The 44,066-nt window shown below is 41.9% G+C and carries 49 protein-coding genes and 2 pseudogenes; 29 read left to right on the forward strand and 22 right to left on the reverse strand.

Annotated features, from left to right (window positions below; genetic code table 11):
- Positions 1-76, forward strand: a pseudogene (locus tag QL229_RS18480) (elongation factor Tu); the annotation flags it as partial.
- A 117-nt stretch (positions 77-193) separates the two neighbouring features.
- Here QL229_RS18480 and QL229_RS18485 read toward each other — a convergent pair.
- From QL229_RS18485 to QL229_RS18515, 7 genes are all read right to left on the reverse strand, one after another.
- The gene (locus QL229_RS18485; protein WP_281547294.1) at positions 194-1,102 is read right to left on the reverse strand and encodes a hypothetical protein; all 909 of its coding nucleotides are present in this window, start codon (positions 1,100-1,102) and stop codon (positions 194-196) included.
- A 121-nt stretch (positions 1,103-1,223) separates the two neighbouring features.
- On the reverse strand, positions 1,224-2,417 hold the full coding sequence (locus QL229_RS18490; protein ID WP_138558504.1) for a dipeptidase: 1,194 nt from the start codon (positions 2,415-2,417) through the stop codon (positions 1,224-1,226).
- A gap of 58 nt (positions 2,418-2,475) precedes the next feature.
- A complete protein-coding gene (locus tag QL229_RS18495) occupies positions 2,476-2,733 on the reverse strand; it encodes a YheU family protein (protein WP_135922943.1) in 258 nt (85 codons plus the stop codon).
- On the reverse strand, positions 2,730-3,710 hold the full coding sequence (locus tag QL229_RS18500; protein ID WP_281547307.1) for a hydrolase: 981 nt from the start codon (positions 3,708-3,710) through the stop codon (positions 2,730-2,732). Before QL229_RS18500 ends, QL229_RS18495 begins: the two co-directional genes overlap by 4 nt.
- Positions 3,711-3,856: 146 nt before the next feature.
- Entirely contained in the window at positions 3,857-3,997 is a 141-nt protein-coding gene (locus QL229_RS18505) for a DUF3149 domain-containing protein (protein WP_074989877.1), read from the reverse strand.
- Between the two features lie 224 nt (positions 3,998-4,221).
- Positions 4,222-4,653, reverse strand: a complete 432-nt coding sequence (locus QL229_RS18510) for a TIGR02444 family protein (RefSeq protein WP_281547295.1) — start codon at positions 4,651-4,653, stop codon at positions 4,222-4,224.
- On the reverse strand, positions 4,640-6,559 hold the full coding sequence (locus tag QL229_RS18515; protein ID WP_135922941.1) for an ATP-binding cassette domain-containing protein: 1,920 nt from the start codon (positions 6,557-6,559) through the stop codon (positions 4,640-4,642). The genes QL229_RS18510 and QL229_RS18515 overlap by 14 nt, the downstream gene beginning before the upstream one ends.
- Before the next feature lie 129 nt (positions 6,560-6,688).
- Here QL229_RS18515 and QL229_RS18520 point away from each other — a divergent pair, with 129 nt between their 5' ends.
- Positions 6,689-6,892 carry a YheV family putative zinc ribbon protein gene (locus tag QL229_RS18520; RefSeq protein WP_135922940.1) on the forward strand — a complete coding sequence of 68 codons (204 nt, stop codon included), beginning with the start codon at positions 6,689-6,691 and terminating at the stop codon, positions 6,890-6,892.
- 22 nt (positions 6,893-6,914) lie between these two features.
- Here QL229_RS18520 and QL229_RS18525 read toward each other — a convergent pair whose 3' ends face one another.
- Together QL229_RS18525 and QL229_RS18530 are read right to left on the reverse strand one after the other, a co-directional pair.
- Positions 6,915-7,127: a SlyX family protein gene (locus QL229_RS18525; RefSeq protein ID WP_135922939.1), complete on the reverse strand. Its 213-nt coding sequence runs from the start codon at positions 7,125-7,127 to the stop codon at positions 6,915-6,917.
- Positions 7,114-8,112 (reverse strand): hypothetical protein, encoded by a 999-nt coding sequence (locus QL229_RS18530; protein WP_138558507.1) that lies wholly within the window; start codon positions 8,110-8,112, stop codon positions 7,114-7,116. The genes QL229_RS18525 and QL229_RS18530 overlap by 14 nt, the downstream gene beginning before the upstream one ends.
- A 202-nt stretch (positions 8,113-8,314) precedes the next feature.
- Here QL229_RS18530 and fkpA point away from each other — a divergent pair, with 202 nt between their 5' ends.
- Positions 8,315-9,070, forward strand: coding sequence for an FKBP-type peptidyl-prolyl cis-trans isomerase (gene fkpA / locus QL229_RS18535; RefSeq protein ID WP_135922937.1), 756 nt, complete (start codon positions 8,315-8,317; stop codon positions 9,068-9,070).
- Between the two features lie 55 nt (positions 9,071-9,125).
- Here fkpA and QL229_RS18540 read toward each other — a convergent pair whose 3' ends face one another.
- Both QL229_RS18540 and rsd read right to left on the reverse strand, forming a co-directional pair.
- The gene (locus QL229_RS18540; protein ID WP_281547296.1) at positions 9,126-10,172 is read right to left on the reverse strand and encodes an LD-carboxypeptidase; all 1,047 of its coding nucleotides are present in this window, start codon (positions 10,170-10,172) and stop codon (positions 9,126-9,128) included.
- Between the two features lie 209 nt (positions 10,173-10,381).
- Positions 10,382-10,852 (reverse strand): sigma D regulator, encoded by a 471-nt coding sequence (gene rsd / locus QL229_RS18545; RefSeq protein ID WP_135922935.1) that lies wholly within the window; start codon positions 10,850-10,852, stop codon positions 10,382-10,384.
- 606 nt (positions 10,853-11,458) lie between these two features.
- Here rsd and hemE point away from each other — a divergent pair.
- A complete protein-coding gene (gene hemE, locus QL229_RS18550) occupies positions 11,459-12,523 on the forward strand; it encodes a uroporphyrinogen decarboxylase (RefSeq protein ID WP_054562901.1) in 1,065 nt (354 codons plus the stop codon).
- A 46-nt stretch (positions 12,524-12,569) separates the two neighbouring features.
- Here hemE and sthA read toward each other — a convergent pair whose 3' ends face one another.
- Positions 12,570-14,000 carry a Si-specific NAD(P)(+) transhydrogenase gene (gene sthA, locus QL229_RS18555; protein WP_281547297.1) on the reverse strand — a complete coding sequence of 477 codons (1,431 nt, stop codon included), beginning with the start codon at positions 13,998-14,000 and terminating at the stop codon, positions 12,570-12,572.
- A 13-nt stretch (positions 14,001-14,013) separates the two neighbouring features.
- Positions 14,014-15,147 carry a fatty acid desaturase gene (locus QL229_RS18560; RefSeq protein WP_135922933.1) on the reverse strand — a complete coding sequence of 378 codons (1,134 nt, stop codon included), beginning with the start codon at positions 15,145-15,147 and terminating at the stop codon, positions 14,014-14,016.
- Between the two features lie 115 nt (positions 15,148-15,262).
- On the opposite strand from QL229_RS18560, the gene fabR reads away from it, so the two are divergent.
- The 6 genes from fabR to QL229_RS18590 all read left to right on the forward strand — a co-directional run bounded on the left by fabR (position 15,263) and on the right by QL229_RS18590 (position 21,924).
- The gene (gene fabR / locus QL229_RS18565; RefSeq protein WP_135922932.1) at positions 15,263-15,880 is read left to right on the forward strand and encodes an HTH-type transcriptional repressor FabR; all 618 of its coding nucleotides are present in this window, start codon (positions 15,263-15,265) and stop codon (positions 15,878-15,880) included.
- Positions 15,881-16,251: 371 nt separating this feature from the next.
- Complete coding sequence (gene leuA, locus QL229_RS18570) at positions 16,252-17,799, forward strand: 2-isopropylmalate synthase (protein WP_063702502.1); 1,548 nt, start codon at positions 16,252-16,254, stop codon at positions 17,797-17,799.
- A complete protein-coding gene (gene leuB / locus QL229_RS18575) occupies positions 17,796-18,872 on the forward strand; it encodes a 3-isopropylmalate dehydrogenase (protein ID WP_281547298.1) in 1,077 nt (358 codons plus the stop codon). The genes leuA and leuB overlap by 4 nt, the downstream gene beginning before the upstream one ends.
- A 58-nt stretch (positions 18,873-18,930) precedes the next feature.
- Positions 18,931-20,331 (forward strand): 3-isopropylmalate dehydratase large subunit, encoded by a 1,401-nt coding sequence (gene leuC / locus QL229_RS18580; RefSeq protein ID WP_063702498.1) that lies wholly within the window; start codon positions 18,931-18,933, stop codon positions 20,329-20,331.
- Positions 20,331-20,930 carry a 3-isopropylmalate dehydratase small subunit gene (gene leuD / locus QL229_RS18585; RefSeq protein ID WP_135922929.1) on the forward strand — a complete coding sequence of 200 codons (600 nt, stop codon included), beginning with the start codon at positions 20,331-20,333 and terminating at the stop codon, positions 20,928-20,930. The genes leuC and leuD overlap by 1 nt, the downstream gene beginning before the upstream one ends.
- Before the next feature lie 400 nt (positions 20,931-21,330).
- Complete coding sequence (locus QL229_RS18590; RefSeq protein ID WP_253039432.1) at positions 21,331-21,924, forward strand: hypothetical protein; 594 nt, start codon at positions 21,331-21,333, stop codon at positions 21,922-21,924.
- Between the two features lie 2 nt (positions 21,925-21,926).
- On the opposite strand, the gene QL229_RS18595 is transcribed toward QL229_RS18590, so the two are convergent.
- Entirely contained in the window at positions 21,927-22,292 is a 366-nt protein-coding gene (locus tag QL229_RS18595) for a hypothetical protein (RefSeq protein ID WP_135922927.1), read from the reverse strand.
- A 127-nt stretch (positions 22,293-22,419) separates the two neighbouring features.
- Here QL229_RS18595 and QL229_RS18600 point away from each other — a divergent pair, with 127 nt between their 5' ends.
- On the forward strand, positions 22,420-22,866 hold the full coding sequence (locus QL229_RS18600; protein WP_135922926.1) for a TerB family tellurite resistance protein: 447 nt from the start codon (positions 22,420-22,422) through the stop codon (positions 22,864-22,866).
- 17 nt (positions 22,867-22,883) lie between these two features.
- Here QL229_RS18600 and QL229_RS18605 read toward each other — a convergent pair whose 3' ends face one another.
- Positions 22,884-23,453: an NAD(P)H-dependent oxidoreductase gene (locus tag QL229_RS18605; RefSeq protein WP_281547299.1), complete on the reverse strand. Its 570-nt coding sequence runs from the start codon at positions 23,451-23,453 to the stop codon at positions 22,884-22,886.
- 116 nt (positions 23,454-23,569) lie between these two features.
- On the opposite strand from QL229_RS18605, the gene QL229_RS18610 reads away from it, so the two are divergent.
- On the forward strand, positions 23,570-24,463 hold the full coding sequence (locus tag QL229_RS18610; RefSeq protein WP_138558513.1) for a LysR family transcriptional regulator: 894 nt from the start codon (positions 23,570-23,572) through the stop codon (positions 24,461-24,463).
- Here QL229_RS18610 and norR read toward each other — a convergent pair.
- Complete coding sequence (gene norR, locus QL229_RS18615; protein ID WP_281547300.1) at positions 24,460-26,022, reverse strand: nitric oxide reductase transcriptional regulator NorR; 1,563 nt, start codon at positions 26,020-26,022, stop codon at positions 24,460-24,462. The genes QL229_RS18610 and norR overlap by 4 nt on opposite strands.
- A gap of 156 nt (positions 26,023-26,178) precedes the next feature.
- Here norR and QL229_RS18620 point away from each other — a divergent pair, with 156 nt between their 5' ends.
- Together QL229_RS18620 and hmpA are read left to right on the forward strand one after the other, a co-directional pair.
- Positions 26,179-27,411, forward strand: coding sequence for an NnrS family protein (locus QL229_RS18620; RefSeq protein WP_281547301.1), 1,233 nt, complete (start codon positions 26,179-26,181; stop codon positions 27,409-27,411).
- Between the two features lie 20 nt (positions 27,412-27,431).
- On the forward strand, positions 27,432-28,595 hold the full coding sequence (gene hmpA, locus QL229_RS18625; RefSeq protein ID WP_281547302.1) for an NO-inducible flavohemoprotein: 1,164 nt from the start codon (positions 27,432-27,434) through the stop codon (positions 28,593-28,595).
- Between the two features lie 39 nt (positions 28,596-28,634).
- Here the strand turns inward: hmpA and QL229_RS18630 are convergent, their stop codons facing one another.
- From QL229_RS18630 to QL229_RS18640, 3 genes are all read right to left on the reverse strand, one after another.
- Entirely contained in the window at positions 28,635-29,009 is a 375-nt protein-coding gene (locus tag QL229_RS18630) for a hypothetical protein (protein ID WP_138558517.1), read from the reverse strand.
- Complete coding sequence (locus tag QL229_RS18635) at positions 28,999-30,624, reverse strand: S41 family peptidase (protein ID WP_281547303.1); 1,626 nt, start codon at positions 30,622-30,624, stop codon at positions 28,999-29,001. Before QL229_RS18635 ends, QL229_RS18630 begins: the two co-directional genes overlap by 11 nt.
- A gap of 100 nt (positions 30,625-30,724) precedes the next feature.
- Positions 30,725-31,378, reverse strand: coding sequence for an endonuclease (locus QL229_RS18640; RefSeq protein WP_281547304.1), 654 nt, complete (start codon positions 31,376-31,378; stop codon positions 30,725-30,727).
- A gap of 115 nt (positions 31,379-31,493) precedes the next feature.
- Here QL229_RS18640 and QL229_RS18645 point away from each other — a divergent pair, with 115 nt between their 5' ends.
- The gene (locus QL229_RS18645; protein ID WP_135922917.1) at positions 31,494-31,847 is read left to right on the forward strand and encodes a VOC family protein; all 354 of its coding nucleotides are present in this window, start codon (positions 31,494-31,496) and stop codon (positions 31,845-31,847) included.
- Here the strand turns inward: QL229_RS18645 and QL229_RS18650 are convergent.
- Complete coding sequence (locus QL229_RS18650; protein ID WP_281547305.1) at positions 31,822-32,547, reverse strand: hypothetical protein; 726 nt, start codon at positions 32,545-32,547, stop codon at positions 31,822-31,824. The genes QL229_RS18645 and QL229_RS18650 overlap by 26 nt on opposite strands.
- A gap of 158 nt (positions 32,548-32,705) precedes the next feature.
- Here QL229_RS18650 and QL229_RS18655 point away from each other — a divergent pair, with 158 nt between their 5' ends.
- Positions 32,706-33,086 carry a hypothetical protein gene (locus tag QL229_RS18655; protein ID WP_135922915.1) on the forward strand — a complete coding sequence of 127 codons (381 nt, stop codon included), beginning with the start codon at positions 32,706-32,708 and terminating at the stop codon, positions 33,084-33,086.
- 7 nt (positions 33,087-33,093) lie between these two features.
- Here the strand turns inward: QL229_RS18655 and QL229_RS18660 are convergent, their stop codons facing one another.
- Positions 33,094-33,531: a PaaI family thioesterase gene (locus QL229_RS18660; protein WP_135922914.1), complete on the reverse strand. Its 438-nt coding sequence runs from the start codon at positions 33,529-33,531 to the stop codon at positions 33,094-33,096.
- Between the two features lie 160 nt (positions 33,532-33,691).
- Between QL229_RS18660 and lexA the strand changes: the two genes are divergently transcribed.
- The 5 genes from lexA (at position 33,692) to QL229_RS18685 (ending at position 38,922) form a co-directional block, all read left to right on the forward strand.
- Positions 33,692-34,309 carry a transcriptional repressor LexA gene (gene lexA, locus QL229_RS18665; protein ID WP_063702469.1) on the forward strand — a complete coding sequence of 206 codons (618 nt, stop codon included), beginning with the start codon at positions 33,692-33,694 and terminating at the stop codon, positions 34,307-34,309.
- A 437-nt stretch (positions 34,310-34,746) separates the two neighbouring features.
- Entirely contained in the window at positions 34,747-35,892 is a 1,146-nt protein-coding gene (coxB, locus tag QL229_RS18670; protein ID WP_138558522.1) for a cytochrome c oxidase subunit II, read from the forward strand.
- A complete protein-coding gene (gene ctaD / locus QL229_RS18675; RefSeq protein ID WP_135922912.1) occupies positions 35,889-37,481 on the forward strand; it encodes a cytochrome c oxidase subunit I in 1,593 nt (530 codons plus the stop codon). The genes coxB and ctaD overlap by 4 nt, the downstream gene beginning before the upstream one ends.
- A complete protein-coding gene (locus QL229_RS18680; protein ID WP_235382589.1) occupies positions 37,481-38,011 on the forward strand; it encodes a cytochrome c oxidase assembly protein in 531 nt (176 codons plus the stop codon). The genes ctaD and QL229_RS18680 overlap by 1 nt, the downstream gene beginning before the upstream one ends.
- A gap of 35 nt (positions 38,012-38,046) precedes the next feature.
- Complete coding sequence (locus tag QL229_RS18685) at positions 38,047-38,922, forward strand: cytochrome c oxidase subunit 3 (protein WP_135922910.1); 876 nt, start codon at positions 38,047-38,049, stop codon at positions 38,920-38,922.
- On the opposite strand, the gene QL229_RS20520 is transcribed toward QL229_RS18685, so the two are convergent.
- Entirely contained in the window at positions 38,822-39,133 is a 312-nt protein-coding gene (locus tag QL229_RS20520) for a DUF2909 domain-containing protein (protein ID WP_135922909.1), read from the reverse strand. The two genes, QL229_RS18685 and QL229_RS20520, sit on opposite strands and share 101 nt — an antisense overlap.
- A 14-nt stretch (positions 39,134-39,147) precedes the next feature.
- Between QL229_RS20520 and QL229_RS18695 the strand changes: the two genes are divergently transcribed.
- The 8 genes and pseudogenes from QL229_RS18695 to QL229_RS18730 all read left to right on the forward strand — a co-directional run.
- The gene (locus QL229_RS18695; RefSeq protein WP_135922908.1) at positions 39,148-39,897 is read left to right on the forward strand and encodes an SURF1 family protein; all 750 of its coding nucleotides are present in this window, start codon (positions 39,148-39,150) and stop codon (positions 39,895-39,897) included.
- Positions 39,878-40,372, forward strand: a complete 495-nt coding sequence (locus QL229_RS18700; RefSeq protein ID WP_135922907.1) for a transmembrane cytochrome oxidase associated protein — start codon at positions 39,878-39,880, stop codon at positions 40,370-40,372. Before QL229_RS18695 ends, QL229_RS18700 begins: the two co-directional genes overlap by 20 nt.
- 20 nt (positions 40,373-40,392) lie before the next feature.
- On the forward strand, positions 40,393-41,382 hold the full coding sequence (locus QL229_RS18705; RefSeq protein WP_135922906.1) for a COX15/CtaA family protein: 990 nt from the start codon (positions 40,393-40,395) through the stop codon (positions 41,380-41,382).
- A gap of 9 nt (positions 41,383-41,391) precedes the next feature.
- A complete protein-coding gene (gene cyoE / locus QL229_RS18710) occupies positions 41,392-42,300 on the forward strand; it encodes a heme o synthase (protein ID WP_253039420.1) in 909 nt (302 codons plus the stop codon).
- Positions 42,297-42,914, forward strand: a complete 618-nt coding sequence (locus tag QL229_RS18715) for an SCO family protein (RefSeq protein WP_281547306.1) — start codon at positions 42,297-42,299, stop codon at positions 42,912-42,914. The genes cyoE and QL229_RS18715 overlap by 4 nt, the downstream gene beginning before the upstream one ends.
- Positions 42,915-43,082: 168 nt before the next feature.
- Positions 43,083-43,355: an STAS domain-containing protein gene (locus tag QL229_RS18720; RefSeq protein ID WP_135922903.1), complete on the forward strand. Its 273-nt coding sequence runs from the start codon at positions 43,083-43,085 to the stop codon at positions 43,353-43,355.
- A gap of 9 nt (positions 43,356-43,364) precedes the next feature.
- Positions 43,365-43,727, forward strand: coding sequence for a response regulator (locus QL229_RS18725; protein WP_135922902.1), 363 nt, complete (start codon positions 43,365-43,367; stop codon positions 43,725-43,727).
- A 15-nt stretch (positions 43,728-43,742) separates the two neighbouring features.
- Positions 43,743-43,994, forward strand: a pseudogene (locus QL229_RS18730) (Hpt domain-containing protein); the annotation flags it as partial.
- Positions 43,995-44,066 lie beyond the last annotated feature (72 nt).

The raw sequence follows: 44,066 nt of genomic DNA on the forward strand, positions 1-44,066 counted from the left end.
CGAAGGTTTACGCTTCGCTATCCGTGAAGGTGGCCGTACAGTTGGTGCTGGTGTTGTTGCATCTATCGTTGAGTAATCAACTATAGTGATGCATTAAGCATTGAGAAAAACCCGAGCTTAGTCTCGGGTTTTTTTATGGGTGAAAAAGCTGGAAGCTATAAGCTGTATAGAGCGAAAGGTTAATCTGCCGCCTTTACTCGCCTGCTGATTTCTTTAACTCATCGAGCATATTCGGATCACCAATCATTTCATCAATAATGCTTTTTACACTCTCGTTTATAGGGTGCCTATAAATAGTTAAAATTTGCTGCGCCAGTTGTTGGCTATTATCAGCTTGCTCATTTCTTGCTATGAAATATTGCGATAGTATCCCTTGTGCTGCTAAGCGGCGTATATATTCGTTGTCATCGCGTTCGAGTATTTGTGTATATTGTTGAGTTAATCTTGAGTCTAAAATAGGAGATTGTGAAACTAACTCAATCGCTTGAACGCGCAGTTTATTATCTTGGCTATTGGCCGCGATATTTAGCATGCTATTAGCAATATCGTAGTGATATTCTGGCAGCGTTTGCTTGCCAAGCATAAACATATTCATTTGTAATTGAGCCATGGCTTTGAGGCGGTCTTTGTCTGACTGGTATGGATCAATAATTTGCTCACGTAGTTGTTTGTTTAGACTGTCAGCATAATCGGGTTCCGATTTTAATCTCAATTCGTAGTCATCAGGTAGGCTATTATAAAAACCATAAATCGGGTTATTCTGCTCGGCTTTTTCAAGCGCTTGTTGCTCTTTCTCTGCGAGGATTGCGAGTACAGATTCTTTTAGATCTGGGGTGATAGTTTGGTGCGATGCGCTACCTTGCCTGAGCTCGGCAACTTGTTTTTTTAGTGAAATAATACTTTTATTCAACCTTGCTAAGGTTTGCCCATCATCATGCTCAACAGCATCAAAATCACTGCTGGCTAAGTTGTATTGTTGCTCTGAGTCGGTCGCTAACTGATTTATTTGTAGCTGCTTGGTTTGAAAAAAGGCGCCGTAGCAGGAGATTACAAGAGCTGCTCCAGCTAAGCAAAGTGATATGTTTCCTTTACTAAATAGCATAGTTAAATCCTTCCTAAAAAAGGTAATTTAACCTTTTCCAATAAAAAATACCAATAGCTATAAAGTAGAAGTTGTAGTCGCCAATAAGCACATAAAAATAAGTGCTTATTGGCGGTAAGAATTAGTGATTCGCTGCGTATTGCTCAGCTTGCTTCCAAACACGAAGCATATTGCCACTTAAAATCTTTTTAATATCTGCATCACTGTAACCGCGATCCATAAGCCCTTGTACTAGGTTCGGGTAGCTCGATACGTCTTTTAAGCCTACAGGTAATGAATCCCCTACGCCATCGTAGTCAGAACCAATACCAACATAATCAATGCCAATTAGTTCAACTACATGGTCAATGTGATCAAGTACTTGTTCTAGGCTTGCAAATGGAAATGGATTTTTTGCGCGATAAGCTGCATCAAAATCTTTGCTTAGCTTAGTGCCTTCTTTTTTCTTATCTGCTTTCGCTGCTTTGAGCTGGTTATACCAAGAGCCGGCTTGCGATGTAACAAAGCTTGAGCCAAAGTTTATTTGAATAACGCCGCCATTCTTTTTTAGGGCTAATAACATGTCGTCATTCATATTACGCTCAAAGCCCGGTGTATATTTACGCAGTGATGAGTGCGAAGCAATCACAGGTACTTTTGAGATTTCCATTACTTGATAAAACGCGTCATCAGAAATATGCGAAACGTCGACAAGCATGCCAATATTGTTCATTTCTTTAACTAGCTCTTTACCAAATGGACTAAGGCCTTTCCATTTACGGCGAAGGTCATATGAAGAGTCAGAAATATGGTTACTTTGAGAATGAGCTAGCGTGATGTAACGAATGCCACGGTCATAAAAATGCTTAAGGTTTTTAATCTCGCCTTCAATCGGTGAGCCGTTTTCCATACCCATTGCAATAGACATTTTGCCTTGCTGAAATTGTGCTTTTACATCGTCTGTTGAGTCGGCAATTGCAAACTTTTCTGGTGCACGCTGTACAACGGCTTCCATACTGTCGATTAACTGATTTGCAAGCTGGTAACTCTTACCTTTGCCTTCAAATTCAAGATTTGCAGGAATATAAATCGACATAAAAGGCGCATTTAAGCCACCTTTTACGGCTCGAGGATAATCAAAATCGCCATCGCTAGTCGCTTTAGTAACATCTGCCCATTTATCATGAATGCGGTACGGAACGTCGATATGGGTATCAATTAAAATAGTCTCTTTAGTAAGCTTGATAGCTTTTGCTGAGGCTGTTACTTCCTCGGCATGGGCTTGCCCAATTAAGGCAAGCGAAACAGCGGCAAATAAGGAGCTTAGTTTTTTCATTTTAATGGCTCTTTAAGTTAAAAAGCCATTGTGAAGGGTTGCGATAAAAGTTACAAGTTTAGTCGTTGAATGACGCTTGGTACTCGGGATCAGCTTGTAGGGCGATGAACTCTGCTTTTGAAATAATTGTCACAGACTCATGTAACTCAGAAAAGAACACCATGGCTTCTCCCGATTTTAATTGCTGCTGAACTTGGGCTACCTTACTTTCAATGCTGAACTCTTGTTCACCGTAATCAGTGCCTTCACGCAATACATAGCTTTCGATTAAATTGTAAAGGGTTTCTTTATCGAGGCGTTCGTGTGGAATGATCATAACTGCTCTTTTGTTACTAACTGTTGAAAATAGTCAGGTACAACACGCTCAAGCCAGTAAATAGGTTTAAACGGGTTATTGCCACTAATAAAACCAACATGGCCACCTTTTTCGGAGATACGCAGCGTAACATACTCGCTTACATCAGTGCTATTTGGTACAGCTTTTATTGACAGCATTGGGTCATCTTTGGCGTGTACAATAAGTGTAGGCGTTGCAATCGCTTTTAAAAACGGTTTGGCACTTGCTTGCTGATAATAATCTTCAGCATCGGCAAAGCCATGCAGAGGTGCAGTCAGCATGTTGTCGAATTGCCATAAATCATCAATTGCCATCAGCTTTTCTGGTGTTAGGCTAATTTGCTGTTCGATTTGTGGCAGCTTTCTATGCATTGATTTTTTCATACGATCGAGCAAATACTTTTGATAAATTTTACCTAAGCTTTTGCGGATCACTTGGCAAGAGGATGACAAATCAAATGGTGCTGACACAACCGCAGCGCCATTTAAATTTGATTTACTACCTTGCTCACCTAAATACTTTGCCAGTACATTACCGCCCAGTGAGAAGCCGACAGCAAATAAAGGACGCTTAGGGAATTTATTTTTCAGATAGTTGATAAAAAAGCGTAAATCTTCGGTCTCACCACTATGATAAGCGCGAGCTAAACGGTTTGCTTCGCGTGAGCAGTTTCGAAAATGCATTAACACCACAGCAAAGCCTTGCTGCTTGAGTTTTTTCATCATGCCTTTGGCATAAAAACTATTAATATTGCCCTCAAGGCCATGCAATACAATGGCTAAAGGAGCCTGTTCGTTGTGAGGCGTTGCCCATGCCAGTTCTAAAAAGTCACCATCAGGCGTGTTAATTGTTGATAAGTCGTAGCGAGTATTATGAAAAGGGCGAAAGAAGCGCGGCATTATGGTTTGTAAATGGCGATTGCGCATCCACCACGCAGGCTTAAACTCAGGTAACATAGCTAACACTTTAAAGACAATACAGGCCGCTATTGTAGCAAGTTTTTGCATTTTTAGAACACTTTAGCAGATTTTGCTTATCTGCTGAAAATAAAAAGCCCCTAAACAATAAATTGGATAGGGGCTTTGTGCGTCGTGCTTAATTCTTACTTAGGAACTTCTGCGTCGTGAACTTTTTTAATAAAGTAACCAACATAGAAAAGGCATAAAACGATAACAACTGCCAATATGCCGAATGACATAAATAAAACTGGGTCGCTAAAAAAATCTCTAAAGAATACGTTCATGGTTGTGCCTCCTAATGTCTATGGGTTAATCATAGGCTGGCTTTGCATACCCTGACATGATCCAGATCAAGCATTTTTCCTGATGTGAAATAAGGCGATTTAATAGTTGATTTGGATCAAGTTTATTAAGGTAGGTTGGTTTGAGCGCAGCGAAACCCAACATAAACAGAAGTGCCGAATTAGAACCGTCCTTACAATTAGGTATGACCTCGACTATTTAAACTTTACCCTGCTAACTCGTTACCAACATAAAGCCTTATATTTTTGGTATTTGTGTGCTGAGTGAATATCATGGTATTCGCTGTGTCTATTAGTAATTGTTGTTGTTGTTTTTCGAGTTTTAATTCTGCGCTAAGTAGCTCTTTTCGAATGGTGGGGTAGTCTGAAATTTCGGTTTGAATGGTTTTAAGATAGGCGCGTGTGGCTCGTAGGGGCTTTAAAGCCTGTTGATCAAACTCGGCAATGCACGACTCAAGTTCACTCAGTTGAGAGAGTGTTACAGCCAGCTCTAAAGAATCAAGATAATAGAGCAGCAGGCAAAGGTTAACATTTTTACCTTGCTGGTTTTGATAGCCTAATAGCTTTGCTTGCATGCCATCTTCGCTATAAAGATGGCATGCAAACTGCCAAAATTCCTCGCTATTAAGCGGTTTCATCGGCAAACGCCTGCTCTTTTTCTTCAAGCTCTTCAAGTGCCATGAGCAGCTCTTCTTCAACGTCATTAAGCTTTGGAGTTAAGCTTGCTTGCTTAGCGAGTAGCTCGGTTAGCTTGGCTTTATTCTCATCACTGTATAAGTCATTATCGGCAAGCGCGCTTTCGATTTCCCCAAGCTCTGTTGAGTACTTATCAAGTTGCTTTTCAAGCTTGTCGATTTGCTTTTTCAACGGCTGCACTGATTTTCTGAATTCGGCTTCTAAGCGTTTTTGCTCTTTGCGGTTAACGCTTGAATGGGCTTTAGGGGTATTGTCTTCGTTGCTTTTAGCTGCTTCTTTGTTGGCGTTGAGTAGCCACTGGTAATAGGCATCAAGGTCATAACCAAATTGCGTTACTTCGCCGTTATCAACGAGGTAATACTCATCAGCGGTATTTTTTAACATGTGACGGTCATGCGATACAGTAACCATTGCACCTTCAAAACCTTGTAGCGCCATCACTAGGGCATGGCGCATTTCTAAATCTAGGTGGTTAGTTGGCTCATCGAGTAACAGTAGATTTGGCTTTTGATACACTAACATGGCTAACACTAAGCGGGCCTTTTCACCGCCAGAAAACGGTGCAACTGGCTCAAGCGCTTTATCGCCAAAGAATGCAAAACCACCTAAAAAGTCGCGTAATGACTGCTCTGTTGCCTGCGGATTTAAGCGTTGTAAATGTGTTACTGCGCTAGCTTTTAGATCGAGTGACTCCAGCTGATGCTGCGCAAAGTAACCAATGTTTAAGCCCTGATGCTGAAATACTTCTCCAGCTTGTGGTTGTAATTCGCCAGCTAATAATTTGATTAATGTTGATTTACCTGCACCATTTCGGCCAAGCAGCGCAATACGGCTACCCGGAACTAGGTTTAGCTTAATGCTATGCAAAATAGTGGTATCGCCGTAGCCAGCTTTAGCTTGGTCGAGCGTCATTAATGGATTTGGCAGGGCTGTAGGCTCAGCAAACTCAAAATCAAAGGGTGAATCAGCATGGGCCGGTGCCAACTTTTCCATGCGTTCTAAGGCTTTTACTCGGCTTTGTGCCTGCTTAGCCTTACTGGCTTTTGCTTTAAAACGCGTAATAAACTTTTCTAGATGAGCAATTTGTTCTTGCTGCTTTTCGAACATGGCTTGCTGTTGTAATAAACGCTCTGCTTTTTGGCGTTCGAATTGCGAGTAATTGCCTTTATAAACATTTATTTTTTGTGCGTCTATATGCCAAATTTGGTCAACGACGGCATCTAAGAATTCGCGGTCATGAGAAATCAGTACTAGGGTGCCTGTGTAGGCACGTAAGAATCGTTCTAGCCAATAAACAGCATCGAGATCTAAGTGGTTGGTTGGCTCATCCAGCAGTAATAAATCGGCATCACGAATAAGTGCTTGTGCTAAGTTTAAACGCATACGCCAACCACCTGAAAAGGCACTCACCGGGTTGTCTATTTGCTCATTACTAAAACCTAAACCGTGTAATAGTTCACCCGCTTTTGCTTCAATGCTGTAGCCTTGAATATGTTCTAGACCAATATGTGCTTTTGCTTGCGCATCACCATCGTTATTTTGCTCGGCTTCACGGAGTGCGATTCTTAATGTGTAGTACTCAGGGTGACCTTGTAATACGTAATCTATGGCGCTTATTTCAAGGGCTGGTGTTTCTTGTTTAACAGAGGCTATTGACCAATCTTTTGGTATTTGGCATTCACCAGCATCAAGCTGTAACTCAGACTTTAATAGCGCGAACAAGGTTGATTTACCACAACCATTAGCGCCCACTAGGCCAACCTTATGTTCTGGGAATAAGGTTGCAGAGGCACCTTTTAATAAGGCGTTGCCACCTCGTAGTAGCTCGATGTCTGAAATTTGGATCATGAAAGTTTACTTGCACTGCATAGATTAAATTTTGCTTATCATAACACGGATCACATTAGGCTTCGCAATCGTATCAAACAGAGAATTATTAGGCTAAAATAGCCGCCTACATGCCACGGGAGATCATTTATGAGACAAAAGAAACGCTTTATCGCCGGTGCATCATGCCCTGAGTGTAAAGCTATGGATACTATGATGCTATACAAAGAGCACGATGTTGAAAAAGTAGAATGCGTACAGTGTGGCCATAAAATGACGCAACCAGAGAAAGCGGTGCAAGCGTCAACCCGCCAGTTTGAGCAAGTAATTGGTGTATTTAAGCCGGGCGAATAACACCCGGCTTGTAACCCTCACATTAATAGTGTGGCGGAGGCGGCTCTTGCATCTGCGACATTAATGAAGGCTGTTGTGCTTCTTTGATTTTTTCTGCCAGCAACTCAGTCTGGCGTTTCATTTTTGCCAGCTGCTGTTGGTGTGCTTTAAGCTCATCATTCAATATTTCAATTGTTTCATCTTGAAAAGCGACTTTCGCTTCAAGTTCCATTAGACGATTTTCAATTGTGTTCATTCGATTCTCTTAAATTAAAACTTTCAGCAAATCCGCTGGAGCTTTCGGTTAATAACGCTTGGCTGTTATCAGTAAACGCAACATCTAACACCACGGCCGATTTTGGGCGACTTCCTTCACGAGGAATGACCTGCCACGTTTGTAACTTCTTACCTGAGTTTAGCTGCCATAATTCGACGAGTCTATTTGGTGACCCAGTTGCAATTAAACTCCCTTCTTCATTAAAGCGAGCGGCGGTAAAAATTTTCTGACGCGCAATATACTGCAGTTTGCTAACAAGATCACCTGTAGTCAGTTGCCATACATTTGCTTGCTTCATACTGTCTGCTGTAAATGCATAACGACCTTGTGGGTCAAGGGCAACTTGCGTGACGCGAGTCGGGTGATTAAAGCGGTGAATGACTTGCCCTGTCCGGGTATCCCAAAAGTAGGCCACATAGTCATTAGAACCACTAATGGCGAAATGGCCGTTAGGGGATAAATCAACAACATTTACTTTTTCTTGGTGACCAAGGAACTCTATACGACGTCCGGTCTCTAAGTTCAGGTATACAACAACACCATCGGCGCGACCATATAAAACACTCTGGCCTTGATTACTAATTGCGATATCTCTGATTGTTGAGGCGTGTATTTTGTAATAACCTGAGTTTTCACCTGTGGCGATGTCCCATACAGCAAAGGTTGATTTTTCTGCGGTAACAGCATGGCTGTTGTCATAGGAAATTGCCACGGTATGAACAAGGCTATCTTGGTTTTGCTGTTGGAACCATTGGTATTTTAATACGTGCTGTTGATTATCCCACAGCGCGACCCCATGGTGTATTGATGAGATTAAGCTGTATTTACCATCGTGCGAAAGTGCAGAGGCAAATGCTCCTTGTGCAGCATGCTCGTAGCGTGCTGTAGATTGCTCATGTTGTTCTGAGCAAGCAACAACCAAGCCAAGGCTCAGTAGATACAAAAAAGTACGAAATATCGACATATTACGGGTATTTCCCCTTAACTCTTAGTGATTGAGAGGTTAGACTAGGTCTCATGGAAGGCCTAGGTTGTTAGTCTAATCACTAGCTTATGCATTTGCATGACGTTTAGTTATTAGACAAGCAGCCTACCACGTAGGTCGTAACTCTTTAACTAGTAATAATACAATAATTGACAACTGCAAAGTGTGTCGGAGATATAAAATGAGAAAGACGATTAAATTGTCATTGATTGCAGCGTCAGTTTTAGCGCTTACAGCTTGTAATCAGGAAGCAAAAAAAGAGCAGCAAGCTGAGGTTAAACTAGAGACTGAAGCACAACAACAAGCATACGGTATTGGTGCATCTGTTGGTAACTTCTTAAACCAAGACCTAGCAGAAAAGAAAGAATTAGGTGTTGAGCTTGATGAAGCGCTACTTAAGCGCGGTTTCGAAGACGCACTTGCAGGTAATGCTAAGCTTGATGATGAAAAAATTCGTGAAGTGTTAACTGCGCTTGATCAAAGCATTCGCACTAAACAACAAGAAAAAGCGAAAGTAGAAGCTGAAAAGAGCAAAGCTGAAGGCGAAAAATTCTTAGCTGAAAACGCGAAGAAAGAAGGCGTTACAGTAACTGAGTCTGGCCTACAGTACGAAGTGATCACACAAGGTGAAGGTGAAAAGCCAGTAGCAACTGACGTTGTTAAAGTACACTACAAAGGTACTTTACTAGACGGCACTGAGTTTGATAGCTCTTACTCACGTAATGAACCAACTACGTTCCCACTTAACCGTGTGATCCCAGGTTGGACTGAAGGTTTACAATTAATGCCAGTTGGCTCTAAGTACAAGTTCACTATTCCATCTGAACTTGCATACGGTGAGCGTGATCTTGGTAAGATCCCAGCTAACTCAACGCTTGTTTTCGAAGTAGAATTACTTGAAATCCAAAGCGATGAAAAAGCAGTACCAGCTGAGTAATATTTAACTCAATAAAAAAGGGCCGAATGGCCCTTTTTTTATGCGCGAATTGGTATTAACTAAATGCCGCTTCTGTCATTTTTAATGTGCCACCATCTGCATCAAGCTCAACCAAAGTGCCAACAGGCAAGATAAATTGGCGCTTAATATGGCCAATCATAGCCCCACGATAAGCAGGAATCCCCAGCGGTTTAATATAGTCTGCAAAAATATCATCTAGGGTTAATGAACCATAACCACGACCTGGCCTACAGTCATTACAATCGCCAAATACAAAGCCTGCAATCTTATCAAGTGCGCCCATAAGTTTTAGTGTGCTCATCATTCTGTCAATTCGATAGGGCGCTTCGTCGATATCTTCTAAAAATAAAATTGCGCCGTCAAAATCGGGTAAATAGCTTGATCCCGCAAGTGCAGTCAGTACCGTTAAATTACCTCCAATTAACTGTCCTGTAGCCTTTCCTGAAGTAATTGTTTGGGTCAGGTATTGTGTGTTAACGAGCTCATCATCGGCTTTCGGCAAATTTTGAAAATGCATTAGTTTACGCGCTTCGAACATGTCTTTAAATTGCGCTACATGAAACGGATTCCAATCACTCGATGCATTGGGACCATGAAAGCTGATCAGCCCTGCTTTAGAGAGTAATGCGTTATGCAATGCTGTAATATCCGAATAGCCCATTAGAGGTTTTGGGTTGTTACGGATCATTGCGTAGTCGAGTAAAGGTAAAATACGGGCAGCCCCTGAGCCGCCGCGTAAACACAAAATGGCATCAACCTCTTTGTCGCTGAATAAACTGTTTAAATCACCGGCTCGCATCGCATCAGTGCCTGCTAAATGCCCTCGTCTTGCCAAAATGTTTGGTGCAAGCTTAGCTTTATAACCCAGCGCCTCTATAACGCCTTGTGCTAATAAAATATCAGCGTGCGCAGCAGTGGCGGCAGAGGGGCTACATATGCCAATTGTGCCGCCTTTAGGAAGAGCTTTTGGCTTAATTAATGTTTGGGTACTGCTATTCTGAGCAGCCATTAAGGGAGCGGATGTTAGACTTGCGCCAGCGGCAAGGATTGAAAGTGACTTTAAAAATGACCGTTTGTTCATAGCGAACCTCATGTTTTTATAATATGAGTATCGCATTGAAAGAATTATTTCAAATTTTTGTTACGAAATGGAATAGTTGATTCTTTTGGAGGATGAAGCTTTACCACCAATCAAGCCGTTTTTAGACTTATATGGCGCAAGGTATTTATGGTTGGGTGCAAATCACTAGTACTTTCAGCAGAGAAATGCTTCTCTGCTGTCATCGCAAATTAGCTTGTATGATTCGAATAAAGGTTATCGATTAACTCATCTTCTAATTCAAAGCGTAACTCAAGTGCCTCACCTAATGTAGACAAGTCTTTATCAAACTCATCAAGTAAGTCATCTTTGTCAACTTCAGCATATTTATCATTAAAGTCGAGAGCGACGTCAGTTGTTTCTGAAATACGCGGGTAAAGAGCATTTGCTAGGTTTTGGCTTTCAGGGCCTTTCTCTTTGCAGGCTTTTGCGATGTCGTCATATATTTCAAAGTGACCAGCAGAAAGATAATCCATTAGAATTTGGCAAAAATTCTGAATTTGCAGTTGATCCGGTAGGGCGTGATCTTTCTTCTCGTACGGTGAAAAGCCAGCAATACGACAGAATAACACCAATAATTCTTGGCGCTCTGTTAGCCATTTGTCTATTACAGAGTGACTGCCACCCCATTTTTGTTGAGCTTTTTCCAAACGCGTCAGCATATTTCATCTCCTCGCTGAGTAGGTTTTCCTTTGTATATATAAAAAGGAAATATGACACAAAGATCAACTAAATTCTTAGTGTCTAATTGCAACAGATTGTAAAAGCCATCCTAAGCACGTAATTTTTTACAATGAAATTGCAACGCAACGACACCTGAGGCTAGCTTTTATGCTCTAACAGCAGTGTATGGGAAATAAATCAAAACTACTAGTGTTAATTTTGCATTACTTATCTAATGGGAGGAGGGGTAATTTGCTGATTCTAAAAAGAAAAAACCACCTGTAAAGGTGGTTTAATTCTTTTTCTATGACTTGTTAAAACAAGCGTTCTTATTGTTATGGGAAGATTATTGTTCTTCTTGTTATAAGATTTTTATTGTTGTTATTGTTAACGCGGGATAAGTTATACCAAGCTTTTTGGTATGTTGCAAATTTATTAATGAAAAGTTTTAAAATTATTTTATTTTCGCTCAAAAAACGCACTATAGGCTTAGGCTGACCTAAAAAACATGATCTATATCTAGCCATGATTATCTATCCATAGTGAGACGTGTAATATGGTGGTACAATCTGCACAATTTCATTCAGTTCTAGGATTCTATACGCATGAGCGAATTAAAAAACGATCGTTATTTACGTGCACTACAAAAGCAACCTGTTGATGTCACACCGGTATGGATGATGCGCCAAGCTGGCCGTTATTTACCTGAGTACCGCGCTACACGTGCCCAAGCAGGCGACTTTATGAGTTTATGTAAAAATGCTGAACTTGCTTGTGAAGTAACGTTACAGCCATTACGTCGTTATCCGCTTGATGCTGCTATTCTATTCAGTGATATTTTAACTATTCCTGATGCTATGGGCTTAGGTCTTTACTTTGAAACAGGTGAAGGTCCGAAATTTGAACGTCCGATTTCTTCATTAGCAGATGTTAAAAAAATCCCAAATATCGATCCAACTGATGAGCTTGGTTATGTGATGAATGCGGTAAGTACGATTCGTCGCGAATTAAAAGGTGAAGTACCGCTAATTGGTTTCTCTGGTTCACCTTGGACACTTGCCACTTACATGGTTGAAGGTGGTAGCAGCAAAACATTCGGTAAAATCAAAAAAATGGCTTTTGCTGAGCCACAAACACTGCACTTACTACTTGATAAATTAGCTGACTCAGTCATTGACTATTTAAACGCGCAAGTTAAAGCGGGCGCGCAATCGTTAATGGTATTTGACTCATGGGGCGGTGTATTAAGCCCACGTGACTACAATGAGTTTTCATTACAGTACATGCACAAGATTGTTGATGGCTTAATTCGCGAACACGATGGTCGTAAAGTGCCAGTGACGTTATTTACTAAAAATGGTGGTCAGTGGATTGAAGCAATTGCAGCAACAGGCTGTGATGCAGTAGGTCTGGACTGGACTATTAACATCGGTGATGCAAAACGTCGTGTTGGCGATAAAGTTGCGCTGCAAGGCAACATGGACCCAGCAATGCTGCATGGCACGCCTGAGCGTATTCGCCAAGAAGTTGCCACTATCCTAGAAGACTTTGGTACAGGCTCTGGCCATGTATTTAATCTAGGTCATGGTATTACACCAGATGTTGATCCAGAAAACGCAGGTGTATTTATTAACGCCGTTCATGAGTTCAGCGGTAAATACCACAAATAAGCAACAGCTAATCGTAAAAAAGCCCGCATTAAGCGGGCTTTTTTATTTATTTAAACAAACGATTTAAACCATTTAATGCGGCTACGCGATAGGCTTCGGCCATGGTCGGGTAGTTGAACGTGGTATTTACAAAGTAATCAATGTTATTGCCGCCGTTCTTTTGTTCCATAATTGCTTGCCCGATGTGAACGATTTCAGAGGCACGCTCACCGAAGCAATGCACACCCAGTACTTCTTTGGTATCAACATGGAATAGAATCTTTAAGCTACCTACCTCGGTGCCAGCTATTTGCGCACGCGCTAAATGCTTAAATTGAGCACGGCCTACCTCATAAGGGATTTTCGCTGCAGTTAGCTCTTGCTCTGTTTTACCCACTGAGCTCATTTCAGGAATTGTATAAATACCCGCTGGAATATCAATGATCAGCTTCTCATCGCAATTACCACATGCAATCGCATCGGCAGCAATACGGCCTTGGTCAAATGCTGCACTTGCAAGGCTTGGGTAACCAATTACATCACCTACAGCATAAATATTATCGACTTCTGTTTGGTATGTTTCATTTACTTTAAGCTGGCCACGACCATCCGCTTTTAGGCCCACAGCCTCAAGGTTTAACGTATCTGTATTACCAGTACGACCATTAGCAAATAAAATACAGTCAGCTTTTACTCGCTTGCCAGATTTTAAGTGCATCACCACACAATCATCACGGGTTTCTACTCTATCAAACTCTTCGTTATGACGAATAACAATGCCGCTATTCCAAAAGTGATAGCTTAGTGCATCTGAGATTTCCGCATCCATAAAGGCAAGCAGGCGGTCGCGGGTATTCACTAGATCAACTTTTGCACCTAAACCTTTAAAGATAGAGGCGTACTCACAACCAATTACACCTGCACCATAAATTAGTACGCGATGAGGGTCATGCTCAAGGCCTAAAATTGTATCGCTGTCGTAAATGCGTGGGTGGGTAAAGTCTACACCAGGTGGACGGTAAGGGCGCGAGCCAGTAGCAATAACGATTGTTTGTGCGGTGATAGTTTCAAATGAACCGTCTAAGTGAGTCACCTTAATGGTGTGTTTATCAATAAACTCAGCATCGCCTTGATACATATGAATGCGATTACGCTCATAAAAGCTGCTACGTAAATTAGATTGCTTTGAGATGACGTTACTTGCATGGTGCAAAATATCAGGGAAAGTTAAGCGGTTAGGACGCTCGCTGATATTAAATAGCGGGTTTGCTTTATATTCAATGTAACGGCTTACTGAATGACGTAATGCTTTAGACGGGATAGTACCCCAGTGCACACAGCCGCCACCGACCGCTTCTTGACGCTCAATAACAGCCACTTTCTTGTTACTTTTAGACAGGTTCATGGCGGTACCTTCACCGCCAGGACCTGTGCCTATGATGATCGCATCATATTGATAAGATGGAGTATCTTTTTGCTTTACTTGTTGTTTGGCCACAGCCGCTCCTATGTTAACTAAAAGAGGCTTTTAACAACCTCGCATTTAGTGCAAGCCAAGCCTGCTTTTGGTTTTCCCAAGCGGCTTCAAGCTCGTGATATTGTGTCATTAATGCTGATTTTTCGCATTGTTTCATCATTTTGCTTTTCTTGATGTCTAACACGCGTTTTTGCAAGGCACAAAAATGCTGCAACTTCTTCAGCAATAAATCATATTCAGATTGTAGTAATGTAAGCTTATCTTGCGCTAAAGGCAATTTTGCAAGGCGAACTTGGGTTTTATTCATTAAGGTTTCGGCTTTGGCTTTTTCAATACGTTCCACAGGGGTGCGTTTTAGTTTTGAAGCCAGGCCTAGCGCTGCTAATGAGCGGATCATCCACTTTGTAGGATCATAGTGATACCACTTAATGCCATTGCGATAGTCACTAGCAAAAATATGGTGGAAGTTATGGTAGCCTTCACCGTAGGTGAATAATGCTAAAAAGCCATTATCACGTGCCGTGTTTTTTTCGGTGTAAGGGCGAGAACCCCAAATATGCGCAACTGAGTTAATGAAAAAAGTAAAGTGCTGGCTTAATACTAAACGCAGTAAACCGGCTAGTAATAACATACCCCATACATCGCCAAGCATTAAACCTAGCAATAAAGGAATACCAAAATTAGTCGCAATAACTAATTTCATATAATGACGATGTTGCCACATTACTACTTTATTTTTTTGTAAGTCACGGCAGTTGTTGTAGTTACTGTATTCTTCACCTTGATAATCGCGCAGCATCCAACCAATGTGGCTATACCAAAAGCCATTTGTTGCAGCGTAAGGGTCTTTGATTGGATCATCAACTTGACCATGGTGAATACGGTGATCGCTACTCCAGTGCAACGCACTGTTTTGTAATGCAAATGCGCCACCAAAGGCAAAAATCACTTCAATAACTGGGTGAACATCATATGCTTTGTGCGCCCATAAGCGGTGATAACCTGCAGTAATCGATAGTCCTGCATAAAACATACAGCCAACAAATGCGATCCAGTGTGTACTGGTAAAACCGTAAGTCAGACCATACCAAGGTACAAGAGTGATCGCGGCTAAAAATGTCAGGCTAAAAAAGAGGACGTTAGTCCAAATAATAGGTGGTTTTTTCATCTAAATTAATCTCGGCGTACAACTGTACGCTAAAATAGTATTTCAAACTCTTCGCGTCAAGTATTAGACTGTCTCATTAACCGAAAATCATTAAAAGTTCACGCTGGGAGTTTCCATGTCGGGTGTTAGGGCACAACAGAAACAAAAAACACGACAAGCACTAATTGAAGCTGCATTTAATCAACTAAGTGCAGATCATAGTTTTTCAAACCTAAGCTTACGTGAAGTTGCCCGTGAAGCAGGGATAGCGCCAACCTCTTTTTATCGCCACTTTAAAGATATGAATGAACTTGGTTTAACAATGGTTGATGAAGCCGGATTAACGTTACGTCAACTAATGCGTCAAGCTCGTCGCCGAATCGCCAGTGGTGGCAGCGTTATAAGTACTTCCATAGTGACTTTTATGGAGTTTATAGATAATTCAAGTAACCAATTTAGGCTGTTATTACGTGAGCGCTCTGGCACTTCAAAAGCATTTCGTGCTGCAGTAGCACGCGAAATTAAACACTTTATTTTAGAGCTTGCCCATTATCTTGAAAGCGAAACTCCTTGCGATGCGACTCATGCTTATATTCAAGCAGAAGCTATGGTTACGCTCGTTTTTAATGCAGGTGCTGAAGCGTTAGATATCGAAGGCCAGCAACGTGAAGAATTAGTAGAGCGACTGATCTGGCAATTACGTTATATTGCCCGCGGTGCAACTTTGTATGTACGTGATAACCATCAATCTTAAAAGTTAATCTAAACAATACAGTGATTGCTGAACGAATATTTAAACGCCGTTTTCATTAGTTTTGGATATTATATCCATATTCAATGGTTCTTAAGGTTTGTTTTTTCTATTTTGTGTAAATAAAAATGTGTTTTTTGAAAAAATTATGCTTGCAAGCTGGTTTTTTGAATGTTAAAAATACAGCTCACTGAACACACATTTAGATAAATACAATGCAAATGATTCGTTTAATTACATTAAAACTAAACCTCTTACTGCTTAAATCAGTGAGCGGGGCTTAGTGTATTTGCATTTGTAGAACATTAAAAAACCCCGCAAACGCGGGGTTTTTTTTATCTCGCTAATGGGTCATTGGGAACGAGGACAGTTTTATGAAAGATAAGGTTTGGATTTTTGACACAACGTTACGTGATGGTGAGCAAGCATTAAAAGCAAGCCTAACCGAAGACGACAAAATTCAACTTGCGCATACCATTAGCCGCTTAAATGTGGATGTAATGGAAGTAGGTTTTCCGGTATCAAGCCCGGCGGATTTTCGCTCAGTACAGCGAATTGCGACTGAAGTGAAAGGGCCGATTATTTGTGGTTTAGCTCGCGCTGTAGCAAAAGACATAGAAGCCTGTGGTGAAGCACTTCGTCCGGCAGAGCAAGGCCGTATCCATACTTTTATCGCAACCAGCCCATTACACCTTGAGCACAAATTACGTATGAGCTTAGACGATGCAACAGCGATGGCTGTTAAGTCGATTAAACTTGCGCGTAACTACACGGATGACGTTGAATTTTCTTGTGAAGATGCTGGCCGCACACCGCATTGGGATTTATGCCGTATCGTTGAAAGTGCTATTGATGCGGGTGCATCAACTATCAACTTACCTGACACCGTAGGTTATGTAACGCCAGACGAATACGCTGCGATGATCCATCACTTAATGAACAATGTGCCAAATATCGACAAGGCGCGTTTAAGTGTGCATTGCCATAACGATTTAGGCTTAGCGGTTGCTAACTCAATTGCTGCGGTACAAGCCGGTGCTCGCCAAATCGAATGTACGATTAATGGTATTGGTGAGCGTGCAGGTAACTGCTCGCTTGAAGAAGTGGCGATGATCATGAAGATGCGTGAAGACCACTTAAAAGTGCATACCGATATTCGCAGTGAAGAAATATACCGTGCTTCGCGCCAAGTCGCGAAGATTTGTAATATGCCAGTGCAGCCAAACAAAGCAATTGTTGGTGAAAATGCCTTTGCACATAGCTCAGGAATCCACCAAGACGGCGTATTAAAAGCGCAAAACACTTACGAAATTATGTCGCCAGAAAGTGTCGGTGTACCAAATAACCAATTAAACATGACCTCGCGTTCAGGTCGTCATGTTATTGAGCATCGTTTAGAAGAGTTAGGCTATCAAAAATCTGATTATGATATGGATAGCTTGTATGAAAGTTTCTTAGCATTAGCAGACCAAAAAGGCACTGTGTATGACTACGACTTAGAAGCGATGATTTACTTTAATCAAATCAAAGATAAAGATGAGAAGTACCAACTTGAGTTTGTTAACTCTACGTCTAACTCGCAATCAGTGGCGAGCTCAACAATCGGCATGACAATTGATGGCGAGTCTAAGCAAGAGGCAGCAACGGGTAATGGTCCAGTTGAAGCATCATTCTTAGCAATTGAGCGCTTAACGGGTATGTCGGTCGAAATGATTGAATACAACCTAGAAGCAACAGGCCAAGGTGCCAGCTCACTAGGGCAAGTGAATATTATCGCTAAATACGATGGCCGCCCTTATCACGGCGCGGGCATTGCAGCGGATGTGGTTGAAGCGTCAGTACGCGCCATGATCCGCGTTTATAACTTAATTTATCGTGCACAAAAAGTGTCTGATTTAAAACAACAGAGGAAAGCAGGATGAGTCAATCGAATTACAGTATCGCAGTATTAGCAGGCGACGGGATTGGTCCAGAAGTTATGGCAGCAGCAGAAACCGTCTTGGATGCTGTAAGCGAAAAGTTTGGTTTTACTTTGACTCGTCATCACCACGCGATTGGTGGTGCTGCCATTGATGAGTTTGGTCAGGCACTGCCGCAAAGCACATTGAGTGCTTGTGAAAGCGCCGATGCGATTTTATTTGGCTCGGTAGGTGGTCCTAAGTGGGAAAACTTACCACCGAATGAGCAACCTGAGCGAGCTTCGTTGTTGCCACTGCGTAAGCATTTTGGTTTGTTCTGTAATTTACGCCCAGCACAATTATTACCAGCACTGAGCGCTGCATCACCACTGCGTGCAGATATCAGTGCACAAGGCTTTGATATCTTATGTGTGCGCGAGCTAACCGGTGGTATTTATTTCGGTGAAAAAGGCCGCAGTGGCGAAGGAGAGCAAGAAGTTGCTTTCGATACCCAAACATATTCACGTAAAGAAATTGAGCGCATCGCCCGCTTTGCATTTGAAGCCGCTAAGCTGCGTAGCAATCACGTTACTTCGGTTGATAAAGCGAATGTGTTAGCGTCAAGTGTACTTTGGCGTGAAGTGGTCACTGAAGTGAGTAAAGACTACCCAGAAGTAAGCCTTGACTACATTTATGTTGATAACGCGGCGATGCAATTAGTAAAACAGCCAAGCCAGTTTGATGTACTACTTTGCGATAACTTATTTGGCGACATTTTGTCTGATGAGTGCGCGATGATCACAGGTTCTATGGGCTTATTACCATCAGCAAGTTTGAATCAGTCTGGCTTTGGTTTATATGAGCCAGCTGGTGGCTCAGCACCAGATATCGCAGGTAAAGGGGTGGCAAACCCTATCGCACAAATTTTAAGTGCTGCGCTTATGCTGCGCTACTCACTAGGTCAAGATGAAGCGGCTCGTACCATTGAAAAAGCGGTAGCAGAAGCAGTTGAAGCCGGTGTTGGTACGCCAGATATCTACCCAAATGCAGGGTATACCACCAGTGATGTTGCTGCGGCAATTGTGGCACGTATTTAATTAAAAATTGTTTGCGCTGAGCTCGTCACTCAGCGTAACTAAAATGAGGGAATAGCAAGTGGCCCAAACCTTATACGATAAAATTTGGCAAGCTCATGTAGTCGCCAGCATAAATGATCAAACCGATTTACTTTATATCGACCGTCACCTAGTTCATGAAGTTACATCGCCGCAAGCCTTTGCTGGTTTACGTGAGAAAAACCGCAAAGTACGTTGCCCAGAAAAAACCTTTGCGACCATGGACCATAACGTTTCAACAAAAAGCCGCTCATTAGATGCTGCGAGTGAAGTGTCGAAAAATCAATTAATGGCATTGGATGCAAACTGTAAAGAGTTTGGTATTCAACTTTATGATTTAAATTCGATTAATCAAGGTATTGTGCATGTAATGGGGCCTGAGCAGGGCATTACTTTACCGGGCACAACTATTGTGTGTGGTGACAGCCATACCTCTACTCATGGTGCATTTGGTGCACTAGCGCACGGTATAGGTACTTCAGAAGTTGAGCATGTTCTAGCCACTCAAACGTTACAGCAGAAAAAAGCCAAGTCGTTAAAAATTCAAATAAATGGTCGCCTACGTCCAACTGTTACTGCTAAAGATTTAATCATGGCGGTGATCGGTAAATTAGGCACTGCGGGTGGTACTGGCTATGTTGCTGAATTTTGTGGTGAAGGAATCGAAGCGCTGTCTATGGAAGCGCGCATGACGCTTTGTAATATGAGTATTGAAATGGGTGCAAAAGCGGGTTTAATCGCACCAGATCAAACAACTTATGATTATTTAAAAGGTCGCCCATTTGCACCACAAGGTGCGGACTTTGATAGTGCCGTTGCCTACTGGCAAACACTAAAAACTGATGAAGGCGCAGAGTTTGATCATGTTGTTGAATTGGAGGCTGCTGACATTCAACCGCAAATTACTTGGGGTACCAGCCCTGAGCAAGTGATTGGCGTAGATGAATGTATTCCTGATCCTGAGCAAGAACCAGATCTAATCAAAGCTGATGCAATTCGTAGCGCACTAAAATATATGGGCTTAAAAGCGGGTGATAAATTATCTTCAGCGACTGTTGATACCGTATTTATTGGCTCATGTACAAATAGCCGTATTGAAGATTTACGTGCTGCCGCGCAGATTGTAGAAGGCAAGCAAGTTGCAGCGGGTGTTGAAGCTCTGATTGTTCCAGGTTCTGGCCTTGTTAAAAAACAAGCCGAAGATGAAGGCCTTGCTGATATCTTCAAAGCGGCTGGTTTTGAATGGCGTGAGCCGGGTTGTTCAATGTGCTTAGCAATGAATGATGACAGATTAGAAGCTGGTAAACGCTGTGCATCTACTTCAAATCGTAACTTTGAAGGTCGCCAAGGTCGCGGTGGACGCACGCACTTAGTGAGCCCAGCAATGGCTGCGGCAGCGGCAATTCATGGTCGTTTTGTTGATATCAGAGGAGAAGCCTAATGAGCGTATTTTTTAGTGGCTTAATGGCCCCGTTAGATAAAAACAATGTTGATACTGACCAAATAATTCCAAAGCAGTTTTTAACGTCGACCAGCCGTGATGGCTTTGATGCGGCGCTTTTTTACGATTGGCGTTATTTAGATAACGGCGAGCCAAATCCTGAGTTTATTTTGAACCGTCCTTGTTACCAAGGTGCGCAAATTCTTTTAACTCGCGACAATTTTGGTTGTGGTTCATCGCGTGAGCACGCGCCATGGGCATTAAAGCAATATGGTTTTGAAGTGATCTTAGCGGAAAGCTTTGCCGATATTTTCTTTAATAACTGCGGCAATAACCAAATGCTTGCTATCGCATTACCAGCAGAAACACTTGAGCAATTATTTGTGCTGAGTGAACAGCATGATGATATTCATATTGAAGTTGATTTAGAAAACCAACAGCTTCGTAGCGATAAGTTTGACACTATTCACTTTGATATTCGCCATGATATTAAAGAGCGCTTATTAAGCGGCTTAGACTTTATCGGTGTGACTGAAACACTTAACAGCCAAATTGATGCCTTTGAGCAGCAACTTAAAGCTGAGCGTCCTTGGCAATAAGTAGGTTTTACATGTGGAACTTAAACGCGGCGAGAGCCGCGTTTTTATTTTTGGGAACATTTTAGCCAATAATTATGTAAGGTTATGATTGATAGAAGCTTTGCTTTTGGTGATTGGCACTCTTTATTAGTCTAGTAGTCAAAATTAAATAACTCAGCTGTTTAAATTGTCTGTGCTATTTCTGCATATGATACTCATGTGTTTAAATCCTTTTAAGAATTAATGATTTAGTTGTTTTGTATGAGCGCAGTCATTTTTAGTGGTTGTTTTGTATTGCAATTTGTTGGCGGTATATGAGCGTGCTCACCAGATGGTTTTAGGTTGTTTAGCTAATTTATTTCCTTTCTGCTTAGGGGCAGGCTAGGCTAGCGACATCATAATTTAAATAAAGGAACACACCATGAAATACTTAGTGGCATCGATACTCGTAGCAGCATCATCAGTAGCGGCTGCACGACCTGCGCCGTTAGTGTCAATTCCAAGCCATGACGGCTTTTTTGATAACATTGCGGCCCATTGCGGTAAAGCTTACGAAGGTAAAGTGAGCGTTGATAACGCTGCAGGCCCTAGCTCGTTTGCGGGCAAAAAGTTAGTAATGCATGTACGTCGTTGTAACGAGCGTGAGTTACAAGTGCCATTTCATGTGGGTGATGATGCATCTCGTACTTGGATCATCACAAAAACGGGCAGTGGACTTAGTTTAAAGCATGATCATCGCCATGAAGATGGCAGCGATGACAAATCAACCATGTATGGTGGTCATACCCTTGATGCGGGTTTTGCTAATGCGCAGTCATTCCCGGCTGATCAATATTCAAAAGAATTGTTTGCAAGCCAAGGTATTCCCCAATCAATGGGTAACACGTGGCAAATGTATATTTATCCAAAGCAATTTACGTATCGCTTAGTACGTGAAGGACGTGAGTTTCGCGTTGATTTTGATTTAACTAAACCTATTACGCCGCCAAGCGCACCATGGGGATATGAAGACTAGTACTATTTAGCTTCGTCTTCACATTGCAAAACAACCGTTAAAGGTGGCTGGTAGGCACGTGGTTTAGTTGGAAAACGTTCATACTCCTGCACCCCATCAGTCACTCTTAACATAAACGGTTCATCTTTACAGAGCCGACTTGCGTGACGTAATAAAAAAACGCTTTGGTTTTTGAAGTGTGCGTAATCATCCGATTGAATTTCTAGATGATAGCGGCCATCTGCTAGTTTGGTTTGATAGTAGTGCACCTTTTCGTCGAAATCGTAGAGCTTTTCTGTTTCGTCTTTTGCTGCGTGCGCATTACTGCAAACCACTAACATTAAAAAGGCGCTAATTAATAGTGCTGGTGTACTTCTCACTTCACTCATAAACACTTAACTCCATGTGATTAAAACCTTGTTTCATAATGATGTTGAACCTGAATTAGCATCCATAGTCAAACTAAGGTAACGTAATGTCTTATACGTAGTCTAACACCCATAGGGGACAAATGTGATGCTCAACAAAATAAAACAACTTTTTTCAACTATGAGTGAGTCGCAATCTAGTATCAGTGAGCATGATCTCAAAACTGCTGTTGCTGCGCTGTTAATTGAGGTTATGCGTGCCGATGATGAATTACAGGATGATGAGCAACAGACCCTGAATGAGACCTTAAAAAAATATTTTTCTTTAACAGATGAAGCTGTTGAAGAGCTTATTGATGGTGCTTCACAAAGCTTAGATGATGCTATTGATTACTTTCAGTTTTCTAAGCAAATTAATGCTCAGTGCAGTGCCGAGCAACGTATTGATATTATCGAGCTGTTGTGGCGTTTGGCCTACGCTGATGGCAATTTAGATAAGCATGAAGAAATGGTTATTCGCCGCGTCGCAAGCTTGCTGTATGTAACCCATGAAGACTTTATCGCTGCTAAGCTAGCAGCGACAAAGCTAAGCTAAGGGTTATTAAATCAGGCTTACTTATTTAATTTGCTCGCTACGCTGACAAGTTGCTGGGCAAGGCTAGCAACTTTTTCGGCTGTATCAGCATCGCTTATGCGGCCTTGCTCATCTAATTTAGTGTGGATAGCAGGTACTGCGAGTTGATCGGCAAGCACTAAACTACCAATACCCGATAAAATATCACGTACGTGATTTAAACCACGTAAGCCACCTAAGCCACCCGGCGAAGCTGCATAAAGTGCTGTAACTTTATTGCGAAATGCAGGTACTGCACCTTGCTCTGTACGAGATGCCCAGTCGATTGCGTTTTTAAGTGGCGCTGTAATTGAGCCATTATATTCTGGGCTTGCTAGTAAAATGCCATCAGCTGCGCGAAGCTTATCTTTTAATAATTGTGCGCCAGCTGGTGTACCTTGCGCTTCAATATCTTCATCAAATAAAGGTAAGTCTAAATCACTTAATTTAATCACTTCTACTTCAGCACCACTTTCGAGGGCGAAGCGTGCAGCTTCATTAATCAGTTTTTGATTAAAGCTGTCTTTACGTAGGCTGCCTGCTAGGGCAATAATTTTTGGTGCTGTCATGATGGCTTCCTTTTTTTAAGCTTCACTGTTGATATGCTCACTTTAGCAAAAAACAGCTTGCAGAAAAGCCAAATTAACGCAAAACTTATGTGCGTATATGCACACAAGGAGCCGTTATGGCGATTCAATTTGATGATTGGCAAGATGTAAAAGTCGCTTACGAGGTGGCAAGACTCGGCACGTTAACCGCTGCTGCCGAATCGTTAGGTGTTCATCACAGCACAGTGCTTAGAAGAATCAACAATTTAGAAGATAACCTTGATGCACGGTTATTTCACCGTCACGCTCGGGGTTATACGGTGACAGAAATTGGCGCTAAATTGTTTGCTACTGCGAAATCGATTAACGCTGAACTTGAAAAGCTTCATAACGATATTGTTGCTGCAGATAGCCAATTGCGAGGCAGTTTATTATTAACTACGGTCAGTGGTTTTATTGATGTGCTGAGCGATGTGTGTGAGCAGTTTCAAAGTTTGCACCCGCAAGTGCAACTCGAAGTTATTCTTGATCAAAACCGTTTACGTCTTGACCACGGTCAAGCGCATATTGCTGTGCGAGCGGGCCCTCGCCCTGACGAAGGTGACTATATTGCCCAGCATTTAGCTGAGCTTTCATCAGGATTTTATGCTTCTAAGAGCTATATTGAAAAGTATGGTATGCCAAAAAACCTTCAGCAGTTGCAGCAGCATAGTTTTGTATCTGGGGTGGCTGGCTATAACGGTAAAGTCCCTTATTTTGCATGGGTAGATCAGCACATTGAGCCGGCGCAAATTAAGTTAAGGGTGTCTGAAACATCAGAAGCAACACGGGCGATTGTCAGAGGCTTAGGAATTGGTGGTCTACAGCATGAAGTGGCAAGCCAATACCCTGATCTGCTTCCAGTGCTTCCTAAAGAGCTAAATTGGCCAACAGACCTTTGGCTGGTGACACATCACTTGGTGCATCGCACAGCCAAAGTACAAGCATTTAGTCAGCTTTTAAAAGCGTATTTTAAAGCGTTAAAAGCTTAAACAGACTTTTTAACGCTAATGCCTAGCCGTTTGGCTAGACGCACAAGGTTGGCTCTATCAACGCTTAAGCTGCGTGCTGTGGCTGCCCAGTTGAGGTTGTGTAGTTCAAGCTGTTGCATAATAAACTGATAGCTAAACGCATCGGTTGCCTCTTTCAGCGATAAGCGAGCGGTTTTTTGTTCGTTAACAGCAATTGGACTTGGTGTTGCAACCGCTGTTTTAGCAATATCACAATGCTCAGGCTCAATAGTAACAATGCTTTGTTGCCATTGCTGTTGCTTGGCTTTGAGTGCCGCGCGGCTGATCACATGTTCAAGCTCTCTCACATTGCCCGGCCAATTATATTGGCGCAGCAGTAATTGTGTATCGCTACTTAGCTTAAGTTGTTTAATCCCTAGTTTTTTAGACGTTTGCTCAACAAAAAAGCCTGCCAGTAAAATAACATCGTTGTCGCGCTCTTTTAATGGTGCAACATGCAATGGGTAGACGCTTAATCGGTGATAAAGATCTGCACGAAAGCGCCCTGCAGCGACTTCTTGTTTTAAGTTTCGGTTGGTTGCTGCAATCACTCTAACATCGACATAACGGCTTTGGTCTTCTCCCACCGTTTGTACTTCACCGCTTTGTAAAACGCGCAATAGCTTACTTTGCATCGCAAGCGGAAGCTCGCCGATTTCATCTAAAAATAACGTGCCGCCATCGGCAAGTTGAAACTTACCCTGACGCGAAGTATGTGCGCCAGTAAACGCGCCTTTACTATGACCAAAAAATTCACTTTCGGCTAAGTTCTCTGGTAATGATGCGCAGTTTAAGTGGATCAACGGCATATCACGGCGTTTTGAGTTTAAATGGATATTGCGTGCAACCAGCTCTTTACCGACGCCTGTGTCGCCTTGTATCAATACGCTAAATTCTGAGGCAGCTACGAGCTGGATATCATTTTTAAGGGTCTGCATTGCTTGGCTATTGCCAATAATTTCGACACCTTCTCGTGTTAGCGCTTCAAGATTAAGCTGTTGTGCAACTTGATGGCTGTGCTGTGCGTGTTGCAAAAGATGCTGCAAGGTTAGGGCATGCTCAACATAGCCTGCTGCTAGCTGTTTTAGTTGATTGAGCTCGTTTATTGCTAAAGCGTCAAAGGCATGTTCATCTAAACTATCAAAGGTTAAAACACCGAGTAATTCAGTGTTGTCTTTGCTGCTCAGCAGTGGCACGCCCATGCAGGCATGAACAGGAAAGTCTCCATGCTGGCTTTGTAATAAACCATCGTAGGGGTCGGGTAGGCCACAATCTTTGGCAAATTTTAACGGCTCACTGCCACGGCATATTTCAAATAAGCGAGGATGCTCTGCTATTTTAAAGCGCCTTCCTAACGTATCGTCCGACAATCCATGCTGGGCTACGGGCTTTAACACATCACCTTGTTTCAATAACAAGGCAACGGCATCACATTCAAGCCAATCATTAATGCAACTCAACAAATAACTGAAATTGTGATCAACTCTGCTTGCCTTGGTAAGGGCAAGAGCAACATCAAGAAGGGGTTTTTTGAGCGCCATGTCAATTTGACCTGAATGTGTGTTTTTGATGCTTTTAATGGTGTGTCATTTTGACTTTTTTATCAAGCGTTAAAGTTTAATTGCCTGATATTTAATGGTTTTTATTTCTGGCTTGAACTGTGCAATAGCTAGGGAAATTAAACCCTGAGAGCACTAATGAAAGTCATTAATTTAACTGAACCTATGCCAGCTAAAATCAAATTTTATCAACTCAGCCAGTGGCCGTTATGGGCATTAGCATTTCGGCCTTTTTTCTTGGCAGCGGGTGCCTTAGCTGTGTTTGCAATGAGTTACTGGTTTTTAGTCTTGGCGGGTTATGCACAGTGGCACCTAACAATGCCCGCAACACTTTGGCATGCTCATGAAATGCTGTTTGGCTTTGCAGGGGTCGTTGCTATGGGCTTTTTGCTCACCGCTGCACAAACATGGACAGGCGTGGCGAGTGTAAGTGGCATAAAGCTCTGTTTGCTGAGCATAATTTGGCTTGCTGCACGACTTAGTTTTTTTATTGATATTGCAGGGTACGAGCAGCTAAATCTTTATATTGTAAGTGCATTACAACTCGTTTGGTGGCTGGCTGGAATTATTATTCTAGCTGACATGCTGATACAGGCGAAAAGCCGCCATAACTATTTATTTATTGTCATCGCATCTTTGCTCTGTGCACTCAATGTGATTTTTTTGAGCTTAGTTGTGCTTAATAAAATGTTGCTGGCACTGGGGGTTGTTGATACTGGCGTACTTATCATGACGCTGCTGGTTGGTGTTGTCGCTGGGCGAGTTGTGCCATTTTTTACCGCTCGCGGTCTTAGCTTAAGTGAACAAGTTAGAACCCCCAAGCTCGATAAATTAGTCCTATTTAGCTCATTGTTCGCCATTACATGGTTCTTTATGAGTCAGCTATTTTTTAGCGCGATGAGTACTGGTTGGGTTTTTGCTTGGCTTGCTTGTTTACATGGTGCTCGGTGTGTTGTGTGGTGGCATAAAGGGATTTTAAAAGTGCCTTTGCTATGGTCATTACACTTGGCTTATTGGGCTTTATCGGTTGGTTTTGTGCTTATCGCGCTCAGTTATTTCAGCCCTATTATCTTATTCAAAGACGCGCTTCATCTGATCACTGTTGGCACCATCGGTTTAATGATCATCGCCATGATGGTACGTGTCTCTCATGGTCACACAGGGCGCATATTACAAGCCCCTGCGTTTATTAGTTTGGCATTTTTACTCATTGCGTTAGCTGCCATTGTACGTTCGTTACTTCCCTTTTATTTAGGTCATCACCTTGCATGGCAGTTAAGTGCGTTGCTTTGGATTGCTGGCTTTAGCTTATTTTTATTTCATTGTGCGCCCATTTTAGTCAATCGTCGTGTTGATGGTCGCCGCGGTTAATCTCTCCAATAGGAAAAACTATGTTATCTGAAAAAACGATCCAGATTGTTAAAAGTACTTTGCCTTTGCTTGCACAAGCAGGACCTCAAGTTACGGAATATTTTTATGATCGTATGTTTAGCTACAACCCAGAGCTTAAAAATATTTTTAATATGACACATCAGCAATCGGGCACTCAGCAATTCGCGTTGTTTAATGCTTTGGCGGCCTATGCTGCAAATATTGATAACTTGGCAGTGTTAAAAGGAGCGCTTGCGCGCATTAATCACAAACACACCAGCTATCATATTTTGCCAGAGCATTACCCTATTGTTGGTGGGCATTTGATTGCAACTTTAAAAGAGTTACTGCCTGAGCAATTTACCCCTGAGGTCGAGTACGCATGGAGTGAAGCTTATTCTTTATTAGCGGATGTATGTATCACCGAAGAGATGGCGTTATACCAAACGACCAAAAAGGCGCTGGGAGGCTGGTTTGGTACCCGTACTTTCACCATTACAGAAAAACGGATGGAATCAGCGCAAATATGTAGTTTTACATTAACACCTGTCGATGCAAAACCTGTTGTGGCGTATTTACCGGGTCAATATTTAGGGATAAAAGTAACGCCAGCAAACAGCGACTTAACTCAAGTTAGGCAATACTCATTGTCGCAACAAAGTAACGGTCGAAATTATCGAATTAGCGTGAAAAAAGAAGGCTTAGTATCTAATTACTTACATAGCTTAACAGAGGGAGATGAGGTAGAGGTTTACCCACCCGCGGGAGACTTTGTGCTTCGCGAAATTGATTTTCCTGTCGTGTTGATTTCGGCAGGTGTTGGTCAAACCCCAATGATGGCCATGCTCGAGACATTATTAAGTAATCAACATAACCAGCCAATTCATTACTTGCATGCTTGTGACAGTGAGACGCAGTTTGCCTTTAAAGAGTATTTATTAAAACAACAGCAAACGCACGCTTCATTACATTGTGTTACTTGGTTTAAAGATGGCAAGGGGGGAGATTTTGCGGGTTTGATGGATGTAAATCACATTGCTGCTAGCTTACCAATTAGTAAAGGTGATTTTTACCTGTGTGGTCCAATCGCATTTATGGCAATGATAAAAGAGCAGCTACTTAGTTTAGGGGTTGCAAGTGAGCGAATTCATTATGAGGTGTTTGGCCCTCATCAACAGTTATAAAACAACGAAAGGCGCAGTGGGTCACTGCGCCTTTATTGTCTATTCTGCTTCACATTCTACATTTGGTAGTGGTACTCGCAGCTCTTTTTTTGGGTAATAGAGCAAACACTGTTCACCCATTTTTTGCAGCACAAATTTTTCTGAAGGGATACTATGCGCCCCCATAATTGGCAATCCATCGGGCCCTTTATTTGTCCCATGATCTATCAATAGTTCAGCACTTTTAGTAAACACGTTATCAGCTAAAGTAACCAATGGGCCCCCTTTAGCTGATTGAATCGCTTGTTGTATTTCAGTGATTACGCCAGGATTTACGCGCGTTAACGTGGCGTTTTGTGGCTCCTCTGCTTGGGTGCTTTTACAGCCCGTTAAACTCACTAATAGTGCGCAAGTGAAAAGTGCTTTATTGTTCATTGTTGTCGTCCTTAGCCGGAGATGGACGTGTTAAGTCCATGTTTTCCTTATAAAGCGGTTGTTTATAAGAAAGTGGGATTCCACTGGCTTGTTCTGCTTGAGAGGCAAAGCTTGGTTGTTTGATGCTATTTGTTTGTACAACAATTGGACAGCTGCCATTCTCAATATGATGTATTGCTGTTGAAAATAAGCGTTCTTGTGTGTCACCTAGTTTGTTATCAAAATCATCAGCAACTACACAGCCTTTAACATCTGCATCAAACTGAGGTGAAGGAGTTGGTTTAAAACCGTCAGCATATTCCCCAAAGCCTTTATCATTAGCTCCAGAGAATTGGATAGTGTAGTAAGTAGTGGCGCAATTATGAGTGGGTGTAAAGCCATAAGGCTTACCGCAGGTCGTATCACCAATAAGTATGACTTCTGCATCTATACCTTTTAAACCATTTATAAACGCTTCTGACGCAGAACAAGTTCCGGCTGTACTTAGTACATATACTTTAGATAAGTTGAGATCAGGAAGTCGGCTATTGGTTGTTTGAAATGTAGAGTAATCTATTTCACGGTCAATAAATGGGTAGGGAGCCTCTTGTGGTTGCTTGTCGTTTTTGATGGTTTGATAGTAGTAATAGTCATCAGTATTAGCTGGGCCGGCAACCATATAAGCTAGCTGAGATGATAACGCTAATAAGCCGCCACCATTATACCTAAAGTCAATCACTAGCTCGTCAATGTTATCGCTTTTAAACTTGTTAACAGCGCTTATCAGCTCTGGTTGAGCAATACTAATAAAACTATTAAATTGCATATAGCCGACTTTTGTACCATTGGCGGTAGTGATGGTATTAACATTCTGAACAGGTGTTTGCGCGATATTGCCCGCTACAAGTGTGAATGATTTTTCACTGCCATCGTTACTGCGCACAACAAAGTTATGCGAATCACCCGCTGTTGGTCCAAAAAGCGCTTCATTTAAAATATCTACGCCTTCTTGGGTGTTAGTGTTAATACTAACGCCGTCGACCATTAAAATAGTATCACCGCGCTGTAATCCGACATTTTTAGCTGGTGAATCATCTTCTAAATAAGCAATACGTAATTCACGAGGGGGGACATTGCTTAAAAATGCCCAGTTAATACCGTAGCCAGAAACCACGCCTGATTGTGCTTCTTTATAGTACTCTTCGGTTGGGCGACTGAAGTGGAAGTTATCTTTATATGCCCCTGAGTCAGTTGTTTGATATGTTTTTAATTGCGCAAAATAAGCGGCGACAGAGTTGAAGTTGTCTGGGTCGTTATCTTCAATCTCATCGTACCAAAGGTAAGTTTCATCACTCCATGAACGTAACCACATTTTTTCTGTAAACTCACTGCCAGCAGTATCTGGGTAAGGCCTATTATTATTGTAAGGGTCATTGCCAGTTCGAGGAACCGCACATTGGTTTTTAAATTCACTTGATGGGGCGAAAACTCCTGCCGTCCAAGATGGCTCAGAAGTTGTTGGCGGTGGCGGATTAGTTGTACTATCAGACGAGCCACTTCCTCCTCCGCATCCTGTTAAAGAGAAGCCAGACACTACCAGAAACACCGCTAGAGCAAGTTTATTACAATTAAACATATGAATTACTTTCCTGTAAATATTTGCTTAAAACGTATCAATAACTATAGCCCATAGCAATAGATGGCCGCCCCTTTTTTATTGACATTATTGCTCTAAACTAGAGTGCTTTACGGTCATTTACTTGAGCCACTTCAAGTCGTTGCCATGCCTCGAATAGCTGTCGTTGTTTATCTGAAATTTTTAATCCGTAGGTTTGCTGCATGTAGAAATAGGCATCAGCGATACGTTTTCGTGCATAAATAGGAGGCTCAAACACCCGTTGCTTAAAATCTATTTTAATAGGACAAGCACCGTATTTAGGACTATGGGATGTGACCATTCCATAGCGAAAATTAGAGCGATCAGCGTTGATTTCACCTATTGCAGGTGCCAGATTATTGATATCAGCTTCCATTTTTCGGAACTTTTCGCTGACTTTTCGGCAATTTTTGCGTCCGCCGTTCTGCCAACATTGTAACTGATGGCCGAATTCCCACGCAGGTACTATGTGCTCCCACTCAATTCGTTTTGCGCGAACATTTTCTTTGCCTGAACATGTCATTGCATTTCGAGGTATATAGCCACATCCATTAGGATCTGGGACAAGTTTCTTACCTTGGCGTTTTATGTCACATCCACAGTAAAGGCTTTTACTATCGTCTGGTAGGGTTTTTATTAAGTGCTTTTTGGCACTAGAAAAGCTTGAAAATTGCTCTGCATTTACAGAGAAATTGATTATTAAACAAAGGGTAAAGTAGAGAAATAAACGCATATCCATCACATCAGTGAACTACAGGAAAGCTCATTTTAGAGTGACTATTCTAAAAGGAAAAGTTTTTCAACTCAGCTATAGTTGTTAGGCCGTTTTCATTAAAGGAATTACTACTATGTTACTAGGTGCTTTTTCTGTGAGTTTAAATGTAAAAGATATCCATGCCTCTAAGCTGTTTTATGAAAAGCTGGGTTTTAAAGAGTTTGCCGGCGAAATAGAGCAGCATTGGCTAATTATGAAAAACGGTGAGCATTTAATTGGTTTGTTTCAAGGAATGTTTGATAAAACCATGCTGACCTTTAACCCCGGTTGGGATCAAAATGCTAAAACGTTGGCTGAGTTTGCTACTTTTGAGCAATTAGCTCTGCATTTTCAGCAGCAAGGTTTAGCAATACAAAAGGCCGGTGAAGCGAGCTTTATTATCACCGACCCAGATGGCAATCCTATTTTGATAGACCAACACGTGTAGCTGGTTTTTTACGCTTTATACGAACGTTTTGCAGTAACAAAATAATTCCGGTAATACAAAACAGCACGCTGGTGGCTGAGAAGCTGATAAGCAGTGGGTTATTAAAGTTTTCTCGCTCGTCGTAATCCATAATATGCAGCATCCAGAAAAAGTCGAAAATACGCCACAGGGTGCTGCGCACAGTGATGACTTTACCGTTTTGGCTGTCTAAATATATGGTTGTCGCAAGCCAATCATCGAAACGAACTTGCCATATGTTTTGTTTATGTGCAGCTTCGCGGGGTCCTTGTTTTAATTGCTGTACTTGCAAAACATTGGCATCAATCAGTAAGTGTGCTTTGGCGTTCGCGATAATTTCAGCCTCACTGGGTTTTGCCATGGGAGCTCCAGTATGACCATTAAAGCTGACAGTGCTTTGCTCAGTAGTAACTTCAATGATTGGTGCATTTAAAAAGTGACTATAGTTAATCGCTTTTATTTGTTGAAATTGGGCGGTTATCCGATCAACTGATGCTGTGTAATCAGCCACCATAAATGGATTATCTAAACTGCGTTTTGCTAAATGTTTACCATGGACTTTTTCGAGGGGGAGTGAACTCATTACTAAGCCTCCCGATAGCCATAGAAGTAGCTGAATGGCTAGCAGATAGCCAAGCCATTTATGCCCTTTGCGAGCATATTTGAACATGCGTTTATTCATCATTACTCCGTTATTATTGTTGTATGGGAGCTATTTTAGGTTGTTTAACTGTATTGCCAATGCGGCATAATGTCGCATTAACTGTATTCTAGATTTGGTATATATACAAAACTGAGTTAAAGTTTCAGTCGATATCAATAGAGGGTAAAAACGAGAGTATGTCGGAAATTCAATTTTTAAATGTGGATCTGGAGCTTGAATCAAAGCACGATATTAGTGCACTTGTTGCTGATTTAAAGAAAAATGCCATGGTTTTACATTACGACCAAGATGAATACCGTCAACTAGCGCGTATTGAGGCTGCTGCTGATATCAGTACACCAGACAAAGCGATTAATCAGTTGTGTGAATTAATTGAATCGTGTTCACGAAATGCTCTTAAGCAGTGGTTGTCGTGCTCTAAACGTACATTTGATATTGGCTTTGAATCAGGCGTTTCACCAAAATGTTTTAATCAAGCCCTGCATGCTGATACCTTGTTGCGTATTTCAGCGATTGGCGCAGGGGTTGAAATTACGATTTATCCAGTCGAAAAATAGCCTGAGCTTAGCGCTCTACAACAGCTGCGGTCATTCTTGATACGCAGCAAAGCTCTCCTGCGGCATTGGTAATTTTAATATCCCACACTGAAGTGCGCTTACCTAAATGAAGAGGCTTTGCTGTGGCCGTTAATACACCCTTACGAGATGCTTTCATATGGTTGGCATTAATTTCTTGGCCAACAGCATAAAATTTATTGAAATCAACCACAAAGTTAGCCGCATAGCTTGCCACTGTCTCTGCTAACACGACGTTCGCTCCGCCATGTACCATGCCCATAGGGTTATGATGCTCAGGAATGGCAGGCATAGTCGCCACTAAATAATCATCACCAATTTCAGTCACCTCAATGCCCATGGTTTTCATTAAAGTACCTTGCCCGGTGATCCCTTGCTCTAAACTTTTACAAAGCTCTAGTGTGATTGGTTGATGCCAAATACTCATTGTATTTCCTTGCCTGCAAATTAAAAATAATACCTTATGGCATCTTTATACCTGGTTCAATGTTAGTTTTGTAGCAATATGATGGCGTTAATTTAAATTTGCGATTTTCAGATAACTGTATATACTCACAGTTAAATGTACTGTATGGAAAACCAGTTGTATGCGCCCATTAACAAAACGCCAATCGCAAATTTTAGAACTAATTAAAGTCTTTATTAAAGATACAGGCATGCCACCTACGCGTGCTGAAATAGCTCAAACATTGGGTTTTAAAAGTGCCAATGCTGCCGAAGAGCATCTAAAAGCACTGGCAAAAAAAGGCATGATCAAAATGAAGCCTGGGGCGAGTCGTGGTATTCAATTAATTGAAGAAGACGAACCTGAGCAATTAGGTTTACCTTTAATTGGACGAGTTGCAGCGGGTGAGCCCATTTTGGCGCAAGAACATGTTGAAAGTCATTGTCAGGTTGATCCTTCACTATTTAAACCTGCGGCTGACTTTTTACTGCGTGTAAATGGTATGAGTATGAAAGACATTGGCATCATGGATGGTGATTTACTCGCAGTACATAGAACGCAAGTTGCTGAAAATGGTCAGGTTGTTGTTGCTCGTGTTGATGAAGATGTAACTGTTAAGCGTCTTGAAAAAGCTGGGCGTAAAGTATTTTTACATGCTGAAAACGAAGAATTTTCGCCAATTGAAGTTGATCTTGAGCATGAATCTTTCAATATTGAAGGGTTAGCGGTGGGTGTTATTCGTAATGCCGACTGGATGTAACTGTTTCTAAAATAGTGCACCAAATTGCTGTAATTTGGTGCGTTGCTTGTTTTTTATTATTTAGCATCGATTTGTAAACCCTTACTCTTTGTATAAAGCCTTATATGGCGCAGTTTTTCACTCTTTTTTTACTCTCACTCTGCCTCTCATTTTAAAATAACGCGCTGATTATAGTTGTTATTTTTGCACCAAAATAAACATTTATTACTACTAAAACTTGCTTATTGCTCATTTTTTAACTAATTGGTTAATACAGTGTATTAACACCTGATTAATAAAAATACACTCAAATGTGCTAGGTGTTAAACATAGGGTTGGTATCATCGCTGGGTCAAAATGATACGTAGTCGCTCTGAACAATAAAAAAAACGAATGGGCACCTTGTTGTATCGCCTTTTCGCTTTGCGTCTTGCAATAGCATTAAAAGGAGCCGTCACATGGGTAAACTGCGTTATGCCTTGTGGCTTATATTACTCGCACCTGTGCAGTTAGCATTGGCAAATAGCCAATTTAATATGCGTAAAGGGGTGACTGATATAAGTAATAGTGTTTATGAATTACACATGACGATATTTATTATCTGTTGTGTGATAGGCATCATCGTTTTTGCGGTGATGTTTTGGGCTTTGATCCACCATCGAAAGTCGAAAGGAGCCAAGCCTGCACAATTCCACGAAAGTACCAAGGTTGAAATTCTTTGGACTGCCATACCATTTGTGATCTTAATCGCCATGGCAATTCCAGCTACAAAAACACTGATAGCGATGGAAGATGCTTCTAAAGCCGATATTACAATTAAAGTAACGGGCTCACAGTGGAAATGGCATTACGAGTACATGGGCGAGGAAATTGCTTATTACTCAATTCTATCTACTCCAAAAGACCAAATAGATAACCAAGCTGACAAAACAGAACATTACTTACTTGAGGTTGATAAGCCTTTAGTACTTCCTATTAATAAAAAAGTTCGTTTTCTAATGACCTCAGATGATGTTATTCACTCATGGTGGGTGCCTGACTTTGCGGTTAAAAAAGATGCAAACCCGGGCTTTATCAATGAGGCATGGACACGCATAAATGAGCCAGGCATCTACCGGGGTCAGTGTGCTGAGTTGTGTGGTAAAGATCATGGTTTCATGCCTGTTGTTGTGCAAGCGTTGCCTGAAGACGAATTTGCTAACTGGCTAGCAGAAGCTAAGCAAGAAAAGGCCAATGCTGCAGCAGCTGATGCGGCTTTATTAGATCAAACACTACCGAAAGAAGAATTAATGGTTCTTGGGGAGCAAGTTTATATGGCAAGTTGTGCGGCTTGTCATCAGCCTACAGGAATGGGCTTGCCGGGAGTTTTTCCAGCTCTTAAGGGGAGTCCAATTGTGCTTGGAGATGTAAAAGACCACATCGACATCGTATTACATGGTAAGCCGGGTACAGCGATGCAAGCATTTGATAAACAGCTTTCAATTAAGCAACTTGCTGCGGTTATCACATATAAGCGAAATGCATGGGGTAACGACACAGGCGATGTGATTCAACCAAGTCAAATTCAAGCAGCTATCGATGCAGCAACGGAGGCGAAAGAATGAGCAACGTTATTAATGAACAAGCCACTGAGCATGCGCATCATGACCATCATCCTGCAAAAGGTTTCAAACGTTGGCTTTACACCACCAATCATAAAGATATTGGCAGTTTATACCTGATATTTTCGCTCACTATGTTTTTAATTGGTGGCGCGATGGCAATGGTGATCCGCGCTGAATTGTTTCAACCTGGTTTACAACTAGTCGATCCACACTTTTTTAACCAAATGACCACAGTGCATGGTTTGATAATGGTATTTGGTGCGGTAATGCCGGCATTTACAGGGCTTGCTAACTGGATGGTGCCTATGATGATCGGTGCACCCGATATGGCGCTACCACGGATGAATAACTGGAGTTTTTGGATATTACCATTCGCGTTTTTAATCTTGTTGGCTTCGTTACTTATGCCGGGTGGTGGCCCTGCATTTGGTTGGACTTTTTATGCGCCACTTTCAACGACCTATAGTAACGATAATACAGCCTTGTTTGTGTTTGCTATACATATCATGGGTATTAGTTCAATCATGGGGGCGATTAACGTTATTGTGACTATCGTTAATATGCGAGCGCCCGGCATGACATGGATGAAGTTACCACTGTTTGTGTGGACTTGGCTTATTACGGCATTTTTGTTGATTGCTGTGATGCCTGTTTTAGCAGGGGCGGTCACTATGGTGTTGACCGATAAATACTTTGCAACCAGCTTTTTTGATGCGGCGGGGGGCGGTGACCCTGTGATGTTCCAGCACATCTTTTGGTTTTTCGGTCACCCTGAAGTGTACATCATGATTTTGCCGGCATTTGGTATTATTTCAACCATCGTGCCGACCTTCTCACGCAAGAAGTTATTTGGCTACGCTTCTATGGTGTATGCGACCTCGTCGATTGCACTTTTGAGCTTTATTGTATGGGCACACCACATGTTCACCACAGGGATGCCTGTAGCCGGTGAGCTGTTCTTCATGTATGCAACCATGCTCATTTCGGTACCAACTGGGGTTAAAGTTTTTAACTGGGTTGCAACCATGTGGCGAGGCTCAATTAGCTTTGAAATTCCGATGATGTTTGCCATTGCCTTTATTGTGCTGTTCACCTTAGGTGGGTTCTCTGGTTTGATGCTGGCGATTACACCGGCAGATTTCCAGTATCATGATACTTACTTTGTGGTTGCGCATTTCCATTATGTATTAGTGACAGGGGCTGTGTTCTCAATTATGGCAGGAGCCTACTACTGGCTACCTAAATGGACTGGCAACATGTACAACGAAACACTTGCGAAATGGCATTTCTGGCTATCACTGATCAGTGTCAACGTGTTGTTCTTCCCTATGCACTTTGTTGGCCTTGCGGGTATGCCGCGCCGTATTCCTGATTACGCCCTTCAATTTGCTGACTTTAACGCCATTATCAGTATTGGTGGTTTTGCCTTCGGTTTATCACAGCTACTGTTCGTGCTTGTTGTTTTTAAATGCGCACGAGGCGGCGAAAAAGCACCTGCTAAGGTATGGGACGGTGCAGAAGGTTTAGAGTGGGAAGTTGATTCGCCCGCACCGTATCACACCTTTGAAACACCGCCGGAGATCAAATAATGAACCATGCACCTTTGCTCAAAAAGCTGTTGTTAGCATGCTTAGGTATGTTTGCATTCGCCTTTGCATTGGTGCCACTTTACGATGTGTTTTGTGATGTCACAGGTTTAAATGGTAAGCCATCACTCGAACAAGCAAAAGAGAGTGAAACGGTAAGCATAGACCGTCAAGTTGATGTGAGTTTTACAACGCATGCGCAAAGTGGTGCGCCTTTTGATGTGCAATCAGCTCAGTACAGTGTGGTTGTTCAACCAGGAGCGATGCGAGAAGTAAAGTTTACAGCAAAAAACACCAGTAATAACGACAAAGTGATGCAGGCTATTCCGTCTGTATCACCGGGAAAAGCAGCAAAATACTTACATAAAATCGCGTGTTTTTGTTTTGATCAACAACCACTAAAAGCGGGCGAAGAAGTTGAGTTTACCTTGTTGTTTTATGTTGATACGGAATTACCCGACGATGTAGAAGAGCTGACATTGTCCTATACCGTGTTTGATATTAGCGGGCAAGTTGTGGCTAAAAACGATTAAGCCGCCAAGCTAATTGCTAATTGGGAGCAAACAAAATGAGTCAAAATTACGAAAAATATTATGTTCCGGCCCAGAGCCCATGGCCAATAGTTGGTGCGATTGCAATGTTCTTAATTGCTGTCGGGGCAGGCCTGACAGTGATGCAAGTGAGCGCAGAAGCTAGCAGTGGTCAATATGTGTTGTATTTAGGCATTGCGATACTATGTTACATGCTGTTTAGCTGGTTTAAAAACGTCATCGAAGAATCACACAGTGGTTTATATTCAGCGCAAATGGATCGTTCATTTAGACAAGGAATGAGCTGGTTTATTTTTTCTGAAGTTATGTTTTTTATGGCATTTTTTGGTGCTCTGTTTTATGCCCGTATGATTTCAGTACCTTGGCTTGGTGGTGCTGGAAATAATGCCATGACCAATGAGGTACTCTGGCCAACGTTTGAAGCAGTATGGCCGTTGTTAACTACGCCTGCAGGTGATACAACTCAAGCAATGGGGTGGCAAGGTCTACCTCTTATTAATACGCTCATCCTACTCACCTCATCAGTCACTATCCACTTTGCTCACGTTGCAATGGAAAACAATAAGCGTGGTGCTTTAAAAGCATTTTTATCACTTACCGTGCTATTAGGCGCAATCTTTCTGGGTTTGCAAGTGTATGAATATATGCATGCATACCAAGATTTAGGTTTAACACTGGATGCTGGCGTTTATGGAAATACCTTCTTTTTATTGACGGGTTTTCATGGCATGCATGTGACGCTTGGGACCATTATTTTATTTGTCGTACTGCTAAGAATTTTTAAAGGCCACTTTACGAGCGAAAAGCATTTTGCATTTCAAGCGGCTGCTTGGTATTGGCACTTTGTAGATGTGGTGTGGTTGTGTTTATTTGTATTTGTGTACGTGCTGTAGCTTTGTGAAGCGGCGACGGGTTGGTGTGAATAAAGCCCAATTTCATTGCGGCAATAATGAGGAGCAGCACAATACCTGAAAACAGCACCCGACGACCTAAGTAATGCGACATGGGTTTCGAGTGCTCTTTTGCTGACATCATCACAAACAGCGCTCTAAATAGATTGAACAGAATATAAAGTAATAACAAAACAATAATGATTTTAATCATATTAGGTATTCCAAATGCAGTTAATTTTATGGCGTAAACAAAAGCTTAGCTCAATTATCGCAATTTGCGTTGTGATACTTGCAGTGCTTATTTGTTTACGACTAAGCGTTTGGCAATACCAGCGAGGCGAGCAAAAACAGCAGCAACTAAGCCAGTTAGCCGTTTCGAAAGAGCAAGGAGTTTTGAGCTGGCAAGAGCTGCAAAATTTACCTAGAGAGCTGAATAAAACGGGCTTGCAAGTCAAGGTCTCTGGCGAGGTAAATAAACAGCAGTACTGGTTACTTGATAATCAAATTTATCAGGGGCAAGTGGGCTATGACTTACTAGTCGCGATGACAATTGCAGGTGAAACCGCACCTTTAATCGTTAACTTTGGTTGGCTAAAAGCTCCAACAAACCGTAACCAGTTGCCAACCGTTGTGTGGCCAGAATCAACAAGGCTTACGGCCACAGTGCAATTGAAACAAGGCAACTTACAAGGTTTTACACTTGCCGATGATATTGGTGCAGAGCAAGGCTGGCCCAAGCGCATTCAAGGCATCGATTTAGCAATTTTTAGTGCTCAATTAGCAAAGCCCTTACAAGGCTTTATTGGTTATCGCAATGAAGCAGATGGTATAGCAACCCCGCATTATCAGAGTGTTGTGATGGGACCAGATAAACATTACGCCTATGCCGTGCAGTGGTTATTAATTGGCTTGGCTTGTGTGGTTATTGCTTATTTTGCGATGAGAAGGAGAGGTTATGAAAATAAACCCGCTTAGTTTATTCGTTTTATGCTGCTTTGTGCCGCTGGCACTTGCTTATGCAGCATTAAAGCTTGAGTGGTTACCGAGTGGTTCGAGTAATCATGGTGAGCTTTTAAGGGAGGAAGTGAAACTAGCTGATTGGCAACAAGGCGAGCCTAAACAATGGACTATTGCGCTCAATTATCCAAAAGAGTGCAGTGAAGTGTGTGAAAACCAATTAGCAAGTTTAGACAACCTCTACGTCGCTTTAGGGAAAAATCAGCAAAAAGTAGATGTGGCGGTACTGACGAATCAACAGCAGGTATCGGCTAATTGGCGTCAATTAGCAGTAAGTCCAGCGCTCAAAGCGGGAGACTTATATTTGGTTGATCACATGGGCTTGGTGGTTTTGCATTACCCCTATACGGCTGAGCCCGAACAAAACAGACTTATTCAAAAAGGCTTACTTAAAGATTTAAAAAAACTACTTAACTATGCGCGTTCAAGTTAAACCTCATTAAGGGGATAAAGATGTATAAAAATTATAAATATTTAGTCTTAATTACGGTTTTCTTTTCTATTTTGGTTGTTGGGCTCGGTGCTTATACACGGCTTAGTGATGCAGGGCTTGGTTGTCCTGATTGGCCAGGGTGCTATGGGTTTTTGACTGTACCAAAACATGAAACTGCTCTGTTACATGTTGAACAAAACTACCCTGATATGATGTTTGAGGCAGCAAAAGCCTGGAAAGAGATGATCCATCGCTATTTTGCTGGTGCCCTTGGTCTACTGATTCTAGCTTTGTTTGTTTTTGCATGGTTAAAACGTCAATATCCAAATACGCCAGTTAAACTGCCATTAGCGCTATTACTGCTGGTGATTTTCCAGGCTGCATTAGGCATGTGGACAGTCACCATGAATTTACAACCCTTGGTCGTAATGGGGCATTTGCTAGGCGGCTTTAGTATTCTATCCTTGCTTTTTCTTCTTTATTTACGGCTAACAACAAAGCCGATTGCAGGAGGTGATGCAGGAGCAAGACCATATTATCGCTTAGCGCTTGTTGGTTTAGTGGTTTTGGTTTTACAAATCGCATTAGGCGGTTGGTTGGCTGCAAACTATGCAGCTCCTCATTGTAATGGCTTACCTTTATGTAGCTACGGACAACCGTTTTCGTTAAAGAGTGTGTTTCAGCTTCCACTTGAACATAGCACTTACGAGTATGGTGTGCTGTCACAACAGGCTCGTATGTCGATTCACTTACTGCATCGCATTTGGGCGTTAGTCACTTGTGTGGTGCTAGCGCTTATTATGTGGCGTATATATTCACAGAGTTTTTCCAGAAAAATTAAGCATTGTACAGTAACAGTATTAGTCGCCTTATTGTGCCAAATCTGTCTCGGCCTTGCTGTTGTGCATTGGCACTTTCCATTAAGTGTAGCGCTTGCTCATAACCTGATGGCTGCACTGTTATTGTTGAGCATGGTACGTCTGTGCTTTCATTTAAAAGCAAGAACTTAGGAGGCTATTATGGCGATATTATTAAGCACAGAAAAGTCGTTAATCAGTCAATCAACAGAGCGATTGAAGGATTATCTTGCCATTAGTAAGTTTAAAGTTGTTGCTATGCTTGTTTTAACTGCATGGGTCGGTTTAGCGCTTGCGCCTGATGTGGGGCGAGGGTTGTTTGTTCAATTAGCCAGTTTGCTTGGAATTGGCCTGTTATCTGCGGCAGCAGCGGTGATAAATCATGTTGTAGATAGTGAAATAGATAGCAAAATGGCGCGAACCCGTCATCGCCCTGTTGCTAAAGGACGTTTAAGTAAGCAGCATGCGCTGAGTTTTGCTGCGATAATTGGCTCACTTGGTTTCACTATGCTCATAGTCTGGGCAAATACATTAACTGCCGTGCTAACTTTATTTGCACTGGTTGGTTATGCCTTTATTTATACCTCTTTTTTAAAGCGAGCAACACCGCAGAATATTGTGATTGGTGGCTTAGCTGGCGCGATGCCACCGTTATTGGGCTGGGTGTCTGAAACAGGTCACATGGCAGCAGCGCCTTGGCTGTTGGTAATGATTATTTTTACTTGGACACCGCCGCACTTTTGGGCACTCGCGATTGCTCGAAAAAGCGATTATGAACGGGCAAAAATTCCAATGCTGCCCGTGACTCATGGTATTGAATTTTGTAAAACCTGCGTTGTAGCTTATTCAATATTGTTAGCCTTGGTCTGCGTATTACCATACCTGATTGGAATGTCGGGAGTAATTTACTTACTTGCGGCATGTGCCTTGAATACGGTGTTTATTTACAAAGCGCTGAAACTAAAAATTGCCCCTAAAGATGACACCGCAATGGATTTATTTCGTTTTTCAATTGTCCATTTAATGCTACTCTTCATCGCCTTATTTATTGATAAATGGTTAGTTTTATGACTCGAATAGGCGCTTTTTTGTGTTTGAGTGCGGTAGTGTTTGTAACCGGTTGTGGTAAAAGCAACACCGCTCCTGAGGTCGAAGCACTGGTGTATGAGCAAGCAAAGCCGATTAGTCCGTTTTTATTAACCGATCAACATGGTGAGCCCACTGATAACAGCCAGTTTATGGGACATTGGAATTTAGTCTTTTTAGGCTACACCAGTTGCCCAGATATTTGCCCAATGACATTGGCAAAGTTAACAGCAGTACAAAAGCAGTTAAGCCAAGATTACCAAGTGCAAGTGTGGTTTGTAGCAGTTGATCCAAAGCGCGATACCACTGAAAAACGAAAAGCCTATATTGATTACTTTAACCCTGAGTTTCTTGCTGTATCAGGCCCCCATAAGCAACTTTTCCCCTTTGTTAGGGAGCTTGGCTTAATTTACGCAATTAATGATAGTGATGAGCAGGAATATGCCGTTGACCACAGTGCCTCTGTGGTGATGGTTGATGCAAACGGCGCCGTTCGGGCTATTTTTAAGCCTGAGTTTAAGGCTGGTAGTGTGCCATTAATCAACGCCACGACATTGACTGAAGAGTTCCGAAAAATTGCAGATTATTACGTAAATTGATTTTTTTAATATTTTGTAAAAGTTTGCTCGAAAGAAAAGCTTTATTTTTTGCAATAAATGTCTAAGCTACTAAAAAATTTTACTATTTTTTGATTCAAATTATGGCATTTTCATTAACTAGGACTAAGCTTTTGTTATGAGTTGCTTTGAACGGGGAAAGTATTAAGAATGTTAAAGCTCCCTACAGAATTAGCTATTACTCAGGTCGAGTCATTACATCAAGATTTACTGCATGAATTATCTGCAAACGATGATATCTGTCTTGATATTAGTGAGGTTACTCGGGCTGACACGGCGTCGGTTCAGCTGTTATGTGCGTTACAAAAACATTTACTCTCTGTGCATCATAAAATTATATGGGTGGGCGAGAGCGAGCCATTGCAGCAGGCAATAAATAGTTTGGGTTTAGGCCATTATCTTGTGCTTGAAAATGCCAATTAAGAGGTTTATATGAAAAGAATTTTAGCAGTTGATGATTCAGCATCTATGCGCCAAATGGTTGGCTTTACGCTTAAAAAGGCAGGGTTTGATGTAACGGAAGCAAAAGATGGCAGTGAGGCATTAAGTATTGCCAAACAGCAAGGTTTTGATGCTGTCATTTCCGACGTTAACATGCCGGTAATGGATGGTATTACACTGATTCGCGAGTTACGCAGCTTACCTAACTATAAGTTTACGCCATTGCTAATGCTCACCACTGAGTCAGGTTTAGACAAAAAAACAGAAGGTAAAGCAGCGGGTGCTACTGGGTGGATTGTTAAACCTTTTAACCCAGAGCAATTGTTAGCGGTATTGAAAAAAGTGATTCGCTAACAATAGGAGCGAGGCATGAGTATAGATCTAAGCCAATTTTTTGAAGTGTTCTTCGAAGAAAGCTTTGAAGGACTTGATGCGATGGAAGCTGAGTTATTAAACTTGGTTCCCGGCGAAGAAGATCAGGAAACTATAAATACTATTTTCCGTGCCGCGCATTCAATTAAAGGAGGTAGTGGTACTTTTGGTTTTAGTGCTGTTGCAGATTTTACTCATGTCCTAGAAACTCTGTTAGATCAAATACGTGAAGGTTCACGAGACTTAACATTTTAGTATTTATGCGACACGCAGTTTGTGTTGCATAATCGCTTGTTGGACTGAGCCGCTACCTACTCGGTG

Source organism: Pseudoalteromonas sp. PAR1, assembly GCF_947311895.1.
In the GTDB taxonomy this organism is placed as follows: domain Bacteria; phylum Pseudomonadota; class Gammaproteobacteria; order Enterobacterales; family Alteromonadaceae; genus Pseudoalteromonas; species Pseudoalteromonas lipolytica_C.

Excerpts from the sequence above, each read along its gene's own strand:
- QL229_RS18680 (WP_235382589.1), top strand. The coding sequence starts at position 37,481 with ATGAACCATGCACCTTTGCTCAAAAAGCTGTTGTTAGCATGCTTAGGT.
- QL229_RS18600 (WP_135922926.1), top strand. The coding sequence starts at position 22,420 with ATGCTCAACAAAATAAAACAACTTTTTTCAACTATGAGTGAGTCGCAA.
- QL229_RS18660 (WP_135922914.1), bottom strand. The coding sequence starts at position 33,531 with ATGAGTATTTGGCATCAACCAATCACACTAGAGCTTTGTAAAAGTTTA.
- coxB (WP_138558522.1), top strand. The coding sequence starts at position 34,747 with ATGGGTAAACTGCGTTATGCCTTGTGGCTTATATTACTCGCACCTGTG.
- QL229_RS18650 (WP_281547305.1), bottom strand. The coding sequence starts at position 32,547 with ATGAATAAACGCATGTTCAAATATGCTCGCAAAGGGCATAAATGGCTT.
- rsd (WP_135922935.1), bottom strand. The coding sequence starts at position 10,852 with ATGCTGACGCGTTTGGAAAAAGCTCAACAAAAATGGGGTGGCAGTCAC.
- QL229_RS18505 (WP_074989877.1), bottom strand. The coding sequence starts at position 3,997 with ATGAACGTATTCTTTAGAGATTTTTTTAGCGACCCAGTTTTATTTATG.
- hmpA (WP_281547302.1), top strand. The coding sequence starts at position 27,432 with ATGTTATCTGAAAAAACGATCCAGATTGTTAAAAGTACTTTGCCTTTG.
- ctaD (WP_135922912.1), top strand. The coding sequence starts at position 35,889 with ATGAGCAACGTTATTAATGAACAAGCCACTGAGCATGCGCATCATGAC.
- QL229_RS18705 (WP_135922906.1), top strand. The coding sequence starts at position 40,393 with ATGTATAAAAATTATAAATATTTAGTCTTAATTACGGTTTTCTTTTCT.
- QL229_RS18485 (WP_281547294.1), bottom strand. The coding sequence starts at position 1,102 with ATGCTATTTAGTAAAGGAAACATATCACTTTGCTTAGCTGGAGCAGCT.
- QL229_RS18560 (WP_135922933.1), bottom strand. The coding sequence starts at position 15,147 with ATGAAAAAACCACCTATTATTTGGACTAACGTCCTCTTTTTTAGCCTG.
- QL229_RS18640 (WP_281547304.1), bottom strand. The coding sequence starts at position 31,378 with ATGCGTTTATTTCTCTACTTTACCCTTTGTTTAATAATCAATTTCTCT.
- QL229_RS20520 (WP_135922909.1), bottom strand. The coding sequence starts at position 39,133 with ATGATTAAAATCATTATTGTTTTGTTATTACTTTATATTCTGTTCAAT.
- QL229_RS18725 (WP_135922902.1), top strand. The coding sequence starts at position 43,365 with ATGAAAAGAATTTTAGCAGTTGATGATTCAGCATCTATGCGCCAAATG.
- QL229_RS18520 (WP_135922940.1), top strand. The coding sequence starts at position 6,689 with ATGAGACAAAAGAAACGCTTTATCGCCGGTGCATCATGCCCTGAGTGT.
- QL229_RS18635 (WP_281547303.1), bottom strand. The coding sequence starts at position 30,624 with ATGTTTAATTGTAATAAACTTGCTCTAGCGGTGTTTCTGGTAGTGTCT.
- QL229_RS18525 (WP_135922939.1), bottom strand. The coding sequence starts at position 7,127 with ATGAACACAATTGAAAATCGTCTAATGGAACTTGAAGCGAAAGTCGCT.
- QL229_RS18685 (WP_135922910.1), top strand. The coding sequence starts at position 38,047 with ATGAGTCAAAATTACGAAAAATATTATGTTCCGGCCCAGAGCCCATGG.
- QL229_RS18695 (WP_135922908.1), top strand. The coding sequence starts at position 39,148 with ATGCAGTTAATTTTATGGCGTAAACAAAAGCTTAGCTCAATTATCGCA.
- leuB (WP_281547298.1), top strand. The coding sequence starts at position 17,796 with ATGAGTCAATCGAATTACAGTATCGCAGTATTAGCAGGCGACGGGATT.
- QL229_RS18540 (WP_281547296.1), bottom strand. The coding sequence starts at position 10,172 with ATGAACAAACGGTCATTTTTAAAGTCACTTTCAATCCTTGCCGCTGGC.
- QL229_RS18510 (WP_281547295.1), bottom strand. The coding sequence starts at position 4,653 with ATGAAACCGCTTAATAGCGAGGAATTTTGGCAGTTTGCATGCCATCTT.
- cyoE (WP_253039420.1), top strand. The coding sequence starts at position 41,392 with ATGGCGATATTATTAAGCACAGAAAAGTCGTTAATCAGTCAATCAACA.
- QL229_RS18645 (WP_135922917.1), top strand. The coding sequence starts at position 31,494 with ATGTTACTAGGTGCTTTTTCTGTGAGTTTAAATGTAAAAGATATCCAT.
- QL229_RS18715 (WP_281547306.1), top strand. The coding sequence starts at position 42,297 with ATGACTCGAATAGGCGCTTTTTTGTGTTTGAGTGCGGTAGTGTTTGTA.
- QL229_RS18490 (WP_138558504.1), bottom strand. The coding sequence starts at position 2,417 with ATGAAAAAACTAAGCTCCTTATTTGCCGCTGTTTCGCTTGCCTTAATT.
- QL229_RS18530 (WP_138558507.1), bottom strand. The coding sequence starts at position 8,112 with ATGTCGATATTTCGTACTTTTTTGTATCTACTGAGCCTTGGCTTGGTT.
- QL229_RS18590 (WP_253039432.1), top strand. The coding sequence starts at position 21,331 with ATGAAATACTTAGTGGCATCGATACTCGTAGCAGCATCATCAGTAGCG.
- QL229_RS18630 (WP_138558517.1), bottom strand. The coding sequence starts at position 29,009 with ATGAACAATAAAGCACTTTTCACTTGCGCACTATTAGTGAGTTTAACG.
- fkpA (WP_135922937.1), top strand. The coding sequence starts at position 8,315 with ATGAGAAAGACGATTAAATTGTCATTGATTGCAGCGTCAGTTTTAGCG.
- QL229_RS18595 (WP_135922927.1), bottom strand. The coding sequence starts at position 22,292 with ATGAGTGAAGTGAGAAGTACACCAGCACTATTAATTAGCGCCTTTTTA.
- norR (WP_281547300.1), bottom strand. The coding sequence starts at position 26,022 with ATGGCGCTCAAAAAACCCCTTCTTGATGTTGCTCTTGCCCTTACCAAG.
- QL229_RS18605 (WP_281547299.1), bottom strand. The coding sequence starts at position 23,453 with ATGACAGCACCAAAAATTATTGCCCTAGCAGGCAGCCTACGTAAAGAC.
- hemE (WP_054562901.1), top strand. The coding sequence starts at position 11,459 with ATGAGCGAATTAAAAAACGATCGTTATTTACGTGCACTACAAAAGCAA.
- QL229_RS18515 (WP_135922941.1), bottom strand. The coding sequence starts at position 6,559 with ATGATCCAAATTTCAGACATCGAGCTACTACGAGGTGGCAACGCCTTA.
- lexA (WP_063702469.1), top strand. The coding sequence starts at position 33,692 with ATGCGCCCATTAACAAAACGCCAATCGCAAATTTTAGAACTAATTAAA.
- QL229_RS18495 (WP_135922943.1), bottom strand. The coding sequence starts at position 2,733 with ATGATCATTCCACACGAACGCCTCGATAAAGAAACCCTTTACAATTTA.
- leuA (WP_063702502.1), top strand. The coding sequence starts at position 16,252 with ATGAAAGATAAGGTTTGGATTTTTGACACAACGTTACGTGATGGTGAG.
- QL229_RS18620 (WP_281547301.1), top strand. The coding sequence starts at position 26,179 with ATGAAAGTCATTAATTTAACTGAACCTATGCCAGCTAAAATCAAATTT.
- leuD (WP_135922929.1), top strand. The coding sequence starts at position 20,331 with ATGAGCGTATTTTTTAGTGGCTTAATGGCCCCGTTAGATAAAAACAAT.
- QL229_RS18700 (WP_135922907.1), top strand. The coding sequence starts at position 39,878 with ATGAAAATAAACCCGCTTAGTTTATTCGTTTTATGCTGCTTTGTGCCG.
- QL229_RS18720 (WP_135922903.1), top strand. The coding sequence starts at position 43,083 with ATGTTAAAGCTCCCTACAGAATTAGCTATTACTCAGGTCGAGTCATTA.
- QL229_RS18500 (WP_281547307.1), bottom strand. The coding sequence starts at position 3,710 with ATGTTACCTGAGTTTAAGCCTGCGTGGTGGATGCGCAATCGCCATTTA.
- QL229_RS18655 (WP_135922915.1), top strand. The coding sequence starts at position 32,706 with ATGTCGGAAATTCAATTTTTAAATGTGGATCTGGAGCTTGAATCAAAG.
- fabR (WP_135922932.1), top strand. The coding sequence starts at position 15,263 with ATGTCGGGTGTTAGGGCACAACAGAAACAAAAAACACGACAAGCACTA.
- QL229_RS18610 (WP_138558513.1), top strand. The coding sequence starts at position 23,570 with ATGGCGATTCAATTTGATGATTGGCAAGATGTAAAAGTCGCTTACGAG.